This window comes from Bacillus sp. SH7-1 (assembly GCF_008042405.1).
In the GTDB taxonomy this organism is placed as follows: Bacteria; Bacillota; Bacilli; order Bacillales; family Bacillaceae_G; genus Bacillus_A; species Bacillus_A thuringiensis_N.
This window is the reverse complement of record NZ_QNUD01000026.1, coordinates 1-57,671: the sequence shown is the minus strand read 5'-3', so window position 1 is coordinate 57,671 and position 57,671 is coordinate 1. Positions and strand designations below refer to the sequence as shown.

Genomic DNA, 57,671 nt, shown 5'->3' with positions numbered 1-57,671 from the left:
TATGTAATTAGTTTCTATATCTTTACCTATAAAGATATTTTTATTGGATAATAGAAAAAAATTTTGTGTTATTGGTGAAAAAGAAGTGAGGATAGTATATGAAGAAAAGAATTTTAATTGTAGAAGATGAAGAAAATATTAGAGAAGTATGCAAACGGTATTTAGAAAGAGAAGAATATGAAGTTTATACCGCTGTAAATGGTAAAGAAGGTTGGGATTTATTTCTTACACATCAACCAGATTTAATTATATTAGATTTAATGATGCCAAAAAAAGATGGATGGGAATTATGCGAGGAAATTCGTCAACAGTCAAATGTCCCTATTATTATGTTAACTGCTAAGGGAGAGGAAAGGGATCGAATTTTAGGCTTAACAATGGGGGCAGATGATTATTTAACCAAGCCATTTTCCCCTCGTGAATTAGTATTAAGGGTTCAAATTATACTAAGAAGAGGAAGTCATGTACCAATACAAGCGAAAGAATCCCTGTTGGAAGTAATAGAGTTTCCAGATTTAAAAATATATCCAAAGACAAGATATGTACTTGTTTGTGATAAGGAAGTGGAGTTAACGGTGAAAGAGTTTGAGGTACTTTATCTCATGGCAAAGCATCCAAAACAAGTATTTTCTCGCTCGCAGCTTCTTGAATTAATTTGGGATTTTGGACATGAAGGGGCATCAAACACAGTTACCGTATTAGTGAGTCGTTTACGTGAAAAGCTCGAGAAGCATACGATAAAGAATCGTTGGATTCATACGGTTTGGGGTATAGGATATCGCTTTGAGCCAAATGGAGGAAATGAAACATGAGATTACGTATTCAATTGTTACTCATGAATCTATTAAGTACCAGTATTATGGTAATTGCTATATGGTATAGTGAGACCAAAATGTTACTTGAACCGGAACAAACGCGGTTATTAACAGTAATTGCATTTGTGGCATTCATTATTTCAACGGTTATTTATTGGTTAATGACACGTCCTATCATGAGATCTATACAAAATTTAATAAAATTGACGAAACAATTTAGTGATAGACACTTTGAAACAATGTATATAATTGGGCAAGAACCACGTGAGTTTAAAGAATTAGCAACAGCCTTTCAACAGATGGCAAAAAAATTAGAAGAAGGGTTTACTAAGTTAGAGGAGCAGGAAAACTCTCGTAAGGAGCTAATTACCAATATCTCACACGACTTACGAACACCTATGGCTAGCATGCAAATGATGATAGAAGCATTACAAGATAACCTGATTGAAGATTCTGAAATGAAAAAGCAATACTTAGCAACGGTTTTAAAAGAAATAGAAAGATTAAATGGATTAATTAACGACTTATTTGATCTTTCAAAGTTAGAGTTTGAGCAAGTAGATTTTCACCCAATTTTCACACATTTAGATAAAGTTCTATTAGATGTATTAGAGTCACATTCTGTCTTATTAGGAGACAAACAAATCCATGTGCAATTGGATGTCCCTGATACATTACCTCGACTTTTGATTATGCCTTGTAAAATAGAAAGGGTCATAGGTAATTTATTACATAATGCAATTCGATATTCTCCTATCTCTGGAACAATTGAGTTGACTGTAGTGGAAAATAAACTAACTCAAAAGGTCCAATTCACTTTGCGGGATGAAGGAATAGGAATTTCTCCAAATGATCAATTACGTGTATTTGAACGTTTTTTTAGAACAGACCGATCAAGAAGTTCACAATCTGGAGGTTCCGGACTTGGATTAGCCATTGCAAAATCATTAATTGAAATGCACAAAGGGGAAATTGGTGTAAGGAATCGCGCAGATGGTAAGCAGGGAAGTGAATTTTGGTTCACTCTTCCCATCACATCCGAAAAAAATAAGACAGCTGAAAGACTTTTGTAACATTTACGTTAGAAAAATGAAAGACCTTCTTGTTAATATACTACTACACAGTATGTTACAGGAGGCTTTTTACTTTATGAAAAGAAAATATGTATGGCTTATAGGTGGTTTGATAATTGTATTGGGGATTTTATGGTCATTGTTCCGACCAGAGAAATTATTTATTGATAAGCACGTAAATGAATCATTGCCACAAGCAGAGATACAATCAACTGAAATAAAGCAACAAAGTGATCGAGTAATAAGGGAAGGTCAGTTTCAAAACGGTGTCCATGAAACAGCCGGAACGGCAAAAATTCACCAATTAGCGGATGGAAAACGTGTTTTACGACTTTCTAATTTTGCAACATCTAATGGGCCAGATGTACGAGTTGTATTAGTTCCTACAAATCGTTTGAAAAATAATGAAGACGTGAAAAACTATAAGTATATTGAATTAGGAAAATTAAAGGGAAATAAAGGAGACCAAAACTACGAAATTCCTGAAGGGATAGATGTAAATGAATATGGTTCGGTTTCTGTTTGGTGTAAAAGATTTAATGAAAACTTTGGTGCGGTTTATTTTAATAATTAAATATGAACTTAAAATATCCTCTTACAGGAGAAATTCATATGGGTTATGGTAGTCGCTGCAGCGGACTTAGTTGCTAAGAAGGGCACTCATAGGAGTTTCTTTTTCATATTTCTCAATTTTGGTATATTTTAAAGCTATTGGACGTTTACGGAGAGGTTTTATTGGATTCAAATTTTTCTTAGAGTACAAAATTCACATTTTGTTGGTACTACATCATCACTATCAAGCTAACAAAACAGAATTCCCCTTAAAATGAAAAAAAACGTTATTCTTTCTGTAGAATCATAGGAAAGAATGGCGTTTTTTTAATTTTATAGATACTTTCTGGTAACCTCAAGTAGGAGGATTTAGCACAGTCAAACAATAATATCTTTTGACTAGAAAGGAGAATGTTTTTTGAAATACCCATTAAGAAAAAAATTAAGAGTGTTTTTTATAGGATTATTAGTACTAGTAATAATCGCTTCTATTTTCGTTTATTATAAGTTTTTAACACCTTCAGCAGATATTCACCAATACAAGGAGTATTATGCTCCAAAAACAACACAAAAAGTATTGAATCAAGGTGAGGTAAAGGTCACATTTTTAGGAACATCATCTTTACTATTTGATGATGGAAATACACAATTAATGATTGATGGTTTTATTTCTAGGCCATCCTTACCAAAAATGTTGTTCAGCAATATAGAAACAGATGAAGATACTGCGGATAAAGTTTTTAATCAAATAGGGGTTGATAATAATAATCTTAAGGGATTATTTATTGCACATACACATTATGATCATGCGTTTGATTTAGCTTATATAGCTAAACGAACTGGAACACATGTATATGGTTCAGAATCAGCAATTAACATAGGTATTGGTGGTGATATAAATAAGAATCAGATGTCTATATATGAAGTAAATAAGGCTATGAAGTTTGGGGATTTTACTGTTACTGTCCTTCCATCGAAACATTCACCAACCTTTGATGAAGGAGAAAAAATAAAAAAGCCACTTAAACAACCAGCTAAAGCCCTAGATTATCATGAAGATTCTTCATATGATTACTTGATTACGTATAATAATAAAACTTTCCTTGTTAAACCAAGTGCTAACTATATAGAAGGGGCATTAGATGATATTCGAGCTGATGTCTTGTTTTTAGGAATAGGGGTATTAGGAAAGCAGGAAAGTACTTTCCAAAATACGTATTACGAGCAAACTGTACGAAAAGTACAACCGAAGCTTGTTATTCCAATACATTGGGACGATTTCAACAAACCATTGACAGATACACTTGAAGCAATGCCTAAATATGCGGACAATACCAAAAATGGATTAGATTTTATTATTCAAAGGACAAAAGCAGATAAAATTGATTTTCAAATACTTCAAGGTTTTAGAAGTATTTTCTTCTAAAAAAGGGATTCACCACACCTCTATCAAGTTAAGAAACATAAAAAACGATAATAATGAACTTCTGCGCTAAAAAAGCTACGAAATTTTCGTTTAGGGGGCAATCTGTTCTGTTAGCTTGATAGTGATGCGGTGCTACCCTATGCCCATCAAGCTAAAATTTTATAGTAACCCCAGAACGAAATCTTGTACTAACTTGTAACAAAAAAGCTTATTTTTTTGTTTTGGGGTATTTGCTTTTCTTAACTTGGTGGGTATATGGAGGCGTCCTAACTGGATAGTATAATTATTTATATTAAAAACTCAGACAATCAAACGGAATGTAATTGAAGGACAAGCCATAATAAAAAGGCTGTTTAATATATTAATCATGTATAATATATTAAACAATTTATGTTCTTTTGTTTTTCTAAATTTAATAACTAAGAAGAAAATAGGCAATAGAGGAGGGGGAACATTGAGATTTTTTACGATATTTGCATCAAGGAATGATACAAGTGATGTAGAAGGTTTCATTAATCAAGTTTTCAAAAATGGGTTCAAGGTTGACCGCAATAAAAATGAATATACTATTCAATCGAAAAGACTATTTGGCAAAAATAAAATTATTATTCGGGTGGATTCTGAAGAATCATCTCCTGATTATTTTTCCAATAATATTCCTGGAATGATGCAAATGTACGATCAAATTGAATTTCAAGAAGAACATCTTAAGAGGATAGTTTTGGCACAGATTTCTGTAATTAATACCATAATTGCTATAGAGACGAAGAAGGATTATAGTGATGAATACGTGGAGCTGTTTCTTAAATTACTTAATCAGGTAAATGGTATTGGTTTTATCCCTAATCGAACTCTTATCGGGAATGATGGAAAAGTAATCGTATTTCCGGATGGATCCTCTGGTCCTTCAGAATTTACTCCTCAAGCATGTACGAACAAAATAATGGGACAGAATAGTACTTCTACCGATGGGGAGAAAAGAAGACAAAAATCGATAAGTTACCTGCAAGATAAAAGGATTCCATATATCGAAGGATTGCCTCAATTGCCTCCTTTGACAAGTATTGAGTTAAGAAGTCGAGAAGAAATTACGAAGAGAGCAGTAGCTTTGCTGATTGTCATACAATATGCTTGTGATGTTGCCCAAGAAGGTGATTTGAAAACTTCTAAAGAGTTCGTCATGGAACTGTTAAAAAAATTCGATGTGGTTGAATCATTAACAAAGCAGGAAAGAAATTTCCTGAATTCAGAGCAACCTGACGAGACAGAAGCGATACAGATTGCATGGCAGTATGAAGCCCAATGGGTTTTACTTTGGTCAATAGGTCTCGTGAATACACTGAAATTTCCAAGAGAAATCTGTGACTGTCATTATGCAATTAAACTTGTTTCTGATTGTAGTTCTTTTAATGAATTTTATCAACAAACAAGATTGCGCAGTGCAGGAGAGATTTTGGACGAGGCCGACCTCATTTATCGGCTTCATTGGGCTTGTGTACATGATAGAATTAATGCGAGAGAAGCAACTGCAGGTATGCAGGAAAGTATTGTTATTGAAAGACGAAGAGGCTTGTTTTGGTTAATTAATTATAAAAATGAAGATTGGGATTGTATATCCATGGATACATAATATATATTCTTTGTTCTGTAGAGAGTTTGTATTTTAAATAATAAAATTATTGTTTCATTAGTTCAATCTCTTACAGGAGAACGGATGGGAATTCCATAGGTATGAGAAAAAACAGTCTGTGATATCCTAGGCTTCATATACAACTTTTCTATGTTAAATAACTTGATTCTACCGTACATTTTGAATGGATATGTTATCGTTACTGTAGAAAAAGGATGAATTAATTATTTATTAGTTTACATGTTTCAAGCGTATCTATATTGAGTTTGTAAATCTACATAATAAGGTTTCATTGTATGTAATAAGTGCGATAGAAGCTAAGGTAGATAAAATTCGGTAGTCGAAATTTCTTGCATAAAGCTGTATAATGCTTGTAACGAAAGGGAAATACAGGAAAGGATTTGTATTGAGTTACTATGGATAAAGATAAACAACAATTAAGCGTTGAAGTTGCAAGATTATATTATCAATCAGATTATAGTCAGCAAGAAATTGCTAACAAATTAAATATTTCAAGACCGACGATTTCTAGATTGTTAAAGTACGCGAAAGAAAAAGGATTTGTTCAAATTAGTATAGCTGATCCATTTGCTGATTTAGATAACGTTGGGAATTTACTGAAAGAAAAGTACAACTTGTTAGAGGCACATGTCGTATTTTCTCCAGTGCCAGAATATGCAACGATTACAGAGTATATAAGTAAATATGCAGCTGAGTATATGGAAAAGACGGTTAAAAACGGTGATATCGTTGGTGTAAGCTGGGGAATGACGATGTATGAAATCGCTAGAAAAATTGTACCGCAACATGTAAAAGGTGTAGAAGTTGTCCAGCTAAAAGGTGGTATTAGTCATTCGAGTGTAAATACATATGCGAATGAGACGATAGCTTTATTTGCAGATGCTTTTCAAACGACGCCAAGAAACCTACCTCTTCCAGTTATATTTGATAATGCAGTGACAAAAGAATTAGTAGAGCAGGATCGACATATTCATCACATTATCGAAATGGGGAAACAAGCGAATATTGCAATTTTTACTGTAGGAACAGTGCGAGACGAAGCGCTATTATTCCGATTAGGTTATTTCGATAAGGATGAAACAAGTTTACTCAAAAAACAATCGGTCGGTGACATTTGTTCACGTTTCTTTGATGGAGACGGACATATTAGTAGCGAAGAGATTAATCAGCGTACAATTGGAATTGAGTTAGAGGAACTGAAATTAAAGAAACGCTCTATTTTAGTTGCAGGTGGTAATAGAAAAATAAAAGCAATTGATGGTGCGTTACGTGGTGGGTATGCAAATGTATTAATTATCGATCAGCATACGGCTAAAGAATTGTTACATTATCAAAAAGGTTAAAAATAAAAGGCTTTCTCAAGATATTAATTTTGAGAAAGCCTTTTATTTTGTTATGTATGATAGGAGTGTTTTTTGAATACAAATTGCAGTTTTTAAAATAATTATGGATATTGAGATACATACTACCATTGTTAATATAAAAGTTTTAATTTTATATATGAAGTGTTTCTTAGTTAGAATGCGCTTTATTTAGTATAAGAAAATTACTTTTAAAAGTATGAACAAAATTTCAAAAGTGTATTTACATTTGTTCAACTAAGAGTTAGAATGAAGTTGTTAAAAGATATGAGGAGTGAAGATAATGAACATTGCAAAGTTAATTGACCATACAATTTTAAAAGCTAATACTACAAAAGAAGATGTTATGAAAGTAATCGAAGAAGCAAAGGAATATAAATTCGCTTCTGTTTGTATTAATCCTACATGGGTGAAGCTAGCTGCTGAAGAATTAGCTGGACATGATGTAGACGTTTGTACTGTAATCGGTTTCCCATTAGGAGCAAGCACGACTGAAACAAAAGCATTTGAAACAAAAGATGCTATCGCAAAAGGTGCAACTGAAGTTGATATGGTAATCAACGTAGGTGCTTTAAAAGATGGAGACAACGAATTCGTTGAAAAAGACATTTATGAAGTAGTACAAGCAGCAAAAGGAAAAGCTCTTGTAAAAGTAATCATTGAAACTTGCCTATTAACAGATGAAGAAAAAGTACGCGCTTGTGAATTATCAGTAAAAGCTGGTGCTGATTTCGTAAAAACTTCAACTGGATTCTCAACTGGCGGAGCAACTGCTGAAGATATCGCATTAATGCGTAAAACAGTAGGACCAAACGTTGGTGTAAAAGCATCTGGTGGCGTTCGTACACGTGAAGATGCAGACAAAATGGTAGCTGCTGGAGCTTCTCGCGTTGGAGCTAGTGCTAGTGTTGCAATCGTATTAAATGATGCAAAAGGTGCTACAGATAACTACTAATCATTAATGAAGTTAAGTGCAATAGATATACAAAGTAAAGTGTATCTATTGCTTTAACAATTAAAAAAATGTAAGCGGATACGAATGGGAGGAGACGGCTTATGAAATACTTAATTGGTATTTTTGGCCTCGTATTGATTTTAGGTATCGCTTGGCTTGCTAGCAATAATAGAAAGAAAGTCAAATATCGCCCAATCATAACGATGGTTATATTACAATTCATTTTGGGGTTTTTATTATTAAATACAAGTGTAGGGAATATATTAATTAGCGGAATAGCAGATGGTTTTGGAGAGCTATTAAAATATGCAGCTGACGGTGTGAATTTCGTATTTGGTGGATTAGTAAATCAAAAAGAGTTTTCGTTCTTTTTAAGTGTATTAATGCCAATCGTATTTATCTCCGCTTTAATCGGTATTTTGCAACATATTAAAGTGTTACCTATTATCGTGAAATCTATCGGTCTAGCATTAAGTAAAGTAAATGGAATGGGGAAACTAGAATCATATAACGCTGTTGCTTCTGCGATTTTAGGACAATCTGAAGTTTTTATTTCAGTTAAGAAACAACTAGGATTATTGCCAGAGAAAAGAATGTATACATTATGTGCATCTGCAATGTCTACCGTTTCAATGTCTATCGTTGGATCGTATATGGTGTTATTAAAACCACAATATGTTGTAACCGCTTTAGTGCTTAACTTATTCGGTGGATTTATTATCACTTCTATCATTAATCCGTATGAAGTTACTGAAGAAGAGGATATGTTAGAAGTACAAGAAGAAGAGAAAAAGACTTTCTTTGAAGTATTAGGGGAATACATTATAGACGGATTTAAAGTTGCGATTACAGTAGCAGCTATGTTAGTCGGTTTTGTTGCTCTTATCGCATTCATTAATGCAGTATTTAAAGGTGTAATCGGTATTTCATTCCAAGAAATCCTTGGTTATGTATTTGCACCATTTGCATTTATTATGGGTGTACCTTGGCATGAAGCTGTTAATGCCGGAAATATTATGGCAACAAAATTAGTGTCAAATGAATTTGTCGCTATGACAGATTTAGCACAAGGAAACTTTAATTTCTCAGATAGAACGACAGCGATTATATCTGTATTCTTAGTTTCATTTGCAAACTTCTCTTCAATTGGAATTATTGCAGGAGCAGTTAAGAGCTTAAATGAAAAGCAAGGGAATGTAGTCGCAAGGTTTGGATTGAAATTACTTTTCGGTGCAACATTAGTAAGTTTCTTATCAGCAACAATCGTGGGCTTATTATTTTAATAGATTCATATAATATAAAAAGGAATGGTGATTGTAATGAGAATGGTAGATATTATTGCGAAAAAACGTGACGGTAAAGAATTAACGACTGAAGAAATCAAATTCTTTATTAATGGATATACAGACGGAAGTATTCCTGATTATCAAGTGAGTGCACTTGCAATGGCAATCTTCTTTAAAGATATGACAGATCGTGAGCGTGCAGATTTAACGATGGCAATGGTGGAGTCTGGAGAAACGATCGACTTATCAGCAATTGAAGGAATTAAAGTAGACAAACATTCAACTGGCGGTGTTGGTGATACAACAACATTAGTATTAGGACCATTAGTAGCTGCTTTAGATGTACCAGTAGCAAAAATGTCTGGTCGTGGTTTAGGACATACAGGCGGAACAATCGATAAATTAGAAGCGGTAGAAGGATTCCACGTTGAAATTACGAAAGAGCAGTTCATTGATATTGTAAACCGTGACAAAGTAGCTGTTATTGGACAAACTGGTAACTTAACGCCTGCAGATAAAAAAATCTATGCATTACGCGATGTAACAGGAACAGTAAACTCTATTCCTCTAATTGCAAGTTCAATTATGAGTAAAAAAATTGCAGCTGGTGCTGACGCAATCGTACTTGATGTGAAAACAGGTGCTGGCGCATTCATGAAAACAGAAGAAGATGCAAAAGAATTAGCACATGCAATGGTACGTATCGGAAATAATGTAGGACGTCAAACTATGGCTGTTATTTCAGATATGTCACAACCACTTGGTTTTGCAATTGGTAACGCTCTAGAAGTGAAAGAAGCGATTGATACGTTAAAAGGTGAAGGTCCAGAAGATTTAACAGAATTAGTACTCGTATTAGGAAGTCAGATGGTTGTACTTGCGAAAAAGGCAAATACATTAGAAGAAGCGCGTGAAATGTTAATTGAAGTGATGAAGAACGGAAAAGCTACTGAGAAGTTTAAAGAGTTCTTAAGCAATCAAGGCGGAGATAGCTCGATTGTAGACAATCCAGAAAAAATGCCACAAGCGAAATATGTAATTGATGTACCTGCTAAAACTTCAGGTGTTATTTCTAACATTGTTGCAGATGAAATCGGTATCGCAGCTATGCTACTTGGTGCTGGCCGTGCAACAAAAGAAGATGAAATTGATTTAGCAGTAGGATTAATGTTACGTAAAAAAGTGGGCGATGCAGTAAAAGAAGGCGAGCCGTTCGTAACGATTTATGCAAATCGCGAAAATGTAGAAGATGTAAAAGCTAAAATTTATGAGAACATTTCTATCGCTGAAACAGCAGTAGCTCCTAAATTAGTCCATACAGTTATTACTGACTAATCATAATTACACTTACTTTGAGGGGGAAATAATATGGATAAGAAAAAATATATTGAAGAAGCAAATAAGATGTTAGCAAAAGCATATATTCCGTATTCAAAATTTCCTGTTGGTGCAGCGTTAGTTACGAAAGAAGGTAAAATCTATACTGGTTGTAATATAGAAAATGCTTCTTACGGTTTATGTAACTGCGCAGAAAGAACAGCGATCTTTAAAGCAGTATCAGAAGGTGAGCGAGATTTTAGTTACTTAGTTATTACAGGCGAAACGGATGGACCAATTTCACCATGTGGTGCTTGTAGACAAGTGATTGCTGAATTCTGTGAACCGAAAATGCCAGTTTTACTAACGAATGTAAAAGGCGATGAAAAAGAAGTGACTGTTGAGCAATTACTTCCAGGTGCTTTCTCAATAGAAGATCTAAAATAAATTAAAAAGCCATTCCGCAAATATGAATTGTGGAATGGTTTTTTTATTTTCGAAAGTTGAATGTAATATTTTGTTCATATTCCGTTCATAAACTTTGCTTAAAATAATTGCAGCGAATATAGAAAGTTTACAACAGGAGGAATAGAATGAAGAGATTATATAATGCAGCATTCATTTACTTAATTATCGGTTTATTATCAGGAGTATTTGCAAGAGAGTATACGAAAGCACAAGGAATTAAAGGATCCACAATGTTGCAATTGGTGCATACACATGTATTAGTGCTCGGTTTCGTATTCTTTTTAATTGCTTTAGCTTTATGTAAAGTGTTTCATGTACAAGAAACAAAGAGCTTTTGTGCATGGTTTGTTGTTTATAATGTAGGATTAATGTTTACTATTGCTACAATGCTATGGAGAGGTCTTCTACAAGTAAATGGAACTGACTTTAACGGTTTAAGCCATATGGCTGGATTAGGTCATGTTATTATAAGTATCGGGCTCGTTTGGTTTATGATTTTGCTAAAAAAGTCTGTTAAATAGATAGGAGTGGGGAGAGTATGATAGCACTTTTATCAAGTATTGTAGCGGTTTGTATGGCTGTAGGTGTCATGTTTCTGCGCTTTAAAGCAGCGAAAAAACCGTTAACGAAAAAGAAAATAATATTACCGCCAATTTTTATGAGTACTGGCGCAATGATGTATTTCTTACCGGAATTTCGATTAACATCGTTAGAAATAGTAGAGGCGATTAGTATAGGACTTATTTTCTCTATATTTCTTATTAAAACAACTAAGTTTGAAATAAGAAACGAACATATATATATGAAACCGTCAAAAGCATTTATATTTATTTTAGTCGGATTATTAGCTGTACGAGTAGCATTAAAATCGTATTTAAGTCAATCAATTGATTTAGCGGAGTTAAGTGGAATGTTTTTCTTACTTGCATTTGCGATGATCGTGTCGTGGAGAATTGCGATGTATTGTTCGTATACTAAATTAGAAAAGACAATAAAAAGAGCTGGAATTTCTATATAGGAAATCCAGCTCTTTTTATGTTTTATTAAAATTCTTTAGCGCGGAACTCATTTGCTTAATTTTAAACGTATTTGAGCATCTTGTAATGCGGCTGGTGTAACGTTAAGACCATTTTGATCAACAATTTTTGTGTTTAGTAAAATGGAATCTAAGCTTCCACGAAATGTTTGTGTATAGTTTTGACGCAACATTTGTTGTTCTTGTTTTTCATCAACTGTTAATCCAGTTGCTTTTTCTTTTTTTGATAATTCGTTAATACGGAATAAAATGTTTTTCATTTGTTTCACCTCTAGTTAGAATTAATTACATTAGTTACTTACTAATGTATAGTTATTGTAACCTATCTTTTAATAAGTGTCAATGCCTATAAACATTCCTTGTTTTGTAAGTGTATGGGGTGATAAATAATGAAAAAACTACAAATACTTGAAATAGAAAAGATGTTAATATACAATACCTTAGTAGGGTATGTAAAGTATTGTTTTACTTTATGAGAGTAATAAGCAAAAAGGAGTATGTAATAATGAATGCAGTAATTTCAAAGAAAGAAACAATCATCTCATATACGATTGCTATTTTATTTATTTTAGCTATGGTAACAGCTGGTGTGTTATTAAATGATCCGGAAGTCATTTTGCCAGAAATAGCTGCGATGGCAGTTGCTTTATGGGCATATCGTGAGCCAGGATGGCTAAGACAACCTGATAAAATTTTTATTGCACCGTCAATAACGGCTGTGATAGGTTTTATGGTGAATCAAATGGATATAGCCTATTTAGGGAAAGTAAGCTTAACGCTTGTATTCATGATGCTGTTTTTACGTGTAATTCAATCCAATTTAGCACCATCAATTGCGACAGGTTTATTACCATTAGTAACAAATGCGACGGAATGGTCATTTGTTATCGCGGTATTTGCTTTAACATTTATTTTAATGATAGGTGTTCTTATATTTAAATTGAACAACGGTATTGAGCGAAAAGTGCAAATACAGTATAAATATATGACTGTATTTCTAATACTAAATTTCGTATGGATCAGTTTATGTTGGATAACTGGTTATGAACAATTAGCAGTTATTCCACCAATATTAGTTGTTGTGTATGAATCACTTCAAAAGCCGATGTACAATGAAAAAATGGCTTTTAAACAAATATTAGTATTAACTGCATCTGCAACTGTTGGAACGTTATTGTACTTTACGATTGATTCATGGATTGTAGTCACTTTATTAAATATGATATTAATGCTTATTTTATTAAAAATCGTTGGAGTACGTATTCCAGCAGCGTATGCATTTCCACTATTGCCGCTCGTATTTCCAGATGAAATGATAAAGATGTTACCAGTAGCTTCATTTGTTGCGGGAGTATTTTTATTTGGTGCAGTACTACTGTATAAAAAGTGGGAGATGAAGCAAAAGGACATGCAGAAGAGTTAAATATAATTTGTAAAAAAGGTAAGTTCAAATGAATTGAACTTACCTTTTTGTATGTATTACCAATATAGAGCAGTATCATAAAGTCCGATTAAAATGAGTAGGACACCGGCTATACGTTGAATGTTTTTTCCTATTTTTCGGCTCTTTTTAAGTAGTGCCCCATTTAATCCAAGGTAGGAGATGATGAACATTAATATAACGATAGGGAGAGCTGTTCCTACCGAAAAGAATGTCGGAAACAAGTAACCATAATTATATGAGAAAGATAGAGGGATTAACGTTCCAAAAAATAGAACGAACATAGTTGGGCAGAAAGCTAAGGAAAAGAAGAATCCGAGTAAAAATGAACCAACTTCATTTTGGTTTCGTATAAATTTGATCGAGAAGAAATATCTTCCTTTTATAATACCTGACAATAGTAGCCCCATTAAAACTAATAAAGGTCCCATCATTTTTCGTAACCAAGGAAAATAGAAAGTTAATATTTGCTGAATCTCTTTTCCTAAGAACCATACTAATAGTCCAAGTGTCGTAAAAGCTATTATTTTCCCTAAAATGAATAACAGTATATGTTTCCATGCATATCTCTTTTGTAAAGATTGATTGCCATAAAGTGTAATAGCGCTAATGTTTCCTGTTAATTGGCAAGGAGCAAGTGTACCTACAATGCCTAATAAAAACGCAAATAAAAGAGGTACTGATTTCGTAGCATTCGCGACACCTATTAAAGGAGACATGAGTTGATAGCTCCATTCACTAATTGTTGAAAACACGTTATATTCACCTTTCTAATTAAACTGTAATGTTCCCTCTTTAGTAATCTGTTTCCACGTTTTACCCTCATCGGTAGAAAGGAACACATTTGCTTTCATTGTAGCAAATACGATTTCAGCTGAATTTTGAGGGTTTTGTGAAATATACATAATTGCATCTTTAGAATCTAAAAGTGGAATTTGTATGTTTGTCTCTTCATTTGTTGCAATTGATTTCTTCGTTACGATTTGCTTATTGATAGGGGTGTAAATAACATCTTCATTACTTAATGTAACTGCGGTCGATTCAAGTGATTTAGAGAATAATTCAAACGTATTTCCATAATCCGTAGATAAATATACACCGTCTTTAGCACTTACCGCGACTACACTAGATTGATCCGGATGTACTGAAAAGGAATGAATCGTACTTGAAAGACCTTTTAACTTACTGTTTTTCCAATCTTGCCCGTTGTTCGTACTGAAATAAAAACCTTGTTGTAATTTAGAATTTGGACGCTCATTGTATAAATAAATTGCTTCCGTATTATATCCGACAGCAAGGTTATGAAAATCAGATTCTCCGTAAAAAGCTAGCTTTTCAAGGGTATTACCGCCATCAGAACTTTTCATTAATCCTAAAGGATTTTTTAAATTTGCTCCTGGTTCAGGATGACCGCTGGCAAAGAATCCGTTCTTCGTTGCTTGAAATCCCATATAATCATGTAATCCAGTCTTAGTTTCAAGCCATTTTCCATTTTGATAAACTTTTATCCCGCTATGAGTGGCGATAGAAACCCCAGGCATATTTCCTGCATAGCCAATTCCGTGAATGTGTTCGATTTTTCCAGATGTAATTTCTTTATAGAAGTCTTGCGGACTCGTATTTGCTGTTTCTATATTTTTTGACTCAGATTGCACCGTTTCTTTCTTCACGGGTGCTGTTTCGGTGTTGCTAGAACATCCAGTAATTATGAATAAGGAAGTAATTGCTAACCCAGTTGCTACATAATGTTTCAAAGTTGTGGCTCCTTTCCTATATATGAGATTTTAAGTATATGGAATAAATGTCAAGAAATTGTGGAGTTGTATGCATAATGTAGATTAGAGGGGTACTAGTAAGGGGGATTTTCCTTTTTCTATGAGTACTATTAATTGACGAAAAATTGTAACAATAATAAAATGAATTGATTAGATAATTAGTTTTTTAATCATACATAGAACGCTAGGGGGATTATTATGAAAGCAACATTTTTTGCTCAAAATAGAGAACGATTAGTAAACACATTACCAGACGAATCTATTACTATTTTATTTGCGGGACAAGCACCTCATATGTCAGCGGATGCACATTATAAATTTGTGCCGAATCGGAATTTTTACTATGTAACAGGAATCGATGAACCAAATGTTATTTTCATGTTGAAGAAGGTTGGAAATAGTGTTGAAGAAACACTTTTTATTGAAAAGTCAGATCCAGTAATGGAAAAGTGGGTCGGTAAAACAGTTTCTAACGAAGAAGCAGAGAAAATTTCGGGTATAAAGAAAGTTGTATATTTAGATAGCTTTGAAAAGACAATGTCAAATATACTTTTTACAGAAAATGTGAAGCATCTATATTTAGATTTAGAGCGTCGTGAATGGAATGGTACAGAGACAAAAACATTAGCATTTGCTAAACATGTAAGAGAACAATATCCACACGTAACAATTGGTAATGTATATCCGAATATTTGTGAATTACGAGTGTTTAAAACAGAAGAGGAAATTGAAATTATGAAAGAGGCGATTGCTGTAACGACAGACGGTATTTACAACGTACTTAAGCATGCAAAAGCAGACATGATGGAATATGAATTAGAAGCTCAGTTTGATTTCATACTAAAATCATCTGGCATTAAGCATCATGCTTTCAATACAATTTTGGCAAGTGGGAAAAATGCTACAGTTCTTCATTATGAAGATAATGATGCACAAATTCAAAATGGTGATTTAGTACTGCTAGATTTAGGCGCTCAAAAAAATTACTATAACGCTGATATTAGTTATACATTCCCGGCAAATGGAACATTCTCTAGTCGCCAAAAACAAATTTATAATATTGTATTAAAAGCATTGAAAGAAACAACAGAGATTATTAAGCCAGGCTTAAAGTTCGCTGCATTAAATGAGCATGCTAAAAAAGTACTTGCAGAAGGGTGTAAAGCAGTTGGTTTAATACAAGAAGATGAGGAACTGTCTAAATATTATTATCATGGTGTCAGCCATTTCCTTGGTTTAGATACGCATGATGTAGGGACATATAAAGATAGAGTGTTAGAAGAAGGTATGGTTATAACAATTGAACCTGGTCTTTATATTGAAGAAGAATCAATTGGAATTCGTATTGAAGATGATATTCTTGTAACGAAAGACGGATACGAAAACTTGTCAAAAGATATCATTAGAGAAGTTGAAGAGATTGAAGCGTTTATGAGAGAAAATAATGTAAATGTAAAAGAAGATGAGGTTGTTACGAAATAATAAGTAGAAAAGGTGCTCAATTTTGAGCACCTTTTCATTCTGTTCATTTTAAATCTCCATATTTTCTTGAAAATCATCTTCTATAATGATTTTGAAAAAGAAAAAGGAGGGATTTTCCATGAAGCGATTTGTATTAACAGCTGTTACAGTCTCTGTAATATCTTTAATTGCTGCATGTTCTTTGGCCACAAATACAACAAATGATCATAAAAACATGAATGATAAAAAAACATCACAGACTGAAACAGCTACAAAACCATTGAAAGTTGAAAAAGGACCAGAAGTTACTTTAATAGCGAAAGAAGAAAAGCAAAAGTTAAATAACGGTGTTATTGTTCCGGTCTGGACATTTAATGGTTCATCTCCTGGTCCGGAAATTCGGGTGAAAAAAGGTGAAAAGGTGAAGGTGACATTAAAAAATGAACTATCTGCACCGGTATCTGTTCATTGGCATGGGTATCCTGTTCCAAATAACATGGATGGAATTCCAGGTGTGACGCAAGATGCGGTTGAACCTGGAAAAAGTTTCACCTATGAATTTGAAGCAAACGTACCAGGAACGTACTGGTATCACTCGCATCAAGATTCTGTGAATCAATTAGATAGAGGATTATATGGTGCTCTCGTTGTAGAAGATACAAATGAAAAGTATGATAAAGATTACACATTAATGTTAGATGAATGGATAACAGATAAAGAAGAGATTAATAAACAGTTAAAAGAAATGACAAAAGGAAAAACAGAAAAAGCAGACGGTAATAAATCTAGTAAGGATAATGAAAATGCGAAAAAGAATGATGATAAGAACAGCATGGATCATTCTGGTATGGAAATGGACAGTGATAAAAAAGACCCTGGCAATATGGCAGGAATGGACCATGGAAATATGAAGATGGAAGGTCATGATATGAGTATGTATGATTTATTCACAATCAATGGAAAAAGTGGTGATTTAGTAGCGCCATTGAAAGTGAATAAGGGAGATAAAGTTCGTCTGCGACTCGTTAATGCTGGTTATTTATCACATGATATACATGTTCACGGTCATGATATAAAAGTAATTGCAACAGATGGTCAACCAATAAATGATCCCAAAGTTATAAAGGATACAATAATTTCAATTGCACCGGGTGAACGTTATGATGTTGAGTTTACTGCTAATAATCCTGGGAAATGGTATGTGGAAGACCATTCGGCAGATAAAGGTGCAAAAGGAATGAAAACCATTATTGAATATGAAGGTAATAAAGAGATGAAAGACATAGCAAATGAAAAAGAAAAACTACCAAAATTAGATATGACGAAATATGGTGAGAAAAAATTAGGTAGTTTCACACTAGAGCAGCAGTATACTACTTCATATAATATGGACTTGAATACGCAAATGAATGGAAATGAAATGGTATATACAATTAACGGAAAAGTATTTCCGGATATTGATCCAATTCCAGTGAAAAAAGGTGACTTAGTAAAAGTGAAATTAGTAAATCGCTCTAAAATGGATGATCATCCGATGCATTTACATGGTCACTTCTTTCAGGTGTTGAGTAAAGATGGAAAACCGATAGAAGGTTCTCCAATTGTAAAAGATACGTTGAACTTAAAACCAGGTGAAGAATATGAAGTCGCCTTTGTAGCAGACAATCCGGGTGAGTGGATGTTCCACTGTCACGACCTACATCATGCTTCAGCAGGGATGGTAACGGAAGTGAAATATACAGATTATAAATCTGATTATGTTCCAAACCCTAATATTCCTAATAAACCAGAATAATGTGAAAATTATGTAGTTTATTAATGATATAAAGCAGTTATCGTAATAGGTGGCTGCTTTTATATGTCATGTTGTGAATAGGGAATATTATTTTTATAAAAGTTTAGATAATATGAGGGGGTTATCCTATAGAAAGAGTTTACAAGGTGAGAATATTTTTTGATTAGAAGTGACTGAATTTAATGTATTATATTGTAGTTCTAAAAGGCTGAATACTTATATTTGACCTTTCTTTTATTTTGTACTACAATTCGTAGTGTGAAAGGAGAAAGGGAATATTTAAGCAAAAGTATAAGTTAAATGAAGAAGGATTAAATTATGATTTTTTGTTTTTGTAGTATAAATTATAGGTGATTATTTGGCGATATTTTTTTCGAAATTTAAACTACGATATGTAGTGTTAAATCGGAAGAATGAGAGGGTTTTCAGAGTGTGATGAATTTAACTTTTCTTTATTACTAGAGATAGATGGTGGAAAATAAAGAAAAATTCCATATGGATAATAAAAGGATACTTTTGCTAAATAGTTAGAACGAAAAGAAATGGAAGTTAATATAAAAACATAATGATACTTGAATGTGTTTATAGGAAGGTGTTTTATAATTATGAAAAAGATTTTAGCTAGTGTAGCAGTAGCTTCTGTTACAGGAAGTGTATTTATTAGTACTGCTCAAGCGAAAAATATTATTATACCAAAAGACACGAAGCATGAGCAACCTACTGGTGTAGTAAAATATGAAAATCAAGTAACAGTAAATACAAATGCTCTACGTGTTCGCACACAACCAAATACGTCTAGTGCAATAATGGGACGCGTGTATGAAGGAGAAGTTTTACAAGTTATTGGAGAAGAAAACAGTTGGCTGAAAATTAATCATAAAGGAAAAACTGGCTATGTAAGTAGTGAATTCGTTTCGGAAAATATTGTATCAGCGAAGACAAATGTAAGCATGAGTAGTAGTAAAACTGTAACTGCTAATGTATTACGTGTTCGCACACAGCCAAATACGTCTAGTGCAATAATGGGGCGCGTGTATGAAGGGAAAGCTTTACAAGTTATTGGAGAAGAAAATGGTTGGCTGAAAATTAATCATAATGGAAAAGTAGGTTATGTAAGCAGTCAATTTGTAATAGACGGTAGTTCAAATGGAAGCGACAATAACAATGGAAAAGTTCAAGTAGCGAGTGGCAATTACAAGGTTAATGTATCCTCCCTCCGCGTGCGTATAGGTCCAAGTACTTCCCATACGATTTTAGGCTCTATACATAAAGGACAAGTTGTTCAAGTAACTGGTGAAGTGCAAGATTGGGTCAAAATTAACTATAGTGGACAAACTGCTTATATTAGTAAAGATTACATTTCAAAGAGTAGCTCTAATGCAAATGCAAACCAAACAAATGAACAACAAAATAATGTTACGGTTCAAGCTGACGGTACATACATTGTAGACGCTACTTCTTTACGTGTGCGTACAGGTCCTGCTATTTACCATAGTGTAATTGGTGGTGTATTAAACGGACAAACATTACAAGTAACTGGCGTTGAAAATGGCTGGTTGAAAATTAAGCATAATGGAAGAACTGGTTATGTAAGTAGTGAATATGTAAATTTCGTTAAAGGAGGTACACCATCAATACCTGAAATTAGTAATCCATCTGCTGGAGCAAAAGTTGGCGACTACTATGTTAACGTAAGATTATTAAATGTAAGGAGCGGCGCAGGTACAAATCATGGTGTAATCGGTGGATTATCAAAAGGAATAAAAGTACAGGTTCTATTTGAACAAAATGGCTGGGGGAAAATTAATTACAACGGTAAAAACGGTTATGTATCAAGTAAATTTCTATCAAAAACAAGTGAGACTGATGCAGAGGAGCAGCGACAATCCCAAGAGGTAAATAAAACAAATGACTTTATTCAACCAGCTGTAGGAAGATATACTTCTAGATTTGAGAAACGTGGTGGGCAAATGCATCACGGATTAGATATTGCTGCTTCAGGAATAGTGCCGGTTGTTGCCGCCGCAGAAGGTGTAGTCACTCGCTCTTATTATTCTACAAGCTATGGTAATGTTGTGTTTATTTCTCACAATATTAACGGACAAACCTATACGACTGTATATGCTCATTTAAAGAGTCGTTCTGTTACTGCTGGTCAAAAAGTGAAGCAAGGACAACAACTTGGCATAATGGGGAATACAGGACAATCTGAAGGACAGCACTTACATTTTGAAATCCATAAAGGTGAATGGAATGCACAGAAGAGCAATGCTATAGATCCAAAAATATATATTGGTTAATTGAAAATTTATTATTTCAACATGGAATTGTATATCTTCTCAAGCAAAGAGAAGTTCATAGATTTAGAAGTTTTGGCCTAACGATTCAAAGTGTTTTTTATTTTCATCTGTTAAGAAATAAAATAATGAAATCGATTCCCTCTACTATGATGAAATAGTAGAGGGAATCGATTATATTTGCTAATGTTTATGTTGTTCTTCTGTGGAAGAGGTTGGCGGGATATGCTCTGGGAACGTTACAAATATAGTCAGGATAATTACTACACCAATTGAGAGTAATAATGGAAAACGTCGCTGAATAACAGCAGAAAAATTTTCTGATAAAAACTGAATCATACATGACATAGTTATTGTTATAGTAAGTAAAAGGCTAATAAACAGTATACTATGTGCTTGTTGAGCGTTTAACATTTCTGTAATCATAGCTCCCATCATACTTGCCATTAATCCAGAGAACATGCCTTCTAAAGCAGTAAATAGGTGAAACCGTAGACCGACTAAAAAACCAATACAACTACTAATCAAAATCGCAAGCAAAGTAGAATATAGTAATTCACCTTTAAAAAGAATACCTAAATAAAACCCGATACTTAAACCCGTACTCATACTAAAAGACATAATAAATACCATATACTCCATTAGGGTACCGTTACGTTTAGAAATATATGATGTAATAAGAATCGAGATACAACAAAGTGTTAAGGCAGTTAATGTATAAGCAAACATCATGATACCTCCCTGTCCTATCGTTCACTTCATCATATGTTCATATGGAGAGTACTTATGCTTATTTATATCTGCATATTATCTGCACAATTTCATAAATGTAAGTAAGTAGGCGCTTGATTTTTTTGAGCGTCTTTTTTTATTTGTGAGCATGTGAAAGAAATTGTTATATGATGAGTTTCTATTGTGAAGCAATAAAGAATAAGCGTATAATATTATAGTTATCCCATTTGGGGATTAACCCGCGAATGATAAATAAGATTGTTGTTTTATCATCGCTTCTAAACATATAGACAACGAAAGTAACACTGGAATACAGATAGGGAGTTATAAAATGAAATTAATTATTGCCGAGAAACCAGATCAAGGTTTGGCTCTTGTTTCACAATTTAAATATCGCCGGAAAGATGGATATTTAGAAGTAGAAGCAAATGAGTTATTTCCAAATGGAGCGTACTGTACATGGGCAATTGGTCATTTGACGCAGTTATGTAATCCAGAGCATTATCACGCAGAGTGGAAAAAATGGTCACTTAATACGTTACCGATGATTCCAGAGCGATTTCAATTTGAAGTAACAAAGTCGAAGTATAAACAGTTTAACGTTGTGAAACAGCTGTTACATAATCCTCAGGTAACAGAAATTATTCATGCGGGCGATGCTGGTCGTGAAGGGGAATTAATCGTACGAAATATTATTAATCTTTGTAACGTACAAAAGCCGATGAAGCGTCTTTGGATTTCGTCTTTAACGAAGCAAGCTATTTATCAAGGATTTAAAAACTTGCTTGATGAATCAGATACAATCAATACGTACTATGAGGCATATACAAGGTCATGTGCGGATTGGGTCGTTGGTATGAATGCATCGCGTGTCTTTAGTATTTTGTTAAAGAAAAAAGGAATGAATGATGTATTTTCTGCTGGTCGTGTCCAAACACCAACGTTAGCATTGATTGTAAAGCGAGAGAAAGAAATTGAAAACTTTAAGTCAGAGCCTTTCTGGGAAGTGTTTGCAACCTTTAATATAGAAGGAAAGAAATATGACGGAAAATGGGAAAAGGATAATGAATCCCGCTTAAAAGACCCTGATATGGCGAATAAAATTGCGGCATTTTGCCAAGGGAAACCGGCTGTTGTGAAGGAAATGAAAACGGAGCGTAAAGAGTTTCAGCCGCCGCTTTTATTTAACTTATCATCACTGCAAGCAACGGCAAATAAAGCCTTTAAGTTTTCACCGAAAAAGACGCTTGATATAACGCAAGCACTCTATCAAAAAGGGATTGTTTCTTATCCACGTTCAGATTCTAACTATGTTACACAAGGAGAAGCAGCGACGTTCCCTGATATTTTACAGAAGTTAAGTCAGTTTGATGAATATAAAGGTTTATTACCGGCTCCAGTTGAATCGATTATGAATAATAAGCGTTATGTAAATGAAAAGAAAGTAACAGATCACTATGCGATTATTCCGACAGAGCAAGTTACAAACCCAAGTAGATTATCAGGTGATGAAAAGAAAATTTACGATATGATCGTAAGAAGACTTATTGCAGCTCACTATGAAGTTGCAATCTTTGACTATACAACGATTGTAACGCTTGTAGATGAGCGTGCTGAATTCATTTCAAAAGGAAAACAGCAAATTCAAGAAGGGTGGCGTAAAGTTATTTTCCAAGACGATAAAGATGACGAAACCATTCTTCCGATTGTAGCTGAAGGTGAAGAAGGAAAAGTTGTAAAGGTGAAAGTGAAAGAAGGAAAAACACAACCACCGAAGCGTTATACAGAAGGACAACTAATTACGTTAATGAAAACGGCAGGTAAGTATTTAGAGAATGAAGAGCTAGAGAAAGTATTAAAGAAAACAGAAGGTTTAGGTACGGAAGCGACTCGTGCAGGAATTATTACGATGCTAAAAGACCGTAAATATATAGATGTGACGAAAAACCAAGTGTATGCGACTGATAAAGGAAAAGTATTAATTACAGCGATCGGTGACAAAATACTAGCTTCACCAGAAATGACAGCAAAATGGGAGCAGCGCCTTGCGGAAATTGGTGAAGGCACGGCTTCACCAGCTACATTTATGGAACAGACGAAAAAGCTATCAGCTAAAATTATTGAAGATGCTGTTGAAATGTCTGAGAAGTGGGATTTCACCGGATTACATGTTGAATCGATTGAGCGAAAAGGATCGAAATTTACAACGGGTAAAAAGGTTGGTAGTTGTAAAAAATGTGATGGTGATGTAATTGATAAATCAACGTTTTATGGTTGTTCTAATTACAACACGACACAATGTGATTTCACCATCTCGAAGAAGATATTAAGTAAAACAATTTCGCAAAAGAATATGACAAAGCTCTTAAAAGGTGAAAAGACCGATTTAATTAAAGGTTTTAAAAAAGGTGAGAAAACGTTTGATGCGAAGTTAGAGTGGAAAGATAATAAGATTAATTTTGTGTTTGAGAATTAAGTTGTTTCAACAAATAAAACAATATGATAATTAAATTGTACCCTATAGAATAGACGCTTAAAAAAGTCTATTCTATAGGGTGTTTTTTGAATAAGGAGTACTTTTTAGTTTTATTAAAAATAAAATATACAATAAAATATTCTTTATAATTGATAATTATTTATTGTAAAACAATAAATGATGTATTAGAATCAATATCGTACTAAATTAGTGAGGAGCTTTTGATAGAAAAGGTAACAACGCTGTTTTTTTATTAGAGGAGGTAAAACGATGAACAATCACAATTTGATTATTAAAAATATTGACAACCCTCATGAGTTGGAGAAGATGTATAGAAAAGACCCGAAAGCTTTTAAAAAATCATTCTCACAAGCATGGGCTCAAAACCCTGATTCTCAGGTTCTAGGTGCTTGGTATGAAAGGTTACATTTCAAGGAGACGGCAAATACGGAAAAAAAGTCGTTGTTTCAAAAAGGTTTCTTATTCATGGGCATGTTAGCTATTCTGGCCGGGATAAGCACCAGAATCATTTTCTACTTTGTCGAACAAGAAGCAATTGCTCCAATTAACCTAGCTTTTGGTGTAATTCCCTTTATTGTCGCTTATTTTGTTTACAATAATACGCCGAAAAAAAGTATTATATATTCCCTTATAGCGTTGTTCCTAGTTTCCGGGATATATCTTAATACGTTGCCATTAAATTATAAAGACAGTATTATCCTTGTGTATTTACATCTTCCTATATTCTTATGGGTCTTGGTAGGGCTTGCGTTTACGGGAAATGAATATTCAAAAGGTAGTACAAGATTAGCTTATATTAAATTTAATTTGGAATATGCACTTCTCTACGCCAGCATGGCAGTTAGCGGAATGATTCTAGCTGTATTGACTATGCGGCTATTTATCTTTGTGGACTTAGATATAGGAGAATTCTATTTTAGTAATGTTGTTTTATTTGGTGCTGCTGCTCTTGCTATTGTGGCTGCATATTTGGTATCAATGAATCTTAAACTTGCTAAAAATATTACACCATACATATCTAAAATTTTTAGTCCTCTCGTCCTGATTACGTTGCTAATCTATCTTATAACGGTTATATGGGTCGGGAAAAATCCTTTCTTGGACCGCAATTTCTTAATGGCCTTCAACGGAATACTCCTTGGCGTATTGGCTGTTACCATATTTTCTATCGTTGAGAGTGACTCGGACGAGAAAAAGAACATTTCAGATTATATAAATTTTGCCTTAATTGTTCTTGCGCTTATTATTGATACTGTAGCTTTGTCAGCTATCGTATTCAGACTTTCTTCTTATGGGATTACACCTAATAGACTTGCTGTTTTAGGGGTAAACATACTGATCTGGGCAAATTTAATTTGGATTATGTTTTCCTATATGCGTTTCTTGCAAAACAAATCAGGACCAACAGCTATCCAAGATGCCGTTACGAAGTATTTGCCAATCTACGGACTTTGGGCAGCTTTCGTTATATTTACGTTTCCGATAATTTTTAATTAGGAAGGCTTTGTTAATGTAACGACAAGTTAATCTTCTATAACGTATAAAATCCTTAGAGTCGATAATTATCGTTCATCCTAAAATTTCTTGACAATAAAAAACGTCCCATAACAGGACGTTTTTTATTATGTATATTGCTGTTTTTTCTTAATAAGCAACAACACCTGTGACACACAAGCTAGTACTGGTAGTTCAATCAACGGTCCAATAACGAGTGCAAGTGCAATAAGAGGTTCGTCTGGAAAAGCTGTTACAGCAATAGCGAGTGCAACAGGCGAGTTTCTTGCTAACGTTGTTAAATTTAGACTTACTGTATCTTTATAAGATAAACGCATAATGCGTCCTATAAATTGTCCTAGTACAAAATTAATGATGAAGAACAATAGAACAGGAACGAGTAATAATAAAACAACATTCATATTTTGTAGTAAATATTTACCTTGTGATGCAAACATCGCTACGATTGCTAAACTTAAAAATACAATTTGGGCAGAGCTGAAAAACGGAATGAGTTTATTCTCGAGCGTTTCAGCTTTTTTCAGTTTATTCATAATGAATTTTGTAGCGTGTGCAAGTAAAAATGGTAAGACGATTACGATAACAATACTTTCTACTAAAACAGAAACCGCTACAGTCTTCATAACACCAGCGAATAAAAATAAATAAATGGGAAGTAGTAGTACTTGCAAAATTAAATTTACCGGTAAAATCGCTGTAGAAAGTGCTACATTACCTTTCGCTATTTCAGTAAAGATTAAGTACCAATCTGTACATGGAGTAACCATTAACATGATAAATCCAACCCAAAGTGCTGGGTGATCTGAAAGAAATAGTGCTCCTAACCCCCAAGCGAGTAAAGGTGTCCATAAGAAGTTAATAGTAAGACTTGTTCCAGCAAATTTTAAGTTGCGAAATCCATTTTTTATTTCTTTCAATGGGATGCTGAGGAATAATCCATAAAGCATGAAAAATAAGAAGGGGACAATAAATTGCTCTGAATACATATGTATGAAATTAAATTGCCCGAGTATGATGCCGCATGTAACAGCAAAAAGAATAATAAAAGTTTGAATCTTTTCTATAGTGCTCATGAGTAAAACCTTTCTAAATATGAATTTTCCTTTCTAAGTTTATTATACAAGTAATATAGAGGTATTTGGTGTTCAATTGAGTTTTAGTTAATGTTTTTAATCCGAGATATTATTTTTATTTAAAGTTACTTGACTAAAGTAAGTAGATATATTACAATCACTTACATAAGGTAATTAAATAACAAAAAGTTTTAATTAACTTTACTTAAGGTATCAATTGGAACTTTTTATTAGAATAAGAATTTTTATGATGATGAATAATGAATATGATAAGAAAGTTTAGGTGAAGAAAATGGGATTATTTAGCTCGTTATTTGGTAAAAAAGAAGAAAATACAAAAGTAGAGGGGAATAAAACAAAGTCAAAAGTATTATTTGTAAAAGCAAACGATCGTCCAGCGGAGCAAGCAATTAGTTCAAAAATGTATGAAACATTTGTAAGTACTTATAAAGAAGCTAATCCGAATACAGAAATTACAGAGTTAGATTTATTTGCATTAGATCTTCCTTATTACGGAAATATCGCTATTTCAGGTGGATACAAACGTAGTCAAGGTATGGAGTTAACAGCTGAAGAAGAGAAGGCTGTTGCTACAGTAGATCAATATTTAAATCAGTTTTTAGAAGCTGATAAAGTTGTATTCGCGTTCCCACTATGGAACTTTACAGTACCAGCACCATTAATCACATATATTTCATACTTATCTCAAGCTGGAAAAACGTTTAAATATACAGCTAATGGCCCAGAAGGTTTAGCTGGTGGTAAGAAAGTAGTTGTGTTAGGTGCTCGTGGTTCAGATTACTCTTCAGAACAAATGGCTCCTATGGAAATGGCAGTTAATTACGTAACAACTGTACTTGGATTCTGGGGAATTACAAATCCAGAGACTGTTGTAATTGAAGGGCACAACCAATATCCAGATCGCTCACAACAAATTGTTGAAGAAGGTCTAGAGAACGTTAAGAAAGTAGCGGCAAAATTTTAATTAATTGATAGTAAAATGGAAAAACCAACATGGATGACCATGTTGGTTTTTTAGTCTATTTTTCATGTTAAAAAATGTATATTTATAAAATAAAAGAAAAGTTTGAAAATAGTATTGCAAAATATTATATAGCAAACTATAATGAGTTCAAGAATAGTTGATACTCAAATTAAATATTCAGAAAATTCAATTAGTTAAAATTGGAAAATGAGATAAGGAAATTTGAATGGGGGTTATATTATGGCGAATAAAGTACCGTTTTCGTTCATAGTAGTTATTGGATTAATGTTATTTGCACTATTTTTTGGAGCAGGAAATTTAATTTTCCCGGCAATGCTTGGTCAATCGGCAGGAGAAAATGTATGGATTGCTAACGCTGGATTTTTAGTAACAGGTGTTGGATTACCATTACTAGGTGTACTAGCATTTGGTTTTTCGGGTAAAGATGATTTACAGTCATTAGCAAGTCGTGCTCACCCAGTGTTCGGGATTGTGTTTACAACAGTTTTATACTTAGCGATCGGTCCGTTATTTGCAATACCGAGAACAGGAAATGTATCTTATGAAATTGGTCTTAAGCCGTTTATGCCAGAGGGAGTAGGTTCTACACCTTTAATTCTTTTCACAATTATATTCTTTAGTATCACTTGTTTTTTTTCGCTAAATCCCGCGAAAATTGTCGATATTGTTGGAAAAATCTTAACGCCAATTAAATTAACATTCATCGGTATTTTAGTAATCGTTGCTTTTATTCACCCGATTGGAGAAATGCAAGCACCAGTTGAAGCTTATACATCACACGCATTCTTTAAAGGATTCCAAGAAGGATACTTAACGATGGACACGCTTGCATCATTCGTATTCGGAATCATCATCATTAATGCAATTAAAGAAAAAGGTGCGAAAACGAAAACACAAATTATGGTCGTTTGTGCAAAAGCGACAATCATTGCAGCATCTATTTTAGCAATTATCTATACAGCTCTTTCTTATATGGGTGCTTCAAGCGTTGCAAAGCTTGGACATTTAGAGAACGGCGGAGAAGTATTAGCGAAAGTTTCTAACTACTATTTTGGATCATATGGTGGAGTATTATTAGGATTAATGATTACAGTAGCTTGTTTAACAACTAGTGTAGGACTTGTATCAGCGTGTTCTTCATTCTTCCATAAGTTATTCCCAAATGTTCCGTACAAAGCAATTGCAGTCACGCTATGTGTATTTAGTGCAATTGTTGCAAATGTAGGATTAACGCAATTAATTGCAGTTTCTGTTCCAGTATTAACAGCAATTTATCCACTTGCAATCGTATTGATTTTCTTAACATTCTTCCATTCATTATTCAAAGGAAGAGCTGAAGTTTATCAAGTGAGCTTAACTGTAACATTTATTATCAGCTTATTCGATGGATTAAGTGCAGCTGGAGTTAACATTGAAGTAGTAAGCCAAGTGTTCACTAAATTCCTTCCGATGCAGGAAGTAGGATTAGGCTGGATCTTCCCAGCGATTATTGGTGGATTTATCGGATATGGCATTAGCGTTTTAAAACCAAAAAATCAAATTCAACCAGCAGCAAATACGAATAAGAAAATAGGTTAAATAAAAAAGTTATAGAACTTGTTTCTATAGCTTTTTTTGTTACTATTAATAATGAAAGAAAATAAAGTAGTAGGGGATATAAAATGAAAAAAACAATTGATCATATAGGCATCGCAGTTCGAGATATAGATAGTACGATACGTTTTTATGAAAAGGTTTTGTTAGGAACATTAATAGATCGTTATGTAAGTGAAGCACCTGGTGTTGAAAGTGAAGTAGCCATTCTTGAAGTGGATGGAGATAGAATTGAATTGCTTGCGCCGACAAATAACACTACTTCACCAATTGCCCGATTTATAAAACAAAAAGGTAAAGGTGTACATCACGTTGCGTATCGTGTAGATGATTTAGATATAGCTTTAGAAGAATTAAAAGAACAAGGAATTCGAACGTTAGAGCATACACTTCGAATTAATAAACACGGCAGAAGATTAATCTACCTTAACCCAGCGGATACAGAGGGAACAATCATAGAGTATTGTGATTATCCGGAAGAAAAATAAAAGAAGCTTTAAAAAAGGTGTTATGTACTAAGTGACACCTTTTTATTTATCCTGCTATTTGTGAAGATGAACAAAAAACACTTATTCAAGATTCACTTTATGTTTTTTTTCAATGTTTTGATGAAAGTATTTCGACAAGTTGAATATATATGATATGAAGCTTTCCTATATAGGAGTGAATAAAAATTAAAGCAGGCTATTGGGTAAAAAAGCCTCATTTTGCATAAAGGTATGTGAAGAAAAAAGCGCGGTTTGTAAGCAACTATATATTTTTAGACAGTATAAATAGTTAATTTCATGTATTGGAGCGTGGCTATTTGTGACGATTTCATATAGTGCAGAAAATTTTAACGTATTATTTGTAAAATCTAGTGTTACTGTATATTTTCCGGTGCTAGAGGAGTCTATATTTAATAGTTTGAAAAAGGCAGTTGGTAATGTAACGATGGTAACATACGAAAACATGGTGAAAACAGCTTTGAAGATAAAACCAGCTCTTATCATTGTCTTTCACGGTTTTGAAGAAGGGATCAGTAAAGGGATTCAAGAATTAAAACAATATAACTTTAAGACTGCACTTTGGCTTACAGATGATCCGTACTTTACAGATGTGACGAAAAAATTAGTGGATGATTATGATTATGTTTTTACACAAGATACAGGATGTATTGATTTTTACAAAGGTTTAGGCTGTGATAATGTATATTATTTACCTTTAGCAGCAGAACCTTCTTTATATACGCCGATACTTAAGGAAGAGGATTACATATTTGATATTAGTTTCATAGGCACAGCATTTGATAATCGACTTGAGTTTATCGATTCAATTGCTGAGTATTTATCGACTAAAAATACTCTAATTATAGGTTGTAATTGGGATAAGCTAAAAAGTTATGAGTTATTGAAGGATAAGATTATACTTTTACCATTCTTGGTTTATAAAAATAGTTTGGAGTATTATAGAAAAAGTAAAATTAATATTAATATACATCGATCGATAGAGGATGTAACATTTAATATAAATAGAGTAAAAATAAATGCTTGTTCCATTAATAATCGTACATTCGAAATAGCTAGTACAGGCGCTTTTCAAATGACGGATATTCGTTCAGATTTGGAAAAGTGTTATATTCCAGGGGTGCAAATCGAGACCTTTACTTCATCGGTTGATTTTATAGAGAAAGCAGAAAGATATTTAGCGAATCCATTACAAAGAAAGAAAATTGCTATGGAGGGATTTAGAAAAACACTAATTGAACATACATATGATAAAAGAGTAAAACAGTTGTTAAAAATAATTGAAGTAAACTCTAAAAAAGAAAATGAATTTTAAAAAAGAAAGGTTGTGTTGAAACACAACAAATGTGAAGAACGATTTATTTTAACGTTAGAGCATACAATTCATGATAAGTCTGTTAAAAGATTGATTTATCATATCCATGTGAACGATTATTGAGTATTATAATTATCTGGAAAAGTATTACGTAATAACGTAATACTTTTTTATTTATTCTGCTATGCGTGTACAGTAAGACTCCAATCTTAAAATAGGTTGAACGCCGAGGGAGTTAGTCCGGAGATTAACTTGTGTGGGGAGGATTAAAGTCTTTACTTTGTATTTCACACTTTCTTCACAAATGATTCACGATAACTTTTCTTCTTCAGGAACTTACGTAAATATATTTTATGATATAATAACAATCGACTTTAAAAATGTAAGTAGTATCTATGAAGGTAGTTACTATTGTATTAGAAGTTTAGAGGTGAGAGAGAAATAAAGAGTTATACTGTATAGAAGTTTATATTTAATCAAGTTAATATTTCGCCAAGGGATTGAATTTGGAAGTAGCTGTAATAAAAGTATAGCGATGAGGAAGAAAGAAGTGAAATGATTGTGAAAGTAATGAGAAGGTTAGGGGCATGGCTATTACTTGCGAGTGTGCTTATCATATTGATACCGAAAAGTGCATCTGCTCATGCGTACGTTGTGAAATCAAACCCTACTGAAAATGAAACATTGAAGAAAGCACCATCTGTTGTAAAAATCGAATTCGATGAGGACATACAAGTTTCAAGTTTTAATACATTGTACGTGAGAGATACATCAGGTAAAAGGGTCGATTTAAAAGATGCTCATATTGATAAAAAAAATAAAAAGCTATTAGAAGCTGGATTAAAAGACAATCTCAAAAATGGTCTTTACTCTATTCAATGGAAAGTGATTTCAGCTGATGGACATCCAATTCAAGGAGTTATCCCGTTCCGGGTTGGATTAGCGGAAGCGGGAGCAGATGATATACAAGTAGAAGAGATGGGGTATGTCCCGCAAATTGATATGATTATGGAACGTGGAATTTTATATACAAGTTTCTCACTATTTATAGGAGTTCTATTCTTTAATCTTATTATGTATAAAGGGAACGTAATAGAAGTTCAATTAAGAAGTAAAAAAATAATATGGATTTCATTAATTGGTATATTCATTAGTTTATTATTCAATCTACCACTGCAAGCGAAAATAAATGCTGATGTTTCATGGCTAGAAGCATTCAATCCTTTATTATTAAAAGAAACGTTACAGCTTTCTGTTTTTGGTTATGTATGGATTACTCAAATGGCTCTTATAAGTGTGCTTATAATCGCTTCGTATGTTGCGATGAAGCGTGAGAAGCTTTCGTCGTTTAAAGTATGGAGCATTCCATTGCTATTGTTTATCGGGATACTTGTTATGAAAGCCTTTAATAGTCACGCATATGGTTTAAAGTTTAAAGATATTGCTGTCGTTATGGATTTTCTACATTTATTCGCGGCTTCATTATGGATTGGTGGTTTATCATCTATTATTCTTCTTTTACGTAAAGAGGATAACAAGTGGAATATGTATTGGGATATGATTAAGCGTTTTTCACCGTGGGCAACAGGTGCTGTCATCGTGATTTTAATAACAGGTCTTTTTAACAGTACATTTTTTATTCCAACAATCCACTCGTTATTTGATACAAAGTATGGATTAGCTTTATTAGCAAAGATACTTTTATTCATTTTCATGGGGATATTGGGAATTGTTCATTATGTGAAAGGGAAAATGAGAGCGGAGCAAGGGTTAGGCGCTACGGTGAAAGTAGAGTTTATCATTGGATTTATCATTTTCGTAATCGTAGCTTTTATGACAAACGTACAAACACCGCCGATGCCTCCTACTGGACCTTTTACAGAGAGTAAACAAGTAGATAATGGATATGAACTTACGCTAAATGTGAGTCCTAATAAGGTAGGACAGAATACATTTCATATTACTGTGAAGGATGAGAATGGCCAACCTGTTACTGATATGGAGCAAATTACACTAACGACTCAATCGTTAGATATGAATATGGGAAAAGGATCATTTAAAGTTTCGGCAGTTTCACCGGGAGAATATGAAGCAGAAGGTATGTATATTAACATGACAGGCAACTGGAATATACAAGTACATGGATTAACGAAATCGCTTGATAGCTTCGATACAGATTTTAAATTTATTGTCGGTGGCAGATAAAAAGAAGTTATGTATGAAAAGGAGCTAATAGAAAATGAAACGTATAAAAAAATTAGGAACAACAATGATAGCAACAGTAATTGCAATGGGTATTTTTTCGTTACCTGTTAGTGCGCACGTAACTGTGAAGCCAGCAACTTCTGACATTGGTTCTTGGGAGACTTACACGATAAAAGTACCAGTTGAAAAGAATATAGCAACAACAAAAGTTACACTGAAAATACCGTCGGGTGTGGAATTCCAACAGTATGAACCAGTGCCAGGATGGAAAGTGGGAGAGCAAAAAGATAATGCCGGAAAAGTGAAAACTGTAGTATGGGAAGCAACAGGAGAAGGAATTTCACCTGGTCAGTTCCAGCGATTTACTTTCGTCGCTAAAAATCCGGATAAAGAACAAAAAATAGCTTGGGATGCATATCAACAATATAAAGACGGAGAAATTGTTGAATGGACAGGCGATGAAAAAGCTGAAAAACCGCATTCACTTACTACAATTGTAAAAGGTACGTCATTAACAGGAGAACATGGTGAAGTGTCTAGTGTAGAAAAGAATGAAGGTACTAGTAATATGCAATTGATAGCGATTGTTTTATCTATTTTGGCGATTGTATCGTCGGTAGGTACGTGTGTTTTTGTAGTACGTCGTAAAAAATAAGTAACATTGAAAGGTCTCATTGAAAGTAATGAGACCTTTTTTAATAGTTTTAGGGATTAGTAAAATGAGGATAGCAACATTGTTGTGGTCACTATATAACAAAATTTATTGATACGTGGAAATCAATTGATGGTCATTATGTCTTCCGGCAAGGAATCATGTTCTAGCCAGTTTTCAATTAAAGTATTAAATAACTTAGGGTCCGCTAAAGAAATTCCATGACCGATTTTAGAAATAATAACACCTGTGCAATTGGGATTACTTTCAAGGATTTCAGTCAACGAGTCTTTCATGATTCTTTTTTCGTTTTCTCCAACAGTTACTAATATATTACTATTAGCATTCTCAAAGTTTTTTGGTATTGTAAACGACATGTTTTCTTCTAGCATCCTTATGAAGGTATTTTTACTTATTTGACAACTGTCATGATAATAGTGGTCAAAGTATTCTTTATCTATATACATTGATTTGGCTTGTATTTTCGAAAACGTCCTACTCTTTATAAGAGGGTAGGTTAGCGCAATAGATTTTATAAATGTGCTAGCAAAAGGAATGGGTTTGACTAAGGCACTGTTTATCATAGCATATTGGATTAAGTCAGGTTTCATGCTAAGCATCGCAATTAACACTTGAGCACCTAATGAAAACCCAATTGCTATAATAGTTTTACCTTGTCCTTTTTCTTCAATTAGTTCAATGATTTTTTTAGCACTAAAATGTATTGAGAAATGATCTTTATTTCTGTTTTTTCCTTGATCAGGTAAATCAGGAACAAGGCAGTGAAAGTTAGTAAAATGATTAATTTGTTTGTCCCACATCCATCCACTGACTCCGCCCCCATGAATAAAAACCATAAGTGGAGAACTTGTATCTCCAAATTCTTTATAGTGTAAAACCATATAACTCCCCCCTTATAATTGGAATTGTAAATCCACTCATCTGTACTAGAGATAATATTTTTACTACTTAATTATCATCATACAATAAAAAATTTTCATTTGTTAAAATTCTAAGTGACTTTACTCATGAAATGATAAGAAAGAGCCTACAAACAGTAGGCTCTTTCTTATGTTTATTTATTTCACTTCAACTCGCTGCCCTACAGCAAGTGTTTTCGGCTTTATATTTACGAAACAAATACTCACTACAATAAATAATAGTCCGATGAATAAGCTAATAGTAATGGCCTCATGTAAGAAAATTGAACTTACAATTATAGCGATTAGAGGAATGAGAAATGTATAAGCCCCAACTTTACTTGCTTCACCAGCTCCAACGAGTGTGAAGTATGCAAGCCACCCCATTGCAATAACAAAGAATGAAATAAATAGTAGTACACTAACAAATGGCATACTCCAAGCGATACTAGACCAACTTTCAAATTCTGAGCCAAATCCGACTAAACAAAGACCGCCGATAAGAAGCTGAAGTGTTACCATCCAAATGGCATTCACACGGTGACCAGTTTTCTTAATAAATACTGTTCCAAGTGCCCAGCCAATAGCACATCCTAATGCAAGAAGGATTCCAATGACAGAAATATGTCCAGTTAAACTACTAGAGCTAATAACTCCTACACCAATAAATCCGAGTACAAGCCCGAAAATTTTTAAACCGTACATTGATTCTTCAAGCCATATCCACGAGAAAATACCAAGTAAAACAGGTTGTAGAAATACGATGGCGGAAAATAGACCAGCAGGCATATATTGAAGACCAACAGTTTGTAACCCGTAAAATATAATGATGTTAAGTAAAGAAGAAATAACGTATAAATGCCAAGTTTCTTTTAAATGTAATTCTTTATATTTTGGTAGAGCGAAAAGGAGTAAAATGAATCCTCCAATTAAAGTTCGAATGCCTGCAAATAAAACGGGTGGTGTATAATGCAGGGCAAACTTAGATAAAGGCCAATTGATTCCCCACATAAAAACGAGGAAGGTAAGGATTATGGCCGTCTTAGTTCGAGAAAGCTGTGCCACTGTAAGACCTCCTTGATGTTATTCATTTCATTATGATATGATATCGGCTGTGATAAATAAAATGAATCTTTTTTATGAGGAGTATAAGTGATTAGTTATGACCATTACACAACTTCAAGTGTTAATAAAAACTGTTGAGTTAGGTAGTTTTACGAAGGCTGCCAGAGTTTTAAATATGACGCAGCCAGCGGTTAGCCATGCGATTTCAAGTATTGAGTTAGAATTAGGAGTTACGATTCTTATACGGGATAAACGAAAAGGGCTAATCGTTACCGATGTTGGAAATAGAATTCTTGTACATATTAGAGAAATTTTGAACGGTGTTGAGAAGATTGAACAAGAAGTTGCGATGGAGAAAGGCCACGAAGTTGGGACGATTCGAATTGGGAGTTTTCCGAGTGCTTCTGCACATTTCTTACCGAAAATGATAAACCTTTTTAAGGAGAAGTATCCGAACTTAGAAGTCGTTCTTTGTGAAGGAACAATTAAAGAAGTTGAAGATTGGTTAGTATCGAGAGTTGTTGATATAGGAATTGTTATTTTGCCTAATAAAGATATGGAGATTGTCCCATTAACGAAGGGGAAAATGGTTGTTATCTTAAGAGAGGATCATCCTCTTTGTAAGAAGGATGCTATTACAATTAGTGATTTAGAGAATGAACCGATCATATTATGTAAGGGCGGATATGAACCACCCATTATCGATATGTTTAAACAAGCCAACGTACCACTTCGGGCTGAGTATGTAATTTCGACAGTTACTACAGCTTTAAATATGATTCAAGAAGGATTAGGCATTGCAATATTAGCTGAATTATCTTTAACGAATTTACCCGAAAATGTGCAAACAAGAGAATTGGAACCACAAGTATGGAGAGAAATTGCTTTAGCTGTTCCTTCATTAAAGGATTCTTCAATAGCTGTGCAGCTATTTATTGAGGAATTTCAAGTACTATTTGCAGAATAAAAAGAGGTGTCTCATATATCATAATGGGACACTTTTTAATTTGCTTATAAAAAATCTATGAAAAGGATTGACTTATCTTTTCGTTGTAACTATAATGATTACATCGAGGTGGTGATCAAGATGAAAATTAGTAGCCGCTTTTCTATAGCTGTTCATATTTTATCTATTATAAAAAACAATCCATCTTCACTTTGTACTTCAGACTATATGGCTGAAAGTGTAAACACAAATCCAGTAGTCATTCGCAAAATTATGTCGTACTTGAAACAAGCGGGTTTTGTATATGTAAATCGCGGTCCAGGTGGTGCGGGATTATTAAAGGATTTACATGAAATCACATTGTTAGATGTGTATCATGCAGTGAATGTAGTGGAAGAAGACAAGCTATTTCATATTCACGAGCAACCGAATCCAGATTGTCCAATTGGAGCAAATATTCAAGCGGTATTAGAAATTATATTAATACAAGCACAATCTGCGATGGAAGAAGTTTTAAGAAATATTACGATGGGGCAGTTGTTTGAAACTTTGCAAGAAAAAATGAATGCTTAAATCATATTTATATTTTTTTAACATTAATGTAACTGATTTGATTACAACTATGAAAGTAAGGTGTGAAAGTTATGACTGTAAAAATGAAAGTATACTCAGATTTTATATGTCCGTTTTGTTTTTTAGCAAAAGGTCCATTAGATGAAGTAGCGAAAGAGAAAGATGTAGAAATTGAATGGATGCCATTTGAATTACGTCCAAGTCCATATTCAAAAATTGATCCATGGAATGAGCCAGAAAAATTAGGTTCATGGGATGCATTCATTCTTCCAACTGCGAAGAAGTTAGGAATCGATATGCGTTTACCACGTGTTTCTCCGCATCCATATACCCATTTAGCTTTTGAAGGGTGTCAATTTGCGAAAGAATATGGGCTTGGAAATGAATACCACCATCGCGTATTCACCGCGTTTTTCCAAGAAGAGCAAAACATTGAAGATATTGATGTGTTAACAAAATTAGCAGTAGAAGTAGGACTTCCTGAAGCTGAATTTAAAGATGCTTTAGTAAATCGTAAATATAAAGAAAAGCATCAAGAAGCAATTCAGCAGGCATATGATGAAGCGAATATTATGGCTGTTCCGACTGTCATGATTGGAGATGAAGTCATTCAAGGTCTTGCTAGTAAAGAAACATTACAAAGAGTCATTGATAAAGAAATTGAAAAGGATAAAAAAAATTCATTTGAAGGCATGCAATGTAATACAGATGGATATTGCTAATTCGCTTGTTATGAAATAACAAAATAAATTATAAAACAAATATTTGGAGGAATGAAAATGTCAGCAACTACAACAAATTTAAAAGAAGCAATCGTGAACCGTCGTTCTATTCGTAAAGTAACAAAAAACGATGCGATTACGAAAGAAAGAATTGAAGAGGTTTTAAAAACAGCTTTACACGCGCCAACATCTTTTAATATGCAAAGTGGCCGTATGGTTGTATTAATGGACGGAGAGCATGAAAAGTTTTGGGATATTGTGAAAGAGACACTAAGAGCCCGCGTACCAGCAGAAAACTTTGAAGCGACTGTAGAAAGATTAAAAGGTTTCCATGCAGGTGTTGGGACTGTGTTATTCTTTGAAGATCAAGCAACAGTAGAAAAAATGCAAGAAAATGCACCATTATATAAAGATCAGTTCCCATTCTGGTCTCATCAAGGAAATGCAATGTTACAACATACTGTATGGATGTTATTATCAGCTGAAGGAATTGGTGCATCATTACAACATTACAATCCAATCGTAGATGCTGAAGTGAAAGAAACTTGGAACATTCCAGCAGAGTGGAGCTTAGTAGGTCAAATGCCATTTGGTGAACCAAACGAACAACCAGCAGAAAGAACGTTCTTACCTACTGAAGATGTAGTGAAATTTTATTAAGAAATACAATATGTAACGAGAAGGAAGCTGTGCTTAAAAACAGCTTCCTTTTTGGTAGTGGTGTTAATTTATGCGCATTTAGGGAAGAAATATAAGAAATAATCCGGTGAGAAGGGAATTAGAAAAATGAATGATGAGAAAAAATATACAGTGGTAGGTACTGATGTTGAGGAAGTAAAGCGTTTAAATAAAAATTCAGGGTTAACGTATAATCAAGTGAAAGGAATGTTAGCGAAGCAAATGCAAAAAAAGAAGTAATTAGATTGAAATCTTTCATTTTTTTATTTGGCATTTCGATTGGAGAGAGTTAAGTAAAAAGTAACTCTCTTTTTCGTATAACGAAGCACCTTATAGAGTGGAGGAAGCAACATGAAGAAATGGGTAAAGGGAACGCTGTCTATCGCTGGAGGCATTGTCTTATTAGCGTGTGCCGGCGGATATTACGTGTATAAAAATTATTTTCCAAAGGAACCTGAGCGTATTGTATATGATAAAGAAAGAGTGCTACAACCGATACATAATCAGCTTAAAGGAATCAATATAGAAAATGTAAAGATAAAAGAAAAAGAAGTCGTAAATGCGACTGTAGATGAGCTTCAAAAAATGATTGATGATGGAAAGTTGTCATATGAAGAATTAACGAGTATCTATCTCTTTAGAATACAAGAACATGATCAAAATGGAATAACATTAAATTCTGTTACAGAGATAAATCCTAATGCGATGGAAGAAGCAAGAAAGTTAGATCAAGAGCGAGGTAGAAACAAAAATTCGAATTTATATGGTATTCCTGTCGTTGTAAAAGATAATGTACAGACGGAAAAAGTGATGCCGACTAGTGCAGGAACGTATGTGTTAAAAGATTGGATTGCAGATGAGGATGCGACGATTGTGAAAAAGTTGAAAGAAGAAGGAGCATTTGTTTTAGGAAAAGCGAATATGTCTGAGTGGGCGAACTATTTATCTTTTACAATGCCAAGTGGATATAGTGGGAAGAAAGGACAAAATTTAAATCCGTACGGTCCGGTCATATTTGATACTTCAGGATCAAGTTCAGGATCTGCTACAGTAGTTGCGGCAGATTTTGCACCGCTTGCAATTGGAACAGAAACGACGGGATCGATTGTTGCACCAGCGGCGCAGCAATCAGTAGTTGGTTTACGTCCATCTTTAGGTATGGTAAGTAGAACAGGAATTATTCCGTTAGCTGAAACTCTTGATACAGCAGGACCTATGGCAAGAACAGTAAAAGATGCAGCAACTTTATTTAATGCAATGATAGGTTATGATGAAAAAGATGTTATGACAGAAAAAATGAAAGATCAAGAGCGAATTGATTATACAAAGGGTTTATCAATAGATGGATTAAAAGGGAAAAAGATAGGGCTTCTTTTTTCTGTAGACCAACAAGATGAAAATAGAAAAGCAGTAGCAGAAAAAATTAGAAAAGACCTTCAAGATGCAGGTGCGATATTAACTGATAATATCCAGTTAAGTGCTGAGGGTGTAGATAATTTGCAAACATTAGAATATGAGTTCAAGCATAATGTAAACGACTATTTTTCACAGCACAAAAATGTACCAGTAAAATCGTTAGAAGAGATTATAGCGTTTAATAAAAAGGATAGTAATAGACGAATAAAATATGGACAAACATTAATTGAGGGATCTGAAAAATCAGCTATAACGAAAGATGAGTTTGAAAAAATAGTGCAATCGAGTCAAGAAAATGCAAGAAAAGAGCTAGATAGATATTTAGTAGAAAAAGGTTTGGATGCTTTAGTTATGATTAACAACGAAGAAGTTCTCCTATCAGCTGTAGCTGGCTATCCAGAATTAGCGGTGTCAGCAGGATATGATAATAACGGAGAGCCAGTAGGTGTAGTGTTTGTCGGGAAGCAATTCGGTGAAAAGGAACTGTTCAATATTGGATATGCGTATGAGAAGCAGTCTAAAAATAGAAAATCACCAAAACTGTAAAAGGGTAAATGAAATAAGTTAGAGGGCTAATATAAAGAGAATCTAACAATATAAAAAGAAAAAAAGGATTCTTCTCAATTAGTAAGAAAGATTGTCTATAGAAGTTCATAAAATGTAATATATTCAATTTCCATCCATTGAAGGGGGAGGTTAAATCTTAATGAATGAAGTGAAAAATTTTTTTCGAAGTAGAGGGTTCCAACGGTTTCTCGTTTTAATAATAGTGGCGCTTGTATTATATGGATTAAAGAGTATGATCAATTTAATACTAATTACGTTTATACTGACATTTCTAATGGATCGTTTTCAACGTTTTATATCAAAAAAATTGAAAGTGGATCGGAAAATTGTTATCGCATGTTTGTATATAATATTAGTTACTTTTATCGGCACAACATTATATAAATATTTACCTGTGCTAACGATACAAATTTCTCAATTGATTTATCAATTTAAGCTATTTTTTCAAAACCCACCTGATAATGAAATCATTAAATATGCACTTTCGACTATTAATGGGATGGAAGTATCAAAATATATTGAACAAGGTGTAGATGTTATATATCAATCAATAGCAAATATAGGGAAGGTAAGTTTACAAATATTATTGTCTCTCATATTAAGCTTATTTTTCTTATTAGAAAAAGAGCGTATTATTACATTTACCTCTAAATTTAAAGATAGTAAGTTGAAAATTTTTTATGAGGAGATTGCATATTTTGGCGAAAGGTTTGCAAGATCATTCGGTAAAGTAATAGAAGCACAGTTTTTAATTGCAGTTGTAAATTGTATTCTTACTGTCATTGCATTAATTGTTTTAGGATTTCCGCAGCTTCTCGTATTAGCTGTCATGATTTTCTTACTTGGATTAATTCCTGTTGCCGGGGTAATCATTTCCTTGTTTCCACTTAGTATTATTGCATATAATGTAGGCGGAGTTATGTACGTTTTATACATACTTGTGTTCATCACAGTAATTCATGCTCTTGAAAGTTATTTTTTAAACCCGAAGTTTATGTCTGCGAAAACGAATTTACCAATCTTTTATACATTTATGATTCTCATCTTTTCAGAACATTTCCTTGGAATCTGGGGGCTTATTATCGGGATACCAATCTTCATCTTTTTCTTAGATGTACTTGATGTGAATAATGAGGAATCGATTAAAAAATAGAACATAAACAAAAAAAGCAATCCAAAATAAATTGGATTGCTTTTTATTATTCATATTAAAGAACTGGAGCCATTGTTTCTTTCAGCACTTGAACAGAGTGATCGAATTTTAATTCTTCTTCTTCGCTTAATTCTACTTCTAAAATTTCACGAACACCGCCGCGATTTAATACAGCAGGTACACCGATATACACATCTTTTTGACCGTATTGACCTTCTAAATATGCTGAAACAGTTAATACACTATTTTCGTCGTTTAAAATTGCCTTAGTAACACGTAGAAGTGACATACCAATACCATAGTAAGTTGCGCCTTTTCGCTCAATAATATGGTAAGCTGCATCACGAACGTTTATGAAGATTTTGTCTAAATCTTCTTGTGTGTATGTGTTGTCTTTATCAAGAAGCGTTTGTAGTTTTTGAATACCAACTGATACGTGACTCCAAACAGGAAGTTCCGTATCACCATGTTCACCGATTATATAAGCATGAATGTTGTGTGGACCAATATTGAAGTACTCACCTAACATATAGCGGAAACGAGCAGAATCAAGTGTTGTACCAGAACCAATTACGCGTTCTTTTGGTAAACCAGATTCTTTCCAAGTTACGTAAGTTAAAATATCGACAGGGTTAGTTGCGATTAAGAAAATACCATCAAATCCGCTATCCATAATGCTACGAACGATTTGTTTGAAGATTTTCGCGTTTTTCTCAACTAAATCTAAACGTGTTTCGCCTGGTTTTTGTGGTAATCCAGCCGTAATGACTACAAGATCAGCATCTTTACAATCTTCGTAGCTGCCTTTCCATACTCTAGTTGGAGCTGGAGCAAATGGAACAGCATGACTTAAATCCATTGCTTCTCCTTCAGCTTTTGCCTCGTTTACATCAACTAAAACAAATTCTTCAGCTACAGCTTGGTTAATCATGCAGTAAGCATAACTACATCCAACTGCTCCTGTTCCTACTAATACAACACGGTTAATACCTTTTTTCATTTCAAAATTCCTCGCAATTTCATTGATTTTATTATGTAAGATAATACGTCTTACTTCTATAGAGTCATATCTAGTTTATTACATTTTATAAAAGATATTCAAGTATTTGAAAATGTATCCGTGCAATTTCTTGCATGGAACATAGGAAGTAAGTTAACGGAATATAATGCAATAAAATCCTTTATCGAAGGGGAAAAGGGCATGATGCAGCCATTAACGATGGAAAGAATGCTTCATATTATTAATGTGGGGCTCGTTAAAACGAAGAATCCAAAGCAGATTATTATTGCTGGTGCAGGAATTTCAGGATTAGTTGCAGCATCGTTATTGAAAGAAGCAGGACATAACATAACAATTTTAGAAGCGAATAACCGAATAGGCGGAAGAATATATACGATTCGTGAACCATTTAGCAGAGATTTATACTTTAATGCAGGACCAATGCGGATTCCTGAAACACATGAATTAACTTTAGCTTACATTCGTAAATTTAAATTACCGCTAAATCTATTTATAAATAAAACCACTTTAGATATTATTTATACGAATCATATTAAAACGAGATTGAGCATATTTGAAAAAAATCCAAGTATACTTGGATATCCAATTTTAGAGAATGAAAAAGGAAAAACTGCAGAAGAGTTAATGTTAGTAGTATTAGAACCTATACTTAATTTTATAAAAAAAGATCCCAATAAAAACTGGATTATCGTTGAAAAAAAGTATAAAACATATTCGCTCGGATCATTTTTAAGCGAGTATTATTCAGACGGTGCAATAGATATGATTGGGGTACTTCTAGATATGGAAGCATATATGGGAATGTCTTTAATTGAAGTATTACGTGAAATGATCTTTTTTACTTCCACGACAAAATATTATGAGATAACGGGTGGAATGGATGCATTACCAAAAGCCTTTTTACCGCAGTTAAATGAAAATATATTTATGCAGTATAAGGTTGAAAAAATTATACAAGATGATAACAATGTGACGATACAAGTAAAACATGAACAAACGTTAGAGAAATATACGGTCACAGGTGATATCGCAATTGTTACTATCCCATTTTCAGCATTGCGTTTTGTTGAAATCCAGCCTTACCATTTATTCTCCTATTATAAAAGAAGAGCAATTCGTGAATTAAACTATATAGCTTCGACTAAAATTGCGATAGAATTTAAAAGTAGATTTTGGGAGAGAATGGGACAGTTTGGTGGGAAATCTATTACAGATTTGCCGATTCGATTTACATACTATCCAAGTTATGGGCTTCATACGCCAGGTCCATCTGTAATTTTAGCGAGTTATACGTGGGCAGATGAAGCTTTAACATGGGATAGTTTACCGAATAGTGAACGCATTCGGTACGCATTAAAAAATTTAGCGGAAATATACGGTGACATCGTTTATAGTGAGTTTGTTACAGGGGCATCTTTTAGCTGGAGTCAAAATCCGTATTCTTGCGGCGCATTTACAGCGTTCGAACCGGGCCAAGAGCTTGAGTTATTTCCGTATATTACACCACCATCTGGAAAAGTACACTTTGCAGGAGAGCATACGACATTAACACATGGATGGATGCAAGGAGCAATAGAGTCTGGAATTCGAGTTGCATATGAAGTAAATGAGCAGTGAAGATATATTTACAAATCACGAATCTTTTAATAAAATAATAAATATAAATCGTAATTATTACGCTTTGAATACGTTTTGAAATAAAGAAATGGATGGTCGATCACATGAATAAAGTAGAAATTCATATATTAGGTGGCTTTTTAGGTAGTGGAAAATCAACATTATTACAAAATTTATTGTTAGCGGAGAAAAAGAAGAATAGAAAAGTTGCAGTGTTGATGAATGAGATTGGTGAGTACTCAGTAGATACAGATATTATTGGAAAAGAGAATGTTTTAAGAGAACTTCTGAAAGGATGTATTTGCTGTACGCTAAAAGAAGAGCTTGAAATACAGTTGCATTCGTTATATCAGCAAGAAAAACCAGATGTCATTTATATTGAAACGACAGGTGTTGCGCATCCAATTGAAGTGTTAGATGCATGTGTATCACCAATTTTAGCGCCTTTCCTGGAAGTGAAATCCATTGTAGTCGTTTTAGATGCAGTAAGGTGGTTAAATCGAAGTGTATTAAGTGCAAACGTTCAGCAATTATTACATGAGCAACTGAAGTTTGGTAGCCATATTTTAATTAATAAATCAGATTTACTAACAGATGCGGATAAGAACAAAGTAATTGAAGAAGTGAAAGCAATAAATAATCATGCAAAATTGTTTGAAACAAAATATTGTAATATATCTTTAGAAGACATAGAGGAAGCTGAATTTACGAATGATGGGGAACATGAGACACTACATGTAAAACAGCATTTACATATACAAACGATGACGTATCAATTTACGAAATCAATTGATCAAGATAAATTATACGAATGGCTTTCGAATTTACCAGATAGTATTTATCGTGTGAAAGGTTTTGTGAAATTTCATGGGGACAAATATCCTCACTTATTCCAATACTCGTTCGGGGTACCGACTTTACTGGAACAAGACTTCGGTTTCCCAACGAACTTGGTAGTAATAGGGGAAGGGCTAGATAAGAAACAATTGGCTGAAGGGTTAGAGAAAGTGGAACTTAATTCTAATTAAGATTAAAGGGAGCTGCCACATAAGTTGATGAAAATGACTTATGTGGCAGCTTTTTATTTTTGGTGAATAAGCATATAGATACTTGTATTCATTTTAAATAGTCACTCTTTTAGTATTTTCGTTTTCCAAGAGAAACACTTATATTAGAGCCTCTACTAATTTCAACTTTGCGACCATCTAATTCTATTGTTCGAGAGCTTGCAGTAGGATTTTTAATTAGACTGTACAGATAATCTGCTTTAGTTGGTAGTAGTGTGTTTAGGATTTTTTTTACAGGCTCGTTTAATACCGGATCATCACTTGTAATATACATTCTATATGCGCTATCATCTGAGGAAGAAAAATAAAAATACATCATGTTATCATATCCGTCTTTACCATTTTTATTATATATATATTCCGAAGAGCGTTTGAAAAATCCAGAATCAATTAGTATATTCTCAATTTCTTTATACTTATCCTCATCCTTTGCAGGAATAGAATCAGGAACAAAATAAGGGCTGACATTAATTGCTTTATACATAAACGTTGCAAATTGTTCTCTTGTTACATTCATTTCTCCGCCATATTGATAGTTTCCAATTCCTTTTGTAATGCCATTACTATACAATGAACGAACAGAGTCTGTTGCCCAAAAATTATTTGGAACATCATAGAAAAGGTCATTTGTTTTTACAGGTAAATGAAAAGCTTTTTGTAAAATAACAGCCATTTCATATCGAGTTAATGTATCATCAGGTCTAAACTTGTCAGTGCTATTGTCCCCTGTCATAAGTCCTTTTTGAGCAACTGCTTTAATATTGTTTTCAAACATATGCCCATGAATATCAGAGAAATGTTTATTTGTAGATATGGTATTTTCTAGTTTTAAGTATCTTGAAATAATCGCAGCTACTTGCCCACGAGTTACATTGTCCCCAAATCCAAATTTTCCGTTACCATAACCACTAATAATCTTTTGCTCAGTTAAATGGTCAATCGAATCTTTAGACCAGTGATTCGTTGGTACATCAATGAAATGTTCAGTTTGTGCATGAGCATTCGTTGCACCAAATAATGTGGCGGTAATTAAGCCTGTTGCAAGTACATGTTTAAAATTCATTATGATTCCTCCTAAGTATATAAAACAATAGTTTCTCACTCATATCCGATGCTTATAAGTGATAATCAATTATATATTATATTAGCATATTCTAATTTTGTAAAATATGGATTTGTTTTCATAATATTTCTTAAATGTATATGGTGTTATGAGAGGGCGGGAAGTGTAAAAAATTCAACTGACGGGGCGTTTATTCATTCTGATTAGGAATGCGTTATAAAATTCTCACTAATTAATAGCTAGTCAAAAGAAGCCAAACTTTATTGGTTTATAGAAAAACACTTGCAGATTTTGTCTAACAATAATAATTGTAAAATTCAGAAGTATATTTATAATCAAATATAAGAGGTGATTCAGGTGTCAGAAAAGATAATAATGGATGTAAAAAATCTAACAACAAAAGGATTAGAAACGAGAGAGAAATTATTGTGTGCTGCAGAAGAGGTATTTGGTAGTAAAGGATATTACGAGGCTTCTATCGTGAATATTACACAAGAAGCAAAGGTGGCGCATGGAACTTTCTATAATTACTTTCCATCTAAAAAAGATATATTTGATGAATTGATTCGCAGATTGAACCGTGAGTTACGCTTAATTATTAAAGAAGAAATGAAGGGGATATCAAGTTATGAAGAGGCACAAAGAAGAGGTTTTCAGGCATTTTTTCGGTGGGTGAAAGATCGTCCTAATCTATATAACATTGTACAACAGGCGGTAGTTGTTGATGATAATTTATATAGATGGTACTATGCAAAGCTCGCAAATGGATTTTTAAAAAGTTTATCAGCTGGTATGGAAGCGGGAGAGTTTAAGCAACTTGATACAGAAACAATTGCGTATTGTCTTATGTCAATTGGGCAATTTCTAGGTATGCGATGGGGTTATTGGGAAGAGAAAGATGTTCCAGAAGATGTATTTGAAGCAGCGATGTCATTAATATTTGAAGGATTGAGAAAGAGATAAGGGAGTGGGGAACATATGCAAGGCATTGCTTATTGGATTGAAAAACGGTCCTATTTACATCCAGATCGCATTGCCATTATTACAGAAGAGGAGGAAATGACATATAAACAGTTACATGAGTATGTAAGTAAAGTAGCAGCCTATCTAATTTACGACTTGAATGTGCAAAAAGGAGAAAGGATAGCCATTTTATCACAAAATAGCTTGGAATATATTGTACTTTTGTTTGCTATAGCAAAAGTAGAATGTATTGCTGTTCCACTGAATATACGGTTAACAGAAAATGAACTTATATTTCAGTTAGGGGATAGTGGAAGTACAGTTTTATTTATAGAGGAAACATTTCAAAATATGGCACTGTCAATGCAGAAGGTATCGTATGTACAAAGTGTGATTTTGATTAAAAGTTTAAAAGAAATAGAAGATAGAAAAATTGATAACTGTGAAGAGATAAATGAAAGCGCATCCTTTATTATATGTTATACCTCAGGGACAACTGGAAAACCGAAAGGAGCTGTACTTACACAAGAAAATATGTTTTGGAATGCGCTAAATAATACATTTGCGATTGATCTAACTATTCACGATCGCTCCATTGTATTACTGCCTTTATTTCACATTGGTGGGATTGGCTTATTCGCATTTCCAACTTTATTTGCAGGTGGTGTAATCATTGTTCCGAGAAAATTTGAGCCAACTACAGCTCTTTCCATGATAGAAAAACATAAAGTGACTGTAGTGATGGGAGTACCTACAATTCATCAGGCATTAATGAATTGCGAGAATTTTGAAACTACAAATTTGCAATCAGTTCGCTGGTTTTATAACGGTGGTGCTCCGTGTCCAGAAGAGTTGATGAGAGAATTTATAAATAGAGGATTTTTATTTGGTCAAGGCTTTGGTATGACTGAAACATCACCAACCGTATTTATGCTTTCAGAAGAAGATGCAAGACGTAAAGTAGGCTCAATTGGAAAACCAGTTTTGTTTTGTGATTATGTACTTATTGATGAAAACAAAAATAAAGTTGAGATTGGTGAAGTTGGAGAGTTACTTATAAGAGGGCCAAATGTAATGAAAGAGTATTGGAATCGGCCAGATGCAACAAAAGAAACGATTCAAGATGGTTGGTTATATACGGGAGATTTAGCTAGAGTTGATGAAGATGGTTTTGTATACATTGTCGGTAGAAAAAAAGAAATGATAATTTCCGGTGGTGAAAATATTTATCCACTTGAAGTAGAGCAAGTCATTAATAAGCTTTCGGACGTATATGAGGTAGCGGTCGTTGGTAGGCAACATGTAAAGTGGGGAGAGACTCCAATCGCCTTTATTGTGAAAAAGAGTAGCAGTGTATTAACTGAAAAGGAAGTCATTGAACATTGTCGTTTATTTCTAGCAAAATATAAAATACCGAAAGAGATTGTTTTTCTAAAAGAATTGCCAAAAAATGCAACTGGTAAAATTCAAAAAACACAGTTAGCAAATCAATTGAAAAGTAGGTGAAGAGATGACGATGTACAGCACGGGTCAAAAGGCGTCATGTAGTAAAACAATAACAGAAACGGATTTTGTATTATTTGCAGGTTTAAGTGGGGATTTTAATCCAATCCATATTGATCATGAGTATGCGAAAAAAACTAGATTTAATCAAAGAATAGCACATGGTTTACTAACTTCTAGTCTATTATCGCAATTGCTTGGTATTCATTTACCTGGAAAAGGATCCATTTATATGGAGCAAACTATTAAATTTACAGCACCAGTTTTTATAGGAGATACAATTACAGCAACGGCTACAGTACAAGAATTTATGATAGAAAAGAGAGTTTTGAAATTGTTAACGGAGTGTCATAACCAAAAAGGAGATTTAGTATTAACAGGTGTAGCTACAATGATGGTGCCAAAAGAAGGAGGAGTAGTCTAATGAATATTGGGATTGAAGCGACTGGTGTTTTCTTCCCAAAAGACGTAGAGACGGCTACAGACCTATCTAAAAAAACAGGTATTCCTGAGCACATTATTATAGAAAAGTTTGGATTATATGAAAAACATGTCGCAGATGAAACGATGCATGCATCAGATTTAGCTATTGCTGCTGCAAAGCCAATATTATCACAAGTAGATCCTCAATCTATTGATGTAGTCATTTATTTTGGCAGTCCACATAAAGATTACCACGTATGGTCTAGTGCCCCAAAAATTCAGCATGAACTTGGATTAAAAAATGCTTATGCTTTTGAAATTATGAATGTTAGTTCTTGTTTTCCTATTGCCCTCAAAGTCGCAAAAGATATGCTCTACTCCGATAACTCAATTGAAAATATATTATTAGTAGGCGGATGTAAAGAATCTCAAATTGTAGATTATGATAATCCACGCTCGCGTTTTATGTTTAATTTCGCTGATGGCGGAAGTGCAGCTTTAGTGAAAAAAGACGCTAGAAACGGTGAAATATTAGGAAGTGCGATTATAACAGATGGTTCATTTCATGAAGATGTTCGTATTCCAGCAGGTGGATCGAAGCAGGTTGCGAGCTACGATACAGTTGAGAATCGACAGCATTATATTGATGTAATAGATCCTATTAGTATGAAAGAACGTCTAGACAGGGTTTCAACTCCTAATTTTGACAAGGTTATTCGGGAGGCGTTAAGAAAAAGTGGATTTACTCCTAAAGATATTAAAGTATTGTTACCACTGCATACAAAACGTTCTATGTTAATAGAATTGATACAGGGGCTAGGGCTAGCAGAAGAACAAGTTGTATATTTAGATCATTATGGACATATGTCAGCACTTGATCCTTGCATTGGTCTTCACTTTGCAAATGAACAGGGAAAATTACAGGCCGGAGATATTGCAGTAGTAGTTAGTGCAGGGACTGGGTATACGTGGGCAGCGACTGTAATTAGGTGGTGAAAAATACTAGATGAATACATGATAAATGGAGGTATTTGGAAAGAGGCGGCGAATGTAAAGGTACTTCATTAAATTTTTTTAACAGATTTGTTTGTATGATTCAGAGGAAAAGTCATAATTACGGTTGGGTAACTTTGGCGTGTTTGATTCTATCAGAAAGTAAAGTATGGGGAGGATCACAATGTCGATGAAAAAACGTAAATGGCTAAGAATGATGGCTACTGGTTGTGTTTTAGGTTCGTTATTAATAACGGCAGCTTGTTCAGGAAAGAAAACAAGTACAGAGGGTGACAAGACGATTAAGGTAGGTGTTCTTGCTTCATTAACAGGTCCATTAGAATCATATGGAAAACAAACCATGAACGGATTTGAATTAGGGTTAGACTATGCAACTGGTGGAACTGGCAAAGTTGAAGGGAAGAAGATTAAGTTTGTTGTAGAAGATACGGAAACAAAAGCTGATGTAGCGGTTAAAAAAGCTACGAAGTTATTAGAAGAAGAGAAAGTCGATTTTTTAGTCGGATCGTCTAGTTCAAGTGATACATTAGCGGTTTTACCATTAGCTGAAGAATATGAAAAAATAATGGTTGTAGAACCAGCAGTAGCTGATAGTATTACCGGGAAGAACTGGAATAAATATATTTTTAGAACAGGTAGAAATTCCTCTCAAGATGCAGTCGCTGGTGCGGCGGCAATCGCTAAAAAAGATGTGAAAATAGCAACGTTAGCACAAGATAATGCTTACGGCCGTGAGGGAATTGCAGCATTTAAAGCTGGAGCGAAGAAATTAGGGGCAAATATTGTAAACGAGCAATACGCAGATACAAATTCGACTGACTTCACTGCAAATATTCAAAATATCATTAGCTCAAAACCAGATTATTTATTTATCGTTTGGGCAGGGGCAAACTCACCTTGGAAACAGTTAAAAGATATGAATGTGGAAGCACAAGGTATTAAAATTTCTACAGGTGCACCAGATATACCGGCATTAAAAACGATGGATGCGTTAGTAGGAATGCAAGGTTTTTCTGTTTATTATCATACACTCCCGAAAAATAAGGTGAATGATTGGTTAGTGGAAGAACATAAAAAACGATTTAATGGTGCGGTGCCAGATTTATTTACAGCAGGAGGAATGTCAGCGGCAATTTCAATTGTAGAAGCTTTAAAGAAAACAAAAGGTGATACAGATGTAGAAACATTAATTAAGAAAATGGAAGGAATGGAATTTGATACACCGAAAGGAAAGATGAAGTTTAGAGAAAAGGATCACCAAGCGATGCAAACACTGTATTCTATCACATTGAAAAAGCAAGATGGTGTTGATTATCCGGTGCCAGTATTAGAACGAGAATTAACGATGAAAGAGACAGAACCACCAGTTCAAAATAAATAGACTGAATTTTCTGTTGTTTTTGTATAAAGAGGGGATACCCTCTTTATACGCATTTCTTTCTTACTTAAAGCTTTAAAGGGAGGGATTTCGTGACACATTTGCTCGAAACAAAAAATCTTAGCGTATCTTTTGGCGAGCATCATGTTATTAAAGATGTGAATTTGACAGTACAAAAAGGAAAGCTCATTTCCATTATTGGACCAAATGGTGCAGGAAAGACAACGTTATTTAATTTACTAAGTGGGCAAATTTCTCCAACAAAGGGTGAAGTGTATTTTAAAGGACAAGAGATTACAAATTTATCAATTTCAGATCGAACTCGATTAGGAATTGGTCGTTCTTTTCAACTTACAAATATATTCCCAGAGTTAACGGTACTTGAAAATGTTCGTTTAAGTGTTCAATCGTTCGTGCAAGATTACTATAGTTTTTTCCCAAGTCCGGCAAAATTTAAGCAACAAGTTGGAGAGGCGAGACGTTTCTTAAAAACAGTATTACTTCAGGAGAAAGAACATGTATTAGCGAAAGATTTAGCGCATGGAGAAAAACGAAAGCTAGAGCTTGCGATGTTATTAGCTTTAAAAACGGATGTGTTACTACTTGATGAGCCGACGGCAGGTATATCAGTTGAAGAGGTACCGGCCATTTTACAAGTGATTGAAAACATTAAGAAACATCCAGAGAGTACAATTGTACTTATTGAACACAAAATGGATATGGTACTAGGTTTGTCAGACCATCTTATCGTTTTATTCCATGGAGAGTTATTGGCTGAAGGTTTGCCCGAAGAAATGATGAAAGATGAGCGTGTACAAAGTGCTTATTTAGGGGGATTATATAGTGGCACTATTACAAGTGAATAATATAGAGACGTATTTAGGTCAGTTTCATATTTTACAAGGGGTATCTCTTGCTGTTGAAAAAGGAACGATTACTGTACTGTTTGGAAGAAATGGGGCAGGGAAGACTACGACATTACGTTCGGTTATGGGATTTCATCATATCGCACAGGGTGAAATTTATTATGATAGTACACAAGTAAATGGATTATCTACACATTTAATTTCAAGGAAAGGAATAGGGTATGTACCAGAAAATCAAGGTATTTTTCACGATCTGACAGTAGAAGAAACATTCGCTCTTGCTAGGGGAAAGGGAGAAGAAGCGGAAGAAAAAATTGAGTGGATGTTTGAACTATTTCCAGATTTAAAGCAGTTTTGGTACAAAAAAAGTGGACTTTTAAGCGGAGGACAAAAGCAAATGTTAGCAATTTCAAGAGCATTTATTAATAGTGATGGGTTACTACTTATTGATGAGCCAAGTAAAGGCTTGTCCCCCATTATGATAGAAAAATTAATGATAGCTATTTTGAAAATGAAGGAGAAAACAACAGTTTTACTCGTTGAACAAAATTTTATGATGGCTAGTCAAATTGGTGATTATTTTTATATTATGGATAACGGAAAGATTGTTCATAACGGTTTTATGCATGAATTAAAAGAGGATAAGGAAATGTGTCACAAATATTTAGGAATCTCTTAACATGAATCCGAGGTGAGAAGGATGGATGTGTTAATCAATTTATTTGTAAATGGGATTTCAACAGGGATACTCATTTTTTTATTAGCATCAGGTCTTTCACTTATTTTCGGTTTAATGAGCGTTCTAAACTTCGCGCATGGTGGTTTATTTGCGTGGGGAGCGTTTACAGGTGTTTGGCTATTTAATATGACAGGTAATTACGTATTAGCGTTAATTGGAGCAATAGCTATGGGAATGTTCCTTGGGTTCATTTTAGAAAGATTCCTTATTAGACCGGTATATGGAAACCACGTTCGCCAGCTTCTTGTTACGCTTGGAGGAATGCTTGTACTTAGTGAATGTATTAAAGTATTTTGGGGACCAAATCCAATTGGAGCAAAGTTACCGTTATGGCTACAAGGAAGTTTTACATTCGAAGGCGTTATATTAATTAAATATCGTCTATTCGTTATTTTAATTGGGATTATCATTTACATTGCCTTACTAGTATTGCTCAAAAAAACAAAGATAGGTCTTATGATACGCGCAGGAGTAATGGATAAAGAAATGGTTCAAGCACTTGGTATTAATGTAAAAGCGATATTTTCTTTCGTCTTTTTATTAGGGGCAGGGATGGCAGCATTGGGAGGATTCTTATTAGCACCGTATTCCGGTGTTATTTTCGCCGAGATGGGCATGCAGTATGCAATTTTAGCTTTCATAGTAGTAATTATTGGAGGGTTAGGGAGCGTACAAGGTTCAGCAATCGCTTCTTTAATTGTCGGATTAGCTGGTGCTTTTACAGCGTATTTTATACCGGATTTATCACTTGCAATCAATATGTTAATGTTACTATTTTTCTTAATAGTGAAGCCAAATGGACTTGTTAGTGAAAAGGGGTGAAATGGTGAACAACACATCAAATCGAATTAAAGTATACTTCGGAGTATGTATGCTCATTTGTTTAAGTGTATTTCCATTCGTAAATGATTCACGGAGTTTGTTAATTTTGTTCACTCAAATCTTCATCTTTGCTATTTTTGCAATGAGTTTTGATGTATTACTTGGATATACAGGAATTGTATCGTTTGGGCATTGTATGTTCTTTGGTATAGGAGCATATGGGGTAGCACTTTTATTTGATCGGCAAGGAGTATCCATAACGAACTTTTTAATAGGGATAGTAGCTGCAATTATCGTTTCAGCAATCGTTAGTTATATAATCGGTCTACTTTCTTTACGGCTGAAAAGTCATTTTTATGCGATGCTAACACTTGCTATTTCACAGTTGTTTTTCGTACTTGCTGAAAAATGGCGTGGGCTCACTCACGGAGGGGATGGTTTTACATTTGGTGTACCAGATTTATTCCGTGACCGTTTTACGTTTTATTATGTAACACTTATATGTTTAATTGTCATTTTTGTTCTGTTACGTCTCTTCACAAAATCTTCTATTGGAAAAGTATTAAAGGCAATTTCACAAAATGAGCAACGAGTTGAAGCATTAGGATATAAAGTTCTTCATTATAAAATTATTGCTAGCATTGTTGCAGGAGTAGTAGCTGCGATTAGCGGTGGTTTATTTGTTATTACACTGCGCTTTGTTAATACAACTGTATTTTCAATTGAAATGACATTAAATGCATTATTGATGACAATGATTGGAGGCGTTGGAACGTTAATTGGAGCAATTGCTGGATCCGGAATTATTGAATCACTGAAATATTATTTATCAGAACTAGCTACAGAGTATCCGATCTTTGAACGATGGACGATTATTCTTGGTTTATTGTACATTATCGTATTACTAGCTTTTCCGAAAGGATTAGTTGGCACGGTTAAGAAATTGAAGAATATGAAGCGGAGTAAGAAGGAGAACAATGCAGAAGTGGAGCAAAATGTGTGAAAAATCAATTGTATAGAATATGAAAATCCCTCTTTTAGATTCGTAAAGGAGGGATTTTTATTGGCGTATGTAATTAGTTAGTTTGATAGCTCTTCTATTAATCAAATAGTTCATCAGGGATTTGTTTTAAAGAGTTTTGATTTGTAAAAAAATGAACAGCTAATTTCTCAACTGGAATATCTTCAATTGGTTCCAATTTATCATTTCTAATCGGTAAAAAGGCTATTCCGTTGCCATCGTTTATAAAATCTTCAATGAGTGAATAAGAATCTAATTGCTGAAGTTGATGCTGAGATAGATTATTTTCTTTTAGAAATTGTATCGTCTTATTTCTAAAAGGGCACTTTTTGTCATTGCTAACGAAGAAGAGTTCCTTTGAAAAGTCAATGGTACACTTTTCTTTCGCTTTTAATAAGCCTATAGAAATTGAAGTGGAAAATACTTTTTTAAACGCTGTGTCCGGATAATCCTCATAAGTAATGACCATATCAACGTTTTGTTGCTGCAGTAATTTTTGCAAATGACTACTATTTTCTACATATATTTGATAATTCCTGAAATTTTCTTTAATGCGCTTACTTAAATAATTAGTCAAAATAGATTGTGACGTCGCAATTATATAAGAAGAACCACTCATTTTAATTTTATCTTTCGCTTCTTCTACTAGAGTTAATATTTGATTCGTGTAGTCTAATAAAATGTCACCAGAAGGTAATAAGGAAACGCCTTTGTTATCTCTATGTAGTAAAGGTGTTTCTAACTCTTGTTCTAATTTTTTGATTCGCTCAGTTACGTTCGGTTGAACATAACCTAACTCTTTCGCAGCTTTACTAATAGAACCTTCGCTAGCTACAGTTTTGAATATAATAAGATCATTTATTTCCATTTATCACAGCCCCTTATATGATATCATTATAAATGATACCAAACATAATTTATACCTATTTTACGCTGGCCAGTCATCGGTTTATCATTGTGTATATAAGATGGAAAGTGAGTGATAAACATGATTGGAATGCAATATAAGGTCATTTTGCCAAAGGATTATGACATGGAGATTATTAGAAAAAGGGTAGAGGATAATGGGTATAAAACGGATGGTTTTCAAGACCTAAATTTTAAAGCTTATTTAATTACTGAGGCAGATAAGGACGGAAATTTCTATAACTGTTATGCACCTTTATATATTTGGAATGGTCATGAAGGGATGAATAAATTTATTTTTGAAGGGTATTACGATAATATTTTACAATCGTTTGGGTGGCAACAAATAAATATAGGTGTTCCATTAGTTGTTAATGTAAAGGATGATTTTAAAAAATGTAGATATGTTGTTGAATATACGGGGAGTATCCCTCAAAAGAATTCATTGATTGGGACTCAATTTAATACTGTCAAACAGAATATTCAAAATATAGAAAAATGTAAAGGGAATGTAATAGTGTATAACCCAGATAAGTGGGGATATAGTCAGTTTGAATTTTATGAAGTAAAGCCTGAAATTGAAGAGATGGTGGATATTACAATATATGAGGTTTTACACATTTCACTTTGAAAATTTGTTGAAGTTAAATTAAGAAAAAGGAATGAAAATGTATGCCTTTTGTGAATGTTTATTATCATGAAAATATATTAAATGAAGAAGAGTTGAAAAAGATAGGTGAATGTATTCATCTTTCATTAATTGAACATTTTAATATCCCTGAAAATGATTTTTTTCAAATGTTTTTACCTTATCAACAAAATCACTTTTTATATAATCCATATTATTTATTAGAAAGAGGAGAAAAGAGAACAGAGAATATGATTTATGTTTCTATTACATGTGGACCGGGAAGAACGATAAAACAGAAAAGGGATCTGTATCAGTCCATATCCTTGAAGGTTTCTGAATGTTCTAGTATAAAAAGTGCAGACATTTTTATTACACTAAATGAGACAGCTGCTGAAAATTGGTCGTTTGGTAAAGGATTGGCGCAATTAGTAAAATGAAAGGGGAGTGAAATGATGAATGAATCCATTGAATATTGTATTCAAGAGAAAATGAGAGAAATGGCACCTGCATTTGCTCATTATAGTGAAGAGATATTGTTCGAGGAAGTGTGGCGGGATGCCACTTTAACATTAAGAGAAAGAAGTTTATGTACAGTGGCGGCACTAATTAGTCTTAATCAGACAGAACAATTACCATTTCATTTGCGGCTGGCAAAGCAAAATGGAATTATGGAAAATGAAATGATTGCATTAATAACACATATGGCTTTTTATGTTGGCTGGCCAAAAGCGGTGGCAGCTTTACATATAGCAATGAATGAAATGGAAAGTTAAGAATAACGATAAGAAAGAATT

Annotated in this window: 55 protein-coding genes; 45 read left to right on the top strand and 10 right to left on the bottom strand. The window is 33.8% G+C overall.

What is annotated here, in order from left to right:
• Positions 1 to 98 precede the first annotated feature (98 nt).
• From DN390_RS20445 to DN390_RS20390, 12 genes are all read left to right on the top strand, one after another.
• Entirely contained in the window at positions 99 to 812 is a 714-nt protein-coding gene (locus DN390_RS20445; protein ID WP_000746049.1) for a response regulator transcription factor, read from the top strand.
• Positions 809 to 1,888, top strand: coding sequence for a sensor histidine kinase (locus tag DN390_RS20440; RefSeq protein WP_147808261.1), 1,080 nt, complete (start codon positions 809 to 811; stop codon positions 1,886 to 1,888). Before DN390_RS20445 ends, DN390_RS20440 begins: the two co-directional genes overlap by 4 nt.
• Before the next feature lie 76 nt (positions 1,889 to 1,964).
• Positions 1,965 to 2,462 (top strand): DM13 domain-containing protein, encoded by a 498-nt coding sequence (locus DN390_RS20435; RefSeq protein ID WP_147808260.1) that lies wholly within the window; start codon positions 1,965 to 1,967, stop codon positions 2,460 to 2,462.
• A 396-nt stretch (positions 2,463 to 2,858) separates the two neighbouring features.
• On the top strand, positions 2,859 to 3,866 hold the full coding sequence (locus DN390_RS20430; protein WP_147808259.1) for an MBL fold metallo-hydrolase: 1,008 nt from the start codon (positions 2,859 to 2,861) through the stop codon (positions 3,864 to 3,866).
• A gap of 454 nt (positions 3,867 to 4,320) precedes the next feature.
• The gene (locus tag DN390_RS20425; protein ID WP_147808258.1) at positions 4,321 to 5,496 is read left to right on the top strand and encodes a DUF4272 domain-containing protein; all 1,176 of its coding nucleotides are present in this window, start codon (positions 4,321 to 4,323) and stop codon (positions 5,494 to 5,496) included.
• Between the two features lie 416 nt (positions 5,497 to 5,912).
• Complete coding sequence (locus DN390_RS20420) at positions 5,913 to 6,860, top strand: sugar-binding transcriptional regulator (RefSeq protein ID WP_147808257.1); 948 nt, start codon at positions 5,913 to 5,915, stop codon at positions 6,858 to 6,860.
• A 301-nt stretch (positions 6,861 to 7,161) separates the two neighbouring features.
• Positions 7,162 to 7,833, top strand: a complete 672-nt coding sequence (deoC, locus tag DN390_RS20415; protein ID WP_001017444.1) for a deoxyribose-phosphate aldolase — start codon at positions 7,162 to 7,164, stop codon at positions 7,831 to 7,833.
• A 101-nt stretch (positions 7,834 to 7,934) separates the two neighbouring features.
• Positions 7,935 to 9,116 (top strand): NupC/NupG family nucleoside CNT transporter, encoded by a 1,182-nt coding sequence (locus DN390_RS20410; RefSeq protein WP_147808256.1) that lies wholly within the window; start codon positions 7,935 to 7,937, stop codon positions 9,114 to 9,116.
• A 36-nt stretch (positions 9,117 to 9,152) separates the two neighbouring features.
• Positions 9,153 to 10,454, top strand: a complete 1,302-nt coding sequence (locus tag DN390_RS20405; protein WP_001983022.1) for a pyrimidine-nucleoside phosphorylase — start codon at positions 9,153 to 9,155, stop codon at positions 10,452 to 10,454.
• A gap of 33 nt (positions 10,455 to 10,487) precedes the next feature.
• Complete coding sequence (locus DN390_RS20400; RefSeq protein WP_000358522.1) at positions 10,488 to 10,883, top strand: cytidine deaminase; 396 nt, start codon at positions 10,488 to 10,490, stop codon at positions 10,881 to 10,883.
• 146 nt (positions 10,884 to 11,029) lie between these two features.
• Complete coding sequence (locus DN390_RS20395) at positions 11,030 to 11,425, top strand: DUF2871 domain-containing protein (RefSeq protein WP_097951518.1); 396 nt, start codon at positions 11,030 to 11,032, stop codon at positions 11,423 to 11,425.
• A 17-nt stretch (positions 11,426 to 11,442) separates the two neighbouring features.
• Positions 11,443 to 11,922: a CcdC family protein gene (locus DN390_RS20390; RefSeq protein WP_147808255.1), complete on the top strand. Its 480-nt coding sequence runs from the start codon at positions 11,443 to 11,445 to the stop codon at positions 11,920 to 11,922.
• Positions 11,923 to 11,969: 47 nt separating this feature from the next.
• Here DN390_RS20390 and DN390_RS20385 read toward each other — a convergent pair whose 3' ends face one another.
• Positions 11,970 to 12,200, bottom strand: coding sequence for a DUF896 domain-containing protein (locus tag DN390_RS20385; protein WP_000789783.1), 231 nt, complete (start codon positions 12,198 to 12,200; stop codon positions 11,970 to 11,972).
• Positions 12,201 to 12,445: 245 nt separating this feature from the next.
• On the opposite strand from DN390_RS20385, the gene DN390_RS20380 reads away from it, so the two are divergent.
• Positions 12,446 to 13,363: an HPP family protein gene (locus DN390_RS20380; protein ID WP_147808254.1), complete on the top strand. Its 918-nt coding sequence runs from the start codon at positions 12,446 to 12,448 to the stop codon at positions 13,361 to 13,363.
• A 56-nt stretch (positions 13,364 to 13,419) separates the two neighbouring features.
• Here DN390_RS20380 and DN390_RS20375 read toward each other — a convergent pair whose 3' ends face one another.
• Both DN390_RS20375 and DN390_RS20370 read right to left on the bottom strand, forming a co-directional pair.
• A complete protein-coding gene (locus tag DN390_RS20375; RefSeq protein WP_255444086.1) occupies positions 13,420 to 14,136 on the bottom strand; it encodes an urease accessory protein UreH domain-containing protein in 717 nt (238 codons plus the stop codon).
• 15 nt (positions 14,137 to 14,151) lie between these two features.
• Positions 14,152 to 15,135 (bottom strand): F510_1955 family glycosylhydrolase, encoded by a 984-nt coding sequence (locus DN390_RS20370; RefSeq protein WP_147808253.1) that lies wholly within the window; start codon positions 15,133 to 15,135, stop codon positions 14,152 to 14,154.
• A gap of 219 nt (positions 15,136 to 15,354) precedes the next feature.
• Here DN390_RS20370 and DN390_RS20365 point away from each other — a divergent pair, with 219 nt between their 5' ends.
• From DN390_RS20365 to DN390_RS20355, 3 genes are all read left to right on the top strand, one after another.
• The gene (locus DN390_RS20365) at positions 15,355 to 16,638 is read left to right on the top strand and encodes an aminopeptidase P family protein (RefSeq protein WP_147808252.1); all 1,284 of its coding nucleotides are present in this window, start codon (positions 15,355 to 15,357) and stop codon (positions 16,636 to 16,638) included.
• Positions 16,639 to 16,756: 118 nt separating this feature from the next.
• A complete protein-coding gene (locus tag DN390_RS20360; protein ID WP_147808251.1) occupies positions 16,757 to 18,412 on the top strand; it encodes a multicopper oxidase family protein in 1,656 nt (551 codons plus the stop codon).
• 605 nt (positions 18,413 to 19,017) lie between these two features.
• Entirely contained in the window at positions 19,018 to 20,712 is a 1,695-nt protein-coding gene (locus tag DN390_RS20355) for an SH3 domain-containing protein (RefSeq protein ID WP_147808250.1), read from the top strand.
• 180 nt (positions 20,713 to 20,892) lie between these two features.
• Here DN390_RS20355 and DN390_RS20350 read toward each other — a convergent pair whose 3' ends face one another.
• Positions 20,893 to 21,438, bottom strand: coding sequence for a hypothetical protein (locus DN390_RS20350; RefSeq protein WP_046959121.1), 546 nt, complete (start codon positions 21,436 to 21,438; stop codon positions 20,893 to 20,895).
• A gap of 334 nt (positions 21,439 to 21,772) precedes the next feature.
• Between DN390_RS20350 and topB the strand changes: the two genes are divergently transcribed.
• On the top strand, positions 21,773 to 23,917 hold the full coding sequence (topB, locus tag DN390_RS20345; RefSeq protein WP_147808249.1) for a DNA topoisomerase III: 2,145 nt from the start codon (positions 21,773 to 21,775) through the stop codon (positions 23,915 to 23,917).
• Between the two features lie 270 nt (positions 23,918 to 24,187).
• The gene (locus DN390_RS20340) at positions 24,188 to 25,435 is read left to right on the top strand and encodes a DUF4153 domain-containing protein (protein WP_098952113.1); all 1,248 of its coding nucleotides are present in this window, start codon (positions 24,188 to 24,190) and stop codon (positions 25,433 to 25,435) included.
• A 125-nt stretch (positions 25,436 to 25,560) separates the two neighbouring features.
• Here DN390_RS20340 and DN390_RS20335 read toward each other — a convergent pair whose 3' ends face one another.
• Positions 25,561 to 26,526, bottom strand: coding sequence for an arsenic resistance protein (locus DN390_RS20335; protein WP_147808248.1), 966 nt, complete (start codon positions 26,524 to 26,526; stop codon positions 25,561 to 25,563).
• Positions 26,527 to 26,818: 292 nt separating this feature from the next.
• Here DN390_RS20335 and DN390_RS20330 point away from each other — a divergent pair, with 292 nt between their 5' ends.
• From DN390_RS20330 to DN390_RS20300, 6 genes are all read left to right on the top strand, one after another.
• A complete protein-coding gene (locus DN390_RS20330; RefSeq protein WP_147808247.1) occupies positions 26,819 to 27,511 on the top strand; it encodes an FMN-dependent NADH-azoreductase in 693 nt (230 codons plus the stop codon).
• Between the two features lie 240 nt (positions 27,512 to 27,751).
• Positions 27,752 to 29,110: a branched-chain amino acid transport system II carrier protein gene (gene brnQ / locus DN390_RS20325; protein ID WP_060630448.1), complete on the top strand. Its 1,359-nt coding sequence runs from the start codon at positions 27,752 to 27,754 to the stop codon at positions 29,108 to 29,110.
• Positions 29,111 to 29,193: 83 nt separating this feature from the next.
• Complete coding sequence (locus DN390_RS20320) at positions 29,194 to 29,613, top strand: VOC family protein (RefSeq protein WP_060630450.1); 420 nt, start codon at positions 29,194 to 29,196, stop codon at positions 29,611 to 29,613.
• Positions 29,614 to 29,932: 319 nt separating this feature from the next.
• Entirely contained in the window at positions 29,933 to 30,946 is a 1,014-nt protein-coding gene (locus tag DN390_RS20315; protein ID WP_147808246.1) for a CgeB family protein, read from the top strand.
• Between the two features lie 555 nt (positions 30,947 to 31,501).
• Positions 31,502 to 33,151 (top strand): copper resistance CopC/CopD family protein, encoded by a 1,650-nt coding sequence (locus tag DN390_RS20305; RefSeq protein ID WP_147808245.1) that lies wholly within the window; start codon positions 31,502 to 31,504, stop codon positions 33,149 to 33,151.
• 34 nt (positions 33,152 to 33,185) lie between these two features.
• Positions 33,186 to 33,806: a YcnI family copper-binding membrane protein gene (locus DN390_RS20300; protein ID WP_060630453.1), complete on the top strand. Its 621-nt coding sequence runs from the start codon at positions 33,186 to 33,188 to the stop codon at positions 33,804 to 33,806.
• Between the two features lie 122 nt (positions 33,807 to 33,928).
• Here DN390_RS20300 and DN390_RS20295 read toward each other — a convergent pair whose 3' ends face one another.
• Complete coding sequence (locus tag DN390_RS20295; protein WP_147808244.1) at positions 33,929 to 34,705, bottom strand: alpha/beta fold hydrolase; 777 nt, start codon at positions 34,703 to 34,705, stop codon at positions 33,929 to 33,931.
• Between the two features lie 177 nt (positions 34,706 to 34,882).
• Entirely contained in the window at positions 34,883 to 35,788 is a 906-nt protein-coding gene (locus DN390_RS20290) for a DMT family transporter (protein WP_060630455.1), read from the bottom strand.
• 97 nt (positions 35,789 to 35,885) lie between these two features.
• Between DN390_RS20290 and DN390_RS20285 the strand changes: the two genes are divergently transcribed.
• From DN390_RS20285 to DN390_RS20260, 7 genes are all read left to right on the top strand, one after another.
• Complete coding sequence (locus tag DN390_RS20285) at positions 35,886 to 36,755, top strand: LysR family transcriptional regulator (RefSeq protein ID WP_060630456.1); 870 nt, start codon at positions 35,886 to 35,888, stop codon at positions 36,753 to 36,755.
• 120 nt (positions 36,756 to 36,875) lie between these two features.
• On the top strand, positions 36,876 to 37,307 hold the full coding sequence (locus DN390_RS20280; protein WP_147808243.1) for an Rrf2 family transcriptional regulator: 432 nt from the start codon (positions 36,876 to 36,878) through the stop codon (positions 37,305 to 37,307).
• A 71-nt stretch (positions 37,308 to 37,378) separates the two neighbouring features.
• Positions 37,379 to 38,029 (top strand): DsbA family oxidoreductase, encoded by a 651-nt coding sequence (locus DN390_RS20275; protein ID WP_147808242.1) that lies wholly within the window; start codon positions 37,379 to 37,381, stop codon positions 38,027 to 38,029.
• A 57-nt stretch (positions 38,030 to 38,086) separates the two neighbouring features.
• The gene (locus tag DN390_RS20270) at positions 38,087 to 38,689 is read left to right on the top strand and encodes a nitroreductase family protein (RefSeq protein WP_001277021.1); all 603 of its coding nucleotides are present in this window, start codon (positions 38,087 to 38,089) and stop codon (positions 38,687 to 38,689) included.
• 126 nt (positions 38,690 to 38,815) lie between these two features.
• Positions 38,816 to 38,947, top strand: coding sequence for a hypothetical protein (locus DN390_RS31240; protein WP_255444085.1), 132 nt, complete (start codon positions 38,816 to 38,818; stop codon positions 38,945 to 38,947).
• A gap of 111 nt (positions 38,948 to 39,058) precedes the next feature.
• Positions 39,059 to 40,669 (top strand): amidase family protein, encoded by a 1,611-nt coding sequence (locus DN390_RS20265; protein ID WP_147808241.1) that lies wholly within the window; start codon positions 39,059 to 39,061, stop codon positions 40,667 to 40,669.
• Between the two features lie 160 nt (positions 40,670 to 40,829).
• Entirely contained in the window at positions 40,830 to 41,843 is a 1,014-nt protein-coding gene (locus DN390_RS20260) for an AI-2E family transporter (protein WP_147808240.1), read from the top strand.
• Positions 41,844 to 41,898: 55 nt separating this feature from the next.
• Here DN390_RS20260 and DN390_RS20255 read toward each other — a convergent pair whose 3' ends face one another.
• The gene (locus DN390_RS20255; protein ID WP_016088332.1) at positions 41,899 to 42,843 is read right to left on the bottom strand and encodes an L-lactate dehydrogenase; all 945 of its coding nucleotides are present in this window, start codon (positions 42,841 to 42,843) and stop codon (positions 41,899 to 41,901) included.
• Between the two features lie 201 nt (positions 42,844 to 43,044).
• Here DN390_RS20255 and DN390_RS20250 point away from each other — a divergent pair, with 201 nt between their 5' ends.
• Positions 43,045 to 44,481 (top strand): flavin monoamine oxidase family protein, encoded by a 1,437-nt coding sequence (locus DN390_RS20250; protein WP_147808239.1) that lies wholly within the window; start codon positions 43,045 to 43,047, stop codon positions 44,479 to 44,481.
• A 104-nt stretch (positions 44,482 to 44,585) separates the two neighbouring features.
• Positions 44,586 to 45,509, top strand: a complete 924-nt coding sequence (locus tag DN390_RS20240) for a CobW family GTP-binding protein (RefSeq protein ID WP_098952199.1) — start codon at positions 44,586 to 44,588, stop codon at positions 45,507 to 45,509.
• Positions 45,510 to 45,618: 109 nt separating this feature from the next.
• On the opposite strand, the gene DN390_RS20235 is transcribed toward DN390_RS20240, so the two are convergent.
• Entirely contained in the window at positions 45,619 to 46,611 is a 993-nt protein-coding gene (locus DN390_RS20235) for an S-layer homology domain-containing protein (protein WP_098952093.1), read from the bottom strand.
• Between the two features lie 357 nt (positions 46,612 to 46,968).
• Here DN390_RS20235 and DN390_RS20230 point away from each other — a divergent pair, with 357 nt between their 5' ends.
• From DN390_RS20230 to DN390_RS20190, 9 genes are all read left to right on the top strand, one after another.
• Entirely contained in the window at positions 46,969 to 47,574 is a 606-nt protein-coding gene (locus DN390_RS20230; protein ID WP_001290800.1) for a TetR/AcrR family transcriptional regulator, read from the top strand.
• A 15-nt stretch (positions 47,575 to 47,589) separates the two neighbouring features.
• The gene (locus DN390_RS20225; RefSeq protein WP_147808238.1) at positions 47,590 to 49,080 is read left to right on the top strand and encodes an o-succinylbenzoate--CoA ligase; all 1,491 of its coding nucleotides are present in this window, start codon (positions 47,590 to 47,592) and stop codon (positions 49,078 to 49,080) included.
• Between the two features lie 4 nt (positions 49,081 to 49,084).
• The gene (locus DN390_RS20220; RefSeq protein WP_048566568.1) at positions 49,085 to 49,501 is read left to right on the top strand and encodes a MaoC family dehydratase; all 417 of its coding nucleotides are present in this window, start codon (positions 49,085 to 49,087) and stop codon (positions 49,499 to 49,501) included.
• On the top strand, positions 49,501 to 50,496 hold the full coding sequence (locus DN390_RS20215; RefSeq protein WP_147808237.1) for a 3-oxoacyl-ACP synthase: 996 nt from the start codon (positions 49,501 to 49,503) through the stop codon (positions 50,494 to 50,496). Before DN390_RS20220 ends, DN390_RS20215 begins: the two co-directional genes overlap by 1 nt.
• 181 nt (positions 50,497 to 50,677) lie before the next feature.
• Positions 50,678 to 51,895 (top strand): substrate-binding domain-containing protein, encoded by a 1,218-nt coding sequence (locus DN390_RS20210; protein ID WP_147808236.1) that lies wholly within the window; start codon positions 50,678 to 50,680, stop codon positions 51,893 to 51,895.
• A gap of 89 nt (positions 51,896 to 51,984) precedes the next feature.
• Entirely contained in the window at positions 51,985 to 52,758 is a 774-nt protein-coding gene (locus DN390_RS20205; RefSeq protein ID WP_064449344.1) for an ABC transporter ATP-binding protein, read from the top strand.
• Positions 52,736 to 53,437, top strand: coding sequence for a branched-chain amino acid ABC transporter ATP-binding protein (locus DN390_RS20200; protein WP_147808235.1), 702 nt, complete (start codon positions 52,736 to 52,738; stop codon positions 53,435 to 53,437). The genes DN390_RS20205 and DN390_RS20200 overlap by 23 nt, the downstream gene beginning before the upstream one ends.
• Positions 53,438 to 53,458: 21 nt before the next feature.
• Entirely contained in the window at positions 53,459 to 54,319 is an 861-nt protein-coding gene (locus DN390_RS20195; protein ID WP_147808234.1) for a branched-chain amino acid ABC transporter permease, read from the top strand.
• A gap of 49 nt (positions 54,320 to 54,368) precedes the next feature.
• Complete coding sequence (locus DN390_RS20190; RefSeq protein WP_147808308.1) at positions 54,369 to 55,322, top strand: branched-chain amino acid ABC transporter permease; 954 nt, start codon at positions 54,369 to 54,371, stop codon at positions 55,320 to 55,322.
• 97 nt (positions 55,323 to 55,419) lie between these two features.
• Here DN390_RS20190 and DN390_RS20185 read toward each other — a convergent pair whose 3' ends face one another.
• The gene (locus tag DN390_RS20185; protein WP_147808233.1) at positions 55,420 to 56,208 is read right to left on the bottom strand and encodes a LysR family transcriptional regulator; all 789 of its coding nucleotides are present in this window, start codon (positions 56,206 to 56,208) and stop codon (positions 55,420 to 55,422) included.
• A gap of 120 nt (positions 56,209 to 56,328) precedes the next feature.
• Here DN390_RS20185 and DN390_RS20180 point away from each other — a divergent pair, with 120 nt between their 5' ends.
• From DN390_RS20180 to DN390_RS31230, 3 genes are read left to right on the top strand one after another with little or no spacing between them, the layout of a single operon-like run.
• Complete coding sequence (locus DN390_RS20180) at positions 56,329 to 56,877, top strand: DUF4865 family protein (protein WP_147808232.1); 549 nt, start codon at positions 56,329 to 56,331, stop codon at positions 56,875 to 56,877.
• Between the two features lie 41 nt (positions 56,878 to 56,918).
• Complete coding sequence (locus DN390_RS31235; protein WP_255444081.1) at positions 56,919 to 57,314, top strand: tautomerase family protein; 396 nt, start codon at positions 56,919 to 56,921, stop codon at positions 57,312 to 57,314.
• A gap of 12 nt (positions 57,315 to 57,326) precedes the next feature.
• Positions 57,327 to 57,650, top strand: a complete 324-nt coding sequence (locus tag DN390_RS31230; protein WP_060630472.1) for a carboxymuconolactone decarboxylase family protein — start codon at positions 57,327 to 57,329, stop codon at positions 57,648 to 57,650.
• Positions 57,651 to 57,671: the final 21 nt, after the last annotated feature.

Bases quoted from the DNA above. Each gene is read 5' to 3' on its own strand.
- DN390_RS20445 (WP_000746049.1), top strand. From the start codon at position 99: ATGAAGAAAAGAATTTTAATTGTAGAAGATGAAGAAAATATTAGAGAA.
- DN390_RS20440 (WP_147808261.1), top strand. From the start codon at position 809: ATGAGATTACGTATTCAATTGTTACTCATGAATCTATTAAGTACCAGT.
- DN390_RS20435 (WP_147808260.1), top strand. From the start codon at position 1,965: ATGAAAAGAAAATATGTATGGCTTATAGGTGGTTTGATAATTGTATTG.
- DN390_RS20420 (WP_147808257.1), top strand. From the start codon at position 5,913: ATGGATAAAGATAAACAACAATTAAGCGTTGAAGTTGCAAGATTATAT.
- deoC (WP_001017444.1), top strand. From the start codon at position 7,162: ATGAACATTGCAAAGTTAATTGACCATACAATTTTAAAAGCTAATACT.
- DN390_RS20410 (WP_147808256.1), top strand. From the start codon at position 7,935: ATGAAATACTTAATTGGTATTTTTGGCCTCGTATTGATTTTAGGTATC.
- DN390_RS20405 (WP_001983022.1), top strand. From the start codon at position 9,153: ATGAGAATGGTAGATATTATTGCGAAAAAACGTGACGGTAAAGAATTA.
- DN390_RS20400 (WP_000358522.1), top strand. From the start codon at position 10,488: ATGGATAAGAAAAAATATATTGAAGAAGCAAATAAGATGTTAGCAAAA.
- DN390_RS20395 (WP_097951518.1), top strand. From the start codon at position 11,030: ATGAAGAGATTATATAATGCAGCATTCATTTACTTAATTATCGGTTTA.
- DN390_RS20390 (WP_147808255.1), top strand. From the start codon at position 11,443: ATGATAGCACTTTTATCAAGTATTGTAGCGGTTTGTATGGCTGTAGGT.
- DN390_RS20385 (WP_000789783.1), bottom strand. From the start codon at position 12,200: ATGAAAAACATTTTATTCCGTATTAACGAATTATCAAAAAAAGAAAAA.
- DN390_RS20380 (WP_147808254.1), top strand. From the start codon at position 12,446: ATGAATGCAGTAATTTCAAAGAAAGAAACAATCATCTCATATACGATT.
- DN390_RS20365 (WP_147808252.1), top strand. From the start codon at position 15,355: ATGAAAGCAACATTTTTTGCTCAAAATAGAGAACGATTAGTAAACACA.
- DN390_RS20360 (WP_147808251.1), top strand. From the start codon at position 16,757: ATGAAGCGATTTGTATTAACAGCTGTTACAGTCTCTGTAATATCTTTA.
- DN390_RS20355 (WP_147808250.1), top strand. From the start codon at position 19,018: ATGAAAAAGATTTTAGCTAGTGTAGCAGTAGCTTCTGTTACAGGAAGT.
- DN390_RS20350 (WP_046959121.1), bottom strand. From the start codon at position 21,438: ATGTTTGCTTATACATTAACTGCCTTAACACTTTGTTGTATCTCGATT.
- topB (WP_147808249.1), top strand. From the start codon at position 21,773: ATGAAATTAATTATTGCCGAGAAACCAGATCAAGGTTTGGCTCTTGTT.
- DN390_RS20340 (WP_098952113.1), top strand. From the start codon at position 24,188: ATGAACAATCACAATTTGATTATTAAAAATATTGACAACCCTCATGAG.
- DN390_RS20335 (WP_147808248.1), bottom strand. From the start codon at position 26,526: ATGAGCACTATAGAAAAGATTCAAACTTTTATTATTCTTTTTGCTGTT.
- DN390_RS20330 (WP_147808247.1), top strand. From the start codon at position 26,819: ATGGGATTATTTAGCTCGTTATTTGGTAAAAAAGAAGAAAATACAAAA.
- brnQ (WP_060630448.1), top strand. From the start codon at position 27,752: ATGGCGAATAAAGTACCGTTTTCGTTCATAGTAGTTATTGGATTAATG.
- DN390_RS20320 (WP_060630450.1), top strand. From the start codon at position 29,194: ATGAAAAAAACAATTGATCATATAGGCATCGCAGTTCGAGATATAGAT.
- DN390_RS20305 (WP_147808245.1), top strand. From the start codon at position 31,502: ATGATTGTGAAAGTAATGAGAAGGTTAGGGGCATGGCTATTACTTGCG.
- DN390_RS20300 (WP_060630453.1), top strand. From the start codon at position 33,186: ATGAAACGTATAAAAAAATTAGGAACAACAATGATAGCAACAGTAATT.
- DN390_RS20295 (WP_147808244.1), bottom strand. From the start codon at position 34,705: ATGGTTTTACACTATAAAGAATTTGGAGATACAAGTTCTCCACTTATG.
- DN390_RS20285 (WP_060630456.1), top strand. From the start codon at position 35,886: ATGACCATTACACAACTTCAAGTGTTAATAAAAACTGTTGAGTTAGGT.
- DN390_RS20280 (WP_147808243.1), top strand. From the start codon at position 36,876: ATGAAAATTAGTAGCCGCTTTTCTATAGCTGTTCATATTTTATCTATT.
- DN390_RS20275 (WP_147808242.1), top strand. From the start codon at position 37,379: ATGACTGTAAAAATGAAAGTATACTCAGATTTTATATGTCCGTTTTGT.
- DN390_RS20270 (WP_001277021.1), top strand. From the start codon at position 38,087: ATGTCAGCAACTACAACAAATTTAAAAGAAGCAATCGTGAACCGTCGT.
- DN390_RS31240 (WP_255444085.1), top strand. From the start codon at position 38,816: ATGAATGATGAGAAAAAATATACAGTGGTAGGTACTGATGTTGAGGAA.
- DN390_RS20265 (WP_147808241.1), top strand. From the start codon at position 39,059: ATGAAGAAATGGGTAAAGGGAACGCTGTCTATCGCTGGAGGCATTGTC.
- DN390_RS20260 (WP_147808240.1), top strand. From the start codon at position 40,830: ATGAATGAAGTGAAAAATTTTTTTCGAAGTAGAGGGTTCCAACGGTTT.
- DN390_RS20255 (WP_016088332.1), bottom strand. From the start codon at position 42,843: ATGAAAAAAGGTATTAACCGTGTTGTATTAGTAGGAACAGGAGCAGTT.
- DN390_RS20250 (WP_147808239.1), top strand. From the start codon at position 43,045: ATGATGCAGCCATTAACGATGGAAAGAATGCTTCATATTATTAATGTG.
- DN390_RS20240 (WP_098952199.1), top strand. From the start codon at position 44,586: ATGAATAAAGTAGAAATTCATATATTAGGTGGCTTTTTAGGTAGTGGA.
- DN390_RS20235 (WP_098952093.1), bottom strand. From the start codon at position 46,611: ATGAATTTTAAACATGTACTTGCAACAGGCTTAATTACCGCCACATTA.
- DN390_RS20225 (WP_147808238.1), top strand. From the start codon at position 47,590: ATGCAAGGCATTGCTTATTGGATTGAAAAACGGTCCTATTTACATCCA.
- DN390_RS20220 (WP_048566568.1), top strand. From the start codon at position 49,085: ATGACGATGTACAGCACGGGTCAAAAGGCGTCATGTAGTAAAACAATA.
- DN390_RS20215 (WP_147808237.1), top strand. From the start codon at position 49,501: ATGAATATTGGGATTGAAGCGACTGGTGTTTTCTTCCCAAAAGACGTA.
- DN390_RS20210 (WP_147808236.1), top strand. From the start codon at position 50,678: ATGTCGATGAAAAAACGTAAATGGCTAAGAATGATGGCTACTGGTTGT.
- DN390_RS20195 (WP_147808234.1), top strand. From the start codon at position 53,459: ATGGATGTGTTAATCAATTTATTTGTAAATGGGATTTCAACAGGGATA.
- DN390_RS20190 (WP_147808308.1), top strand. From the start codon at position 54,369: ATGCTCATTTGTTTAAGTGTATTTCCATTCGTAAATGATTCACGGAGT.
- DN390_RS20185 (WP_147808233.1), bottom strand. From the start codon at position 56,208: ATGGAAATAAATGATCTTATTATATTCAAAACTGTAGCTAGCGAAGGT.
- DN390_RS20180 (WP_147808232.1), top strand. From the start codon at position 56,329: ATGATTGGAATGCAATATAAGGTCATTTTGCCAAAGGATTATGACATG.
- DN390_RS31235 (WP_255444081.1), top strand. From the start codon at position 56,919: ATGCCTTTTGTGAATGTTTATTATCATGAAAATATATTAAATGAAGAA.
- DN390_RS31230 (WP_060630472.1), top strand. From the start codon at position 57,327: ATGATGAATGAATCCATTGAATATTGTATTCAAGAGAAAATGAGAGAA.